Below are 57,671 nucleotides of genomic sequence, written 5' to 3' on the forward strand. Positions count from 1 at the left end.
ACTTGCCTGGTGCATTTTCTGCTAATGCAGATAGAAACATTGCGCTTTTTTGTGTCATCACACTTGAAGCTAAAGATGACTTATCACTTTGATAATTGCTCTGTGACCACCTCACTGAAATATCTGGATTAATCTGATATTGAATAGAAGATAAGGATGGTAAAATAATTTTTCGTATTTCAGAAATTAAATTGCTTTGTTCATATTTCAATCTAGTTAACCAACAAGCTGAGCTAACCTCTAAAATCAACACACCTTGGCGATAGTTAGCAACTCGACATTGTTGATTTAATGGTGAAGGCAATAAATCATAAACAACTTTAGCTAAAGAGCATAATGCATTAGTTCTATCTTGAATCTTAGACAGAGAAGAGGCTTGTGTCAAAATTGACGTCAACATTTGTGGTTCGTTATAACGCATAATTATGCCTTTTATTAAAAAATAGTAATAACTAAAATGCAAAAATATTTTCCACCAATGTTTAAGTAATTTATCTTATTTGAATGAAAAAGTCCCTTAAAAAAAGAATATTTTCACTTAATTAACACTTTATAAAAAGTTCACAAATAACTCAAAATTAGAAGAACAAAATAAAAAACTGGCAAATACTATTAATATAATATCTGCCAGTTTTATAAAAATAAAAGCTAATTATAAAGGTTAGCTTTGATTATTCCACTTATTTTCTCTAATAAAAGTCCATAAAAAAATAGCACAAATAGCATGGCCTAGCCTTAATCCAATAGTATCAATAAAAAGATTATAATTGGTTGACCAATTGTATAAGTCAACTGGAAGGCACTTACTACCTCAATTCAGTTAATATTAGAAAAATATTTAAAATAATTGTTTTATATCTTAGTAAACACTTTATCGTAATACAGAAAATGCTATTAATGTGTAATAATTTTGACATTACATTCTTCTAAGCGCTATATTGAATGTGATCTTTTCTACATCTATATCGTTAAGCAGTTTTTTTAAAGCAGTTTAAATTTAAAGGAGATGTAATATGAACATTTTAAATAACATTTTTTCCAAAGTATTTCCAAGTGCTCAAGCAAAAGTAGATAATGCAGTTGATACTGTGAAGGATAAAGTTGAAAATATCACTGCATCTGTTAAAAATACAGTATCGAGTGGCTCAGAGAAAGTCCAAGATAAAGTAGAGAAAAGCGCATCCGCAACTAATGTTGATGTTTCCTCTATTCTTGAGAATTTAGCTAAAAAGCACCCTGAAACGCTTAATTGGAAAACATCTATCGTTGATCTATTGAAATTATTAGGTATAGATAGCAGTTTAGATGCACGGAAAAATTTAGCGAAAGAACTGAATTATCCAGGCAATACTGATGATACCGCAGCAATGAATACATGGTTAATTAAAGAAGTAATGAAAAAAATTGCTGAAAAAGGTGGTAATGTAACCCATCTTTTTTCTTAAAAGAGTATATTAAGACAATTAAATCCACCTAATATTTTAGGTGGATTTTTTTTATTAAAGTGGATATTTATTGATTTTTACGTTATTGAAACATTCAACAATTTAACTAAGCTTTAAAAGCATGTAACTTGTTCATTGCAACGTCTATTCCATCAGACAATAAGATATCTGTACAACGCAAAGATTCGTCAATAGCTTTATCAATTAATTCCTGTTCAGGTTTAGATGGCTTATTTAAAACATAACCAACAACTTTATTTTTATCGCCAGGATGTCCAATACCAATTCTTAACCGATAAAAATTTAAATTATTTCCCAATTTACTAGCAATATCTTTTAGTCCATTATGCCCACCATGACTACCACCAAACTTAAGTTTAGCTATTCCGGGATTTAAGTCGAGTTCATCATGTGCAACTAAGATCTCTTCTGGCTTTATTTGGTAAAATGTCACCATAGCTTGAACAGCTTTACCACTTAAATTCATGAAAGTAGTTGGAACTAATAAACGTACATCATGACCTGAAATGTTGATTCGTGATGTGTAACCAAAAAATTTTTGTTCATTTTTTAATGATTGATTATAACGTTCAGCCAATTGCTCAACAAACCACGCACCTGCATTGTGCCTTGTTGCTGCATATTCATTTCCGGGATTGGCGAGTCCTACAATCAGTTTTATCGTTGTCATAATATTTTTATTGTCACTAGATTTTATCGATAAAAATGCCCCAAAAAAGGGGCATTATACCAATGATAAAATAGGTTATTGATGGAACATTGCTGAAATTGATTCTTCGTTACTAATTCGACGAATTGCTTCAGCAAGCATACCTGATAATGTTAATTGGCGAACATTTTTCAATGCTTTTACTTCAGCCGTTAATGGAATTGTGTCACAAACAACAATTTCATCAATGGCACAGTTTTTAATATTACTTACTGCTTTACCTGAAAATATCGGGTGGGTAGCATAAGCAAATACTCTTTTGGCACCTCGAGCTTTTAAAGCATCAGCTGCTTTACAAAGTGTTCCAGCAGTATCAATCATATCATCAACTAAGATACAATCTCTATCAGCAACATCGCCAATAATATTCATCACTTCTGCTTCATTGGCACGTTGACGACGTTTATCAATAATTGCCATATCAGTATCATTAAGTAGTTTAGCTATCGCACGAGCACGCACCACTCCGCCAATATCAGGGGAAACAACAATTGGGCGATCAAACTCACGTTGTAGCATATCTTCTAAAATAACAGGGCTACCAAATACATTATCAACCGGCACATCAAAGAAACCTTGAATTTGTTCGGCATGAAGATCAACGGTTAAAACCCTATCGACACCAACAGTTGATAGAAAATCAGCAACAACTTTAGCAGTAATAGGGACACGAGCCGAACGAACTCGACGATCTTGCCTTGCATAACCAAAATAAGGAATAACAGCAGTAATACGACCAGCAGATGCTCGGCGCATTGCATCGATCATAACTAATAATTCCATTAAATTGTCATTGGTAGGGGCACAAGTTGATTGAATAATAAAAACATCTTCACCACGGACATTTTCATTGATTTGGACATTAACTTCACCATCACTAAAACGGCTTACCACAATGTCACCAAGAGAAGTATAAAGACGATTAGCTATACGTTTTGCTAGTTCTGGTGTGGCATTACCAGCAAAAAGCTTCATATCAGGCACGAGAAATCCTCAAGCATGTATTCATGATTACTTTATTCGTAATCGGTTAAACTGGGGCTATAATTATATAATCATTTATTGATTATGCTCAACTACAATATAAAAATATATTGAAAATATTTGATATATTTTTATAAATCATTAAATAAAACAATTTGGCCATAAGATGCTTTTGCTGTGAACTCAAAATCGAGTAAACTAACTAACAAACCATTCTTTGGCTTTAATAAATTCCACAACAAAAGTAGATAACGTGATGAACGAACAATTAAACTCAGATAACGAAAATATCAAATCTAAAAGAACCATTCGTAGTTTTGTTTTGCGGCAAGGTCGTTTAACAAAAGGCCAAGAACAGGCATTAATAAGTTTATGGCCGGTATTTGGTATTGAATATGATGTAAATTCACCAATGGTTTTTGACTCTAACAAACAGGCTATTCTTGAAATTGGATTTGGTATGGGTGCTTCGTTAATTGAAATGGCTAAAAATGCACCTGATAAGAATTTTTTAGGAATCGAAGTTCACAAACCCGGTGTTGGTGCTTGTTTGATGGCAATTGAAGAAAATCAATTATCAAACTTAAAAGTGATGTGTCACGATGCTGTTGAAGTATTAGAAAATATGATCCCTAATCATACATTAGACAAAGTACAAATTTTTTTCCCTGATCCTTGGCATAAAGCAAGACATAACAAGCGCCGCATTATTCAACCCCAATTTGTACAGTTAATTCGACAAAAATTAAAATTAGGTGGAATTTTGCACCTAGCTACCGATTGGCAACATTATGCAGAACATATGTTAGAGGTTTTAACCCAAGCTGAAGGTTTTGAAAATTTATCACCAAGCGGTGACTATATTCCGAGACCTGATGATAGACCAATTACTAAATTTGAAAAACGAGGTCAAAATTTAGGCCATGGCGTTTGGGATCTTCAATTTGTAAACAAATAATTATGCTAAGGAGCCACTATGCAAAATCAAACCATCGATCTACTTTGTCGACACCGCTCTATTCGTGCTTATAAAACAACTAGTTTAACTCAAGAACAAATAGCGTCTATAGTTCGATCAGCACAGTCGGCTTCTAGTTCTAACTTTATTCAATGTTCGACAATTATTCGTATTACAGATCCTCAAAAACGCGAAAAACTAGCTCATTATGCTGGTGATCAAAAATATGTTAACCAAGCTCCTGAATTTTGGGTATTTTGCGCCGATTTTAATCGTCATTTTCAAATTGATCCAACACTCAATCTTGGCAAAGCAGAGCAGTTATTATTGGGCTGTGTTGATACAGCAATTATGGCTCAAAATGCAGTAATAGCGGCTGAATCCTTAGGACTTGGTGCTGTGTATATTGGTGGACTGCGAAATGATCTTGATAAAGTAACCCAATTACTTAAGTTACCAAAATATGTTCTTCCTCTTTTTGGGCTTTGCCTTGGTTACCCCGATCATAATCCAGAAATAAAACCAAGGTTACCTAAAGAGCTTCTCTTTTTTGAAAACCAATATCAACCACTTGATCATGCAACTTTAGCAAAATATGATACCCAAATAGGTGATTACTATCAAAACCGTAGTACTAATCAAAAAACCGGTGGTTGGAGTGATAAAATTGCAAATACAATAAATAATGAACAACGTGATTTTATTTTAGATTATTTACATAAACAAGGATGGATCACAAAATGAAAAATAACCATTACCAATTAGATAAAGTCGTTATACTTAGCCGTCATGGTATTCGTACGCCATTGCAAAATACTTTACAGTTTTTAGAAAAAGTTACTCCCTTTAAATGGCCTAAATGGGATCATCCATATGGTTATTTGACCACTCGTGGTGGAATATTAGAAGTTTATTTTGGCCGCTATTTATCGACTTGGCTTGAAAAACACAATATAAAATTATCAAAACATAATACTGAATTATTCGTGTATTCTAATAGTCTGCAAAGAACTGTCGCGACCGCTCAATTTATGACAGCTGGTGCCTTTGCTGGGTATGATATTCCTATTCATCATAAATATGCCATTGAAAAAATGGATCCGATTTTCGATCCTAGCTTGCAAGACGATTCAACTGAGTTTAAAAATGCGGTATTGCGTGATATTGAAGAAGCTGACAAAGCAGCCAATATTTTTAAAAGCCTAGCACCAGCTTATGAAATCCTTTCCGATATTTTGGATTATAAGCATTCAAAATTATATGCTGAATATAAATGCGATTTAGCCGATATTCCATCCGAACTTTATTTTAAAAAACATGAAGAACCAGCACTCCTTGGACCACTTGCGATAGGTATTTCAGCCGTTGATGCATTCTTATTGCAATACTATTCAGCCTTTCCAAAAGAACAAATTGCATGGGGTAGACTGACTAGCCAAGAGCAGTGGCAACAAATTAGCGCAATTCGTAATCAATATATAAATTTAGTTTGCCATTCTAAGACACTTGCCAAACATTCAGCGGCACTTATTATCAACATGATAAACGATCTTATGCTACAAGATAGTAAAGTCAATTTACTTGTTGGACACGATAGTACCATCGCTTCATTACTGGGTGCATTAGACTTTAAAGACTACCAACTACCAAATCAATTTGAAATAACCCCAATTGGTGGAAAAGTAGCTTTACAGCGTTTTCGTCACCTATCTACAGGCGAATACTTTTTTAAAGCCGAATATATTTATCAAAGTTTTGAACAACTCCATAACGGGCTAGCACTTGATGACAATAATTTACCACAACATTATCAACTTCATTTGGAAAATGCTTCTGTTAATAATGATGGTTATTATTATTGGTCAGATTTTGAGGAACGAATAAAATCAATTAAAACTAGGTAATTAACCATTAGGTTATCTAATTTTTCCTATCTAACTGGGATTAAACAAGTTAATAATAAAAAGTTAAGCTAATTCTAATTAATAAAAAATTCCTTGTCAAAAAGTTTCAGGTAAATATACGTTTTAGTATAAATGTCAATTGTTTAGCTTACTTAAATCATAGTCAATTACAATAGACCAAATAGAGTGTAGATAGATAAGATGTAATCGTTTTCAATAATTAATTGCATTTTATTTGTTTTATTTTATTTTTATTCCAATTAATTATTTTAAACCTCCTATCTAGTAGATTACCGATCTTTAATTTGCACTATTGTCATCATAAAATACAAAAATTATACTCAAACACATATTTACCTGAAACTTTTTAACAAAAATTAATTTAATATCAAATGTAATCGATTTCATAAAATGTTATCTAGATCACTTTTTCAAAATTATTTTAGTGCTATTATCGCCTCAACAAATAACTTACCTATTCATATACATACAGAAGTTTTTTTAAATGATTGTGTGGTCATTTAAAGCCTAACAAAGGAAGTTCATTATGAATCAAAAAATAAAGTCATCACTAAGTAATAAGAATTATTGGATATTCAGTCTCTACTTCTTTCTGTACTTTTTTATTATGGGAGCATACTGCCCTTTTTTTCCCGTTTGGCTAAAAATGAACGGACTTGATGAGGCAAATACTGGGTACGTTTTTTCATTTATTTCACTATTTGCGCTTTTTTTTCAACCCTTGTTCGGGTTAATTTCTGATAAACTAGGATTAAAAAAACACCTTCTTTGGGTTATCACACTTCTTCTTGTACTATTTGGTCCATTTTTTATCTTCGTTTTAGGGCCATTACTCAAATTAAATGTCACCTTGGGCGCAATTGTTGGAGGGCTTTATCTTGGTATGGTATTTAGTGGTGGGGCACCAGCTATTGAAGCACTTGTCGAAAAAATAAGTCGACGTAGTGGTTTTGAATTTGGTCGCTGTCGCATGTTTGGCTGTTTTGGTTGGGCTATATGTGCTTCGTTTGTTGGAATTATGATTTCTAAAGATGTCAATGCCGTTTTTTGGTTATGTTCTGGATTTGCATTGATTCTTTTAATTTTAGTTAAAATCGCCGATCCTGCAAAAACCACAACGACTGAAGTTGTTGAGCAAATGGGATTAAATAAACCAAAGCCATTCAATCTAAAACTTGCCCTTGATTTACTTAGTATGCGTAAAACATGGTTTTTCATGCTTTACATTGTTGGGGTTGCTTGTACTTATGATGTATTTGATCAACAATTTGCAAACTTTTTCACCTCATTTTTTACTAACGAACAAGTGGGTCGTGAAGCTTTCGGCTATGTAACTACGCTTGGTGAATTTTTAAATGCCACTGTGATGTTTTTTGCTCCTCTGATTGTAATGAAATTAGGCAGTAAAAATACATTACTCATTGCTGGTGCTATCATGTCCATTCGTATTACTGGCTCAGCATTTGCCAGCACAGCTGTTGAAGTGGTGATATTAAAAACGCTACATATGTTCGAAGCACCTTTATTACTTGTCGGTGCATTTAAATATATTACTAAACACTTCCCTATTCACTTATCAGCAACTGTTTACTTAATTGCATTTTGTTTTGCAAAACAATTATCTATCATGTTTATGTCCACTTTTGCGGGGTTAATGTATGTTAAAATAGGTTTCGAAGGAGCATATTTAATCCTTGGCTTAATCGCATTGAGTTTTACGCTTATTTCATCCTTTACATTATCAGGGCGCGGACCATGGGATCTGTGGAAACATAACAACAGTGAAGAGTCTGAAAATTAGCAGACACTCACTATAACTATTATTAAACTAGATGAAGGTTTTATTATGAAAATATTAGTAACTGGTGGTTGTGGATATATAGGAAGTCACACATGTGTTCAACTAATTAAATCTGGCTACACACCAATTATTATTGATAATTTGTTTAACAGTAAAGCATCAGTACTAGTTAGAATACAAAAAATTACTGGGCAATCCGTCATTTTTTATCAAGGCGATGTATGCGATGAAAAACTATTAACTAAGATTTTTTCAGAACATGACATTAAAGCGGTGATCCATTTTGCTGGTTTAAAAGCAGTCGGTGAATCAGTCCACAAACCGCTAGAATATTATGAAAACAATGTCTACGGCAGTATCGTACTTATGAAAGCAATGCGAGCTGCTGGCGTTAAACAGTTAGTATTTAGTTCGTCGGCCACTGTCTATGGCGAATTAGCCCCTGTTCCTTATGTTGAAACATTACCACAAGGTTTACCTACTAGTCCGTATGGAAAAAGTAAATTAATGGTTGAGCAATGTATTATGGACTTAGCCGTTGCTGAGCCCGATTGGTCACTAACTTTACTACGTTATTTTAATCCTGTTGGAGCCCATCCAAGTGGATTAATGGGCGAAGACCCACTTGGTGTTCCTAATAATCTTATGCCTTATATTACCCAAGTTGCTGTAGGCAAAAGAGAGTCATTAGCTGTTTTTGGTAATGATTATCCAACAATTGATGGAACTTGCGTTCGTGATTTTATACATGTTGTTGATTTGGCCGATGGGCATATCGCTGCACTCAAAACCGATCAAAACAAAGCTGGTGTGCATATTTACAATTTAGGCTCAGGTGTTGGTTATAGCGTATTACAAGTCATTAAAGCTTTTGAAAAAGCATCAGGAAAACCTCTTAATTGGCACTTTGCCCCAAGACGAGCAGGTGATTTACCAGCATTCTGGGCTGATGCTAATAAAGCTGAGCAAATATTAGGTTGGAAAACCAAACTCACGCTTGATGACATGGTAAAAGATTCATGGAATTGGCAATCAAATAACCCTCAAGGCTATCCTGATTAATAATACATTTTATAAAACATACAAAATTAACAGAAGAGGCAAAAATGGATATTTTTAACCCAGTTGACCATCCTCATCGTCGTTACAACCCATTAACCAATCAATGGGTACTTGTTTCACCACATAGGGCAAAACGCCCATGGCAAGGACAACAAGAAGTATTAAACGAAGAGCAAAAACCAAGTTATGATCCAACTTGCTTTTTGTGCCCAGGAAATAAACGGGTAACAGGAGATATCAACCCCCAATATAAGGGAACATTTGTTTTTACTAATGATTTTGCAGCATTAATGAAAAATACTCCAGAATCACCAAAAAACGCCGATCCTTTATTCCAAATGCAAAGCGCAAAAGGTACTAGTCGAGTTATCTGTTTTTCACCCGATCACAGTAAAACATTACCTGAACTTGATTTACCTGCAATTGAAGGAGTAATTAAAACTTGGATAGAACAGCAACAGGAGTTGGGTGAAAACTATCCTTGGGTACAAGTGTTTGAAAACAAAGGATCAGCAATGGGGTGCTCTAACCCTCATCCACATGGACAAGTTTGGGCAAATAGCTTTTTACCAAATGAGATTGCGCGTGAAGATCTAAATATGCGTAATTACTTTGAAAAATATCATCGCAATTTATTGGTTGATTATGCTGAAAAGGAACTTATTAATCGTGAGCGAATCGTTGTAGAAACTAAGTATTGGCTTGCCGTTGTTCCTTTTTGGGCAATATGGCCATTTGAAACATTATTATTACCAAAAATTCACATTCCACAATTAACCCAATTAAATGACAAACAACAAAGTGATTTAGCAATTGCGCTCAAAAAATTAACGAGTCGCTACGATAATTTATTTCATTGCTCTTTCCCATACTCTATGGGCTGGCATGGTGCGCCATTTATGCAAGATAAAAATGATTATTGGCAAGTACATGCACATTTTTATCCCCCTTTATTACGTTCCGCCACAGTAAAAAAATTTATGGTAGGTTACGAAATGTTAGCCGAAGTACAACGTGATTTAACCCCAGAGCAAGCAGCTGAAAGGTTACGTAACGTTAGTGATGTGCATTATAAAGACAAAAAGGATAAATAGATGAACGCATTAATCAAAGCAACTACACAAGCATTTGAATCTAAATTTGATTATAAACCCGATACACTTATACAAGCCCCCGGTCGTGTAAATTTGATTGGCGAGCATACCGATTATAATGATGGTTTTGTTTTACCTTGTGCTATCGATTATCAAACGATAATAAGTTGTCACAAACGTTCAGATAATCTTGTTCGAGTTATTGCGGTTGATTATGATAATCAACAAGATGAATTTTCTTTAGATTCTCCTATTGAAAAACATCCAGATTATATGTGGGCTAACTACATACGTGGGGTGGTAAAGCACTTAAAAAAATATGCAAATAATATCCATGGCGTCGATTTTGCTATTAGTGGAAACGTTCCTCAAGGAGCAGGACTAAGTTCATCAGCATCTCTAGAGGTTGCGGTAGCTAAAATGTTCCAAGTTCTTTATAACTTGGCTTTAGATGGCACCAAGTTAGCCCTAATTGGTCAAGAGGCCGAAAACCAATTTGTTGGTTGCAATTGTGGCATCATGGATCAACTAATATCTTCCCTTGGACAAAGCCAACATGCATTATTAATTGATTGTCGTTCATTAGAAGTTAAACCAGTCTCAATTCCTAAAGATTTTGCTGTAGTTATCATCAATTCAAATATCAAACGAGGATTAGTTGATAGTGAATATAATACTCGACGTAAACAGTGTGAAGCAGCAGCACAAGCCCTTGGGGTAAAAGCCTTAAGAGACGCGTCCTTAACTGAATTACAACATATTGAAAAAACGCTCGATCCAATTGTCTTTAAACGAGCTCATCATGTAATCACTGAAAATGAGCGCACACTAAAGGCAGCACAAGCTCTTACAGATGGTGATTATAAATTATTATCAAAACTCATGGCACAGAGTCACAATTCAATGCGTGATGATTTTGAAATTACAGTCCCCGCTATTGATTATCTAGTTGAAATAATTCACGGTGTAATTGGTGAACAAGGCGGTGTTCGCATGACAGGCGGTGGCTTTGGTGGTTGTGTTGTGGCAATAGTACCAAAAGATAAAGTTGATGCTGTTAAAACCGTTGTTAGCGATAGTTATGCTAAAAAATTTGGTATTAAAGAAGATTTTTATGTCTGTAAACCAAGTGAAGGAGCACACGCGATATGCCTATAACGCAAATTATTGAACTGTCCAATAAACAAGGAATGCAAATAAAACTTTCAAACTGGGGAGCTACATGGCTTTCCTGTGAATTGCCCGTTAATGGACAGACTCGTGAAGTGCTACTCGGCTGTCGCTCACTTGAACAATACCAACAACAGGATGCCTATTTAGGTGCTACAATAGGCCGATATGCTAACCGTATTGCCAATGCTACTATTAATATTGACAATAAACAATATCATCTCACTGCGAATCAAGGTGTAAATCAGTTACACGGCGGAAAATTAGGCTTCGATAAACAATTATGGTTAATTCAATCTTGCTCCGATCAGCAAGTGACCTTCCATCTAATTTCACTTGATGGTGATCAAGGTTTTCCTGGTGAGCTGAATGTAACAGTAACGTATAAACTCACCGATGACAATCAAGTAATTATATTGTTTAATGCAACTACTACAAAAACTACGCCAGTAAATTTGACTAATCATGCTTACTTTAATCTAGATGGCGAAATAAGCAAAGATGTACTTAATCACAGATTAAAAGTAAATGCTAACTGTTATTTGCCAGTTAATGCCAATGGTATCCCTAATAAGGATTTAGTTAGTGTTGCCATGCACGATATGGATTTACGTCAACCAAAACTTTTATCGGAAAAACTACTTGAAAGCGCAGAAAGGCAAATAACTGGTGGTTATGATCATGCTTATTTATTAGATAAAACCAAAGTGATAGCCGCTCAGCTCATTTCATCTGATAAAAAAGTAACAATGAATGTTACTACAACCAAACCGTCATTACAGATTTATACAGGTAACTTTTTACAACATACACCAAACCGGCATAATGGTGAATATGGAAATTTTGCTGGCATAGCATTAGAAAGCCAATTTTTACCAGACAGCCCTAATCATCCTGACTGGCCACAACCAAGCTGCTTTTTACAACCAGAACAAATATATGAACATTACACTGCTTACCAATTTTTTATAAATCAATAACTTGTTTGACTTAATTATTGCTGTATATTAATAATATCTAGCTTTTTCATATTTACATTACTAGAAATCTAACAAATTGAGCAAAAGAATTTTGCATGGTTAAACTAACAATCCTAAGTAAAATTAGGTATGATACAGTCATCATACCTAATGGATAATATTAAATATGAAAAGCAAAAGTTTAACTGCTATTTTCCCGGGTACTTTTGATCCCATTACTAATGGTCATATTGATCTTGTTACACGAGCTTCGTTACTGTTTCCTCGATTAATTGTTGCTATTGCCGAAAATCCTAATAAAAAAACACTCTTTACTCTAGAAGAACGCGTAAATTTAGCGTCAACAGCAGTTGAACATTTACTCAATGTCGAAGTTATTGGCTTTGACAATTTAATGGCTAATTTTGCACAAACCCATAATGCCACAGTTATCGTTCGAGGCGTTCGTACAACACACGATTTTGAATACGAAAGGCAACTTGCCGAAATGAATCGTGCATTAAAATCTGATTTAGACACTATCTTTTTAATGCCATCAATTGCAATGGGATTTATTTCATCGACAATAGTAAAAGATGTTGCCTACCATGGCGGTGATATAACAAATTTAGTACCACTACATGTCAAAACAGCTTTATTAAAACGCTTAACATAAATAAAAACGTCTATGGTTAATTTTTACACTCCACAAAGAAAAAAGTTCACACCACAAAAATTGACAGTAACTATCTTATCTTTAGATGCTTTTGGGCAAGGCGTGACCAATCATAAAGGTAAAACAATTTTTGTAAAATCAGCCTTGCCTGATGAAACCGTTGATATTGAGTTAACTGAAAATAAGAAAAATTACGCTAAAGCCAAAGTCATTAGATATCATAATCAAAGCAAATACCGCGTTAAACCTCTATGTGAATATTATCAACAATGTGGAGGTTGTGAGCTACAACATATTGCACCACATATGCAACAACAAGCAAAATATGATGCGTTGATAAATCTATTACAAAAAGAAACAGGACAACCTTTATCAAATATCGTTAAAAATTCACCGCAAATTATTGCCGATCAACCTTACCATTATCGTCGACGTGCAAGACTTTCAATTAATATCGTTAAAGGCCAATTAGCAATTGGATTTCGCCAAGCAGAATCTAATCAAATAATCAATATCAAACATTGTCCTGTATTAGTTGATGAATTAGAGTCATTGCTAGCGCCATTACAAAGCATGCTCAATAACATAAAACAGAAAAAAGCACTGGGTCACGTTGAACTAATTTCGGTCGATAGCGGTATTATTCTTGTTTTAAGGCACACTATGCCTCTAAGCAATCATGATGTTAACCTATTAAGAGAATTCGCCGAAAATAACAATATTTCACTTTATTTTCACGGCGATGATTTAATACATATTGCCGGTAATACTGAGCATTTTTATTTAATTAATCATTTAAAATTAACATTCAGCCCTCTAGATTTTATTCAGGTAAATTGTAAAATTAATCAAAAGATGATCGAACAGGCGCTTAACTGGCTAACTTTACAACCAACAGATCGGGTTTTAGATCTGTTTTGCGGAATGGGCAATTTTTCGTTACCTATAGCAAAATTAAGTAAAACTGTAACGGGAGTTGAAGGTGTTGATACCTTGGTTGAAAAAGCAAAATTCAACGCTATATTAAATAATACTGAGATTTGTGCGGAAACTAATTTTTTAACCAGCAATTTAGATGATTCTCAACAATTTTCGATATGGAGTCAATCACAATATAATTATAATAAAGTATTATTAGATCCAGCAAGAGCAGGAGCGTTTAATGCAACAATAGAAATTGCAAAATTAGCACCATCAAAAATTGTTTATATATCGTGTAATCCTGCTACACTAGCTCGAGATAGTAAACAACTTATCGATGCAGGATATCAAATTGCTCAAATTGCTATTTTAGATATGTTTCCGCAAACCAAACACATTGAATCAATGTTGTTGCTAATAAAATCAGGAACATAAGTTATGGTATCTATTAGAGGCGCACACCAACATAGTGAAGAACACTATTCCCTTGCTCAATTTGATTTAGAACAATGGGTAACACAAGAATTGTTATTAACTAATCCTGCATCTTATAAGAAGTTTAGAGAAGTTTGGGATTTTTGTTTTGAAAACAGCGCAGGTGCATCAGAGCAAATTTTCTGTTTCCAAAATGCGATAGAAATGGTCGAAATTCTATCGACACTTAATATGGATATTAATAGTTTATGTGCGGCTTTATTGCTTCCTTTTGTTGATAGCAAAATTATTCGCCGAGAAGATATTCCAGAAGATTTTGATCGTGAAATTTCTCATATTATTTCTAGTATTGTTAGGATGAAAGAAATTCGCCAATTACGAGCAATTCGTAACGGCAGTGCTACTTCCGAACAAATTGATAGTATTCGCCGAATGCTACTAGCGATGGTAAATGACTTCAGAAGTGTAGTGATTAAATTGGCAGAACGCATTACCTACTTACGCAATTTAATCAATGCACCTCAAGAAGAACAGGTCCTTGCAGCTAAAGAATGTTTTAACATCTATGCGCCCTTAGCCAACCGTTTAGGCATAGGTCAATTAAAATGGGAGCTAGAAGATTTCTGCTTCCGCTATTTACATCCAGATGAATATCGATTAATAGCAAAAAAATTGCAAGAAAAACGATTAGATCGTGAACTGTACATCAAACAATTTGTAAGCCATTTACAAGATTTGATGAATCAAGATCATATTCGAGCTGAGGTATACGGTCGTCCTAAACATATTTATAGTATATGGCGAAAAATGGAGCGTAAACACCTTCAATTCGAAGATTTATATGATATTCGTGCTGTGCGCATTATCTGCGATCGTATTGAAGATTGTTATAATGCATTAGGTATTGTCCACAGCCATTATAAACATATCGCAAAAGAATTTGACGATTATGTAGCAAATCCTAAACCAAATGGTTATCAATCGATCCATACTGTTGTTTATGGTCCACAAGATAAAGCAATCGAAATTCAAATTCGTACTGAAAAAATGCACAATGAGGCTGAACTAGGTATTGCTGCACATTGGAAATATAAAGAAGGCAGTACCGACAAAATGACAGCTTATGATCAACGAATTTCTTGGTTGCGTAAATTATTAACATGGCAACAAGAAATGTCGGAAAGTGGTGAAATACAAGAAGCCGTTCGTAGCCAAATTTTTGATGACCGAGTTTATGTTTTTACGCCTAAAGGTGATGTTGTTGACTTGCCTGCTATGTCAACTCCACTTGATTTTGCTTATCATATACATAGCGATGTGGGTCACCGCTGTATTGGAGCCAAAGTAGGCGGGCGAATTGTACCATTTACCTATAATTTAAAAATGGGCGATCAAGTTGAAATCATTACCCAAAAACAACCAAATCCTAGTCGAGATTGGCTAAATCCGAATACAGGATTCGTTAATAGTAGTCGTGCCAGAGCTAAAATTCAAGCCTGGTTTAAAAAGCAAGATCGCGATAAAAATATCGCTACAGGTGAGCAAATTTTACAAAGCGAACTTGAACCTTTAAACATTAGTATAAAAAGTGTCGAAAAAATCTTAATTAATAAATATAACGCTCATTCATTTGACGAGGTATTAGCAGGTATTGGTAGTGGTGATGTAAGGATTAATCAATTAGTTAATTTTATCAATGCACAATTTAATAAACCAACTGCTGAAGAGGAAGATGAAGCAGCATTAAAACAGATTGCCCAAAAAACGAATATGCAATCTAAAAATACTAATAAATTCAACAACAAAAAAGGCAGTGAAATTATTATTGAGGGTGTGGGTAACTTAATGTATACCATTGCAAACTGTTGCCGCCCTATTCCTGGCGATCTAATTGTGGGGTTTGTAACTCATGGGCGAGGTATTTCAATTCACCGAGCTGATTGTGAGCAATTGCAAGACCTTAAAAATCATGCGCCTGAACGTATTACTCACGCTGTTTGGAACAACAATACCCAATCAAGTTATACCATGGTGATAAAGATTGTTGCCAACGATCGAAGTGGTTTATTGCGAGATATCACTACGATTTTAGCTAATGAAAAGGTTAATGTTCTTGGTTTAATGAGCCGTTCAGATATGAAGCAACAATTAGCCACTATCGACGTAGATATGGAAATTTTTGATCAGGATTCGTTAAATCGAGTGCTCAATAAAATAAAACAACTACCCGATGTTATTGAAGCTAAACGTTTTCAAGGTTAATTAACATGTTAAATTGCCACTTTTTTAGTGGCAATTAGGTTTAATATTTATTACTTTCTTTCTAAAATTTCAAACTGATATGAATAGCCATTTTTATCATCCGGTTGATGCCCTTCTTGATAAATAACTTGCCATTGCTCAGGTGAATAATCAGGGAAATGGGTATCCCCCTGTAGTTCGGCATCTATATGTGTTAAATAAAGTCGATTTGCTAACGGTAAAATCTGCTTATAAATATTACCACCACCAATAATAAATGCCTCATCAACATTCTGTTCTTGGGCTAACACTATGGCGGCATCAATTGATTGAACCCAACTTACATTTTGAGTTGAATTAGATTCACTTGGTGCTTGCTTTGAAATAATAATATTATGACGATTTGGTAGTGGACGACCAATAGACTCAAATGTCTTTCTTCCCATAATAACGGGTTTATTAAGTGTATTTTTTTTAAACCATGCCAAGTCTGCAGGTAAATGCCAAGGCATTTGATTATTTAAGCCAATTACACGATTATCGGCCATGGCTACAATAATACTTAATATCATATCCGTTCCTTTACACATACCCTAAAGATTTTATTCGCTGATTGACATGCTCAGGAAAGATAGTTTGACTCCAAAGTCGTTCGCTTAAAGAAAGTAACGACTCTTTTTGTCCAGCAACGATCCAATTAGACAATTCTGTAGCAACATCAGGGTATATTATTGGTTTTGGTGAAGGTAAATCTAACCAATACTTAAGTTTGATACAGTTTAAACTTTCCATAACCGTTGCCATATCAAGAGATCGTAAACATTGAGCATTATAAATTTGTTCAAATTGACCTGCCACAGGCTTAGTAAGAATCTTTTTACCAAGCGTTAATGCTTCAGAAATCAATGCAAAGCCCGTATTTGAAATAATGCCAGAGCAATTGACTAAAGCTTGCGTAAAACTATCACGACTAAGAGGTTGAAAATTAATATTACCTCGTTGCGATTCTTGCTTTATATCTGGGTGAAAACAGATAAATTGACGATCTTGAAATTGGTTTAACATACCAATGATCTCATCTATACCTTCAAACGGCAAATAAACCACAATGCTGCCATCTTCTGTTGGTGTGGCATTAAATGAATCGATCATCGGTGGCAATAACTTATGCCCAAAATGAAACCAATGCAAACCAATAGGCTTAGTAACTGGCGCATAATATTTCATAATTACATTGGCAACTAACCCATATTCTTTAGGTTTAAGATATTGGCATACGGCCTGATTACTTATACCTAAACAGTCACGTTGCTGATGATGTGCGGCCCAAGCAGTGACTGGCTCAAAATCACTAATAATACAATCATACTTTGATAAATCAAGTTCCCGCACGTCTTTAATCAGCCTGAAAGCGCGAATTCGTTGTATGGTTTTACGAAAATTAATTTTACCGTTTAGTGTTGCAAAGGTGACACCTCGATAAGTCTTATAATCACCAAAAACTTGCATATCAAAATAGTCTTTAGGATCACGTCCACTAAAAATATAATCAACATCAGCTCCAGCTTTTTTTAATGCTTTAGCTAAAGTTCTACAACGACTGACATGGCCATTTCCTGTTCCTTGAACACCAAAAAGAATCTTCATATCAATATTATTTGCCAATTATTATTGATAAATATCATACCAGAACACGTCATAATTATCTTATTTTTTTTACACATTAACTTAAAATTTTAGTATTTTTAATATATTAATAGACAAGTCGACAAATCAATAGAATTAAATTAAACTAGTTATATCAAGGTGATATTTAAACTTTAAGTAGGGCTATTATTTATTTTACAAAAAATAGCGAGATATCAAGATGCCTATAACACCCCAAAATAAACCAATTTGCCAAATAATTGTATTAGCATCAATACTATTTTTGTTTAGTTATTCTTCATGGCATTTATCTAACTTATTATTATCACCAGCTTTAACTTGTCATTCTGCTCATTCCACATCTGAATTAACACCTAAACACGAATCTATTTCTAACGAGCCAGTTTTGGTTTTGCGAAAAAACACAATCATATCAGCTTGTGCTTTGTTTCATCAGTGTTCAACCTGTAATATTTTGAACTCTAATTTTCCTACAAAACTTTATATTTCGTCTAGCAGTGAACGATATCTGCCCATTAAGCCTATTCTACAATATAACGAATTTATTCCAGAGTTAAGACCACCGCAAGCTGTTTAATTGGTTTATGTAAATAAAAGCAGTAAGTAACACTACAAGCAATAACTGAATTATATTGATATTTGTTTTATCAGTATAACCATCAGGTTATTGTTAAAATTAACTATTTTGAGGAACATCATGAAACGTCGAAATTTTTTGATAAATATTACCACAGCTATCGGTGGATTGGTCGCAACTAAAGCTATAGCCCAAATGGGGAACAATAATATGCATGACACAATGTGTGATACTCATTCTGATGAATGTCAAAAGGGGGATAATATGCACCAACAAATGAATATGGACATGAATCACAATCAAATGTCGCAAAAACTTTTATCGACTTCAGTACTACCACAAGGAATAGATCTACCAACTTTGACCAACTTAAAAAATGAGAGCAAGCAAAAAGGTGTTTTTGAAGCAACATTACATATAAAACCAACAAAAATTGCGTTAACACCAGATTTAACCACGGAATTTTGGACCTATAATGGAATGATACCTGGTCCGAAAATCGAAGTATTTGAAGAAGACCATGTTAAAATCACCGTAAAAAATGAACTTACTCAATCAACGACAGTTCATTGGCACGGCTTGCTCATTCCATCTGATCAAGACGGCAACCCACAAAACGAAATTCCAGCAGGAGGCAGTCGAACTTATGAATTTATCATTCCTAAAGGTACTGCTGGCACTTATTGGTATCATCCTCACGGACATAATACAGTAGCCGAACAAGTTTATCGAGGTTTAGCTGGTACATTTATTGTTCGTAGCAAACACGATCCACTTGCATCGTTCCCTGAACAAAATTGGTTCTTTTCTGACTTAAAATTAACCGACAAAGGTCTAATTGCTGATAATTCAATGGTCGATTGGATGAATGGACGTGAAGGCCAATTTGTATTGATAAATGGCAGTTACCGCCCAAAGATCAAAATAGATTCAGCCACACATATCCGAGTATGGAATTCGTGTTCAGGTCGATATCTCAATCTTTCTATCCCTAACTGCGATGTTTTTTTAGTTGGCACTGATGGTGGACTATTAGCTAAACCCTACCTGCTTACCAAACCCTTATTATTAACTCCGGCTGAACGTGCTGAATTAGTCATAATACCAAAACAAACTGGTACTGTATATTTACAATCAATCGGATATGATCGCAATAAAATGGGCAATGTACCGCCAGAACAAGATATAATACTAGGTGAGTTAACACTGACTAAATCCGAGCCAATCACCTTACCAAACACATTAAACCAACTACCTAATATGGGGCCAGCTGTCGTCCATAAATTACTGGAATATACCGAAGTAATGGACATGAAAGAGCCGCGTGGTGGTGTGTTATTTTTAATTAATGGTAAACGTCATGACATGTCGCGAATTGATCTAAAAAGCAAAATTCACGATATTGAAGAATGGACAATATTTAATAACTCCCATATGGATCACAATTTCCACATCCATGGCGCACAATTTATTGTACAATCGCACGAGTTAAATGGTAAAAAAACTCAGCCTGATTATATTGCCTTAAAAGATACCATTAATTTGCGGCCACACGAAAAACTTACCATCAAAATACAGCAAAATCTTCCTGGGCTTCGCATGTATCACTGTCACATTATTGAACATGAAACAACTGGCATGATGGGGCAATTAATGGTGGAATAATATTTCTTCCTTTATTCCTTTCCTTGATTCAATTTTTAGTATGGTTGGATTAAGGGAAGTTAAATTAACAAAAACTCGCTTATCATTACCGAAAAAAAGCGAGTTTTTATAAACCTATCATCTTATTAAAATTCCTTTTATTAAATTATTCCCCTTGTAATAAGGGTTTTTTCTTTTGCTAAAAAATGCTAAAATGCACAGATTATGATCGTCATTAACTATTGGCAAAAACTTCGCAAACGATTGATTATTAAAACCGCTTTGTCGCACTTATTATTAGGTGTGATTGCTGCTGGGTTTGGTTTATGTCAAAACGAAGCGCTTCCATCGGAATCTGATGTTTCGCACAGTGGAATTATTGCTATTACATCCATTGTACAAGATCACAGAGAAACAGCACAAAGAAAGTCACAAACACTAGCATGTTCCCAAAAACAGCATACTGTAGTACTTTTAATAATGCCTAATTATGATGATCTTTCCCCTAGCAAGGCAATCCGACTATCCCCTTACAACGGCATACGAGCTGGACCAAAAACTACCTCTTAGAATTTACGCACAAATAAAACTAATTTTTATTCAAGGCAAAAGCCTTAAAATCCGTATTAAAAAACAAGAGAAAAGTTATGTTATTAAAATTATTGACAAAAGTATTTGGTAGCCGCAATGAGCGCGTATTAAAAAGTATGCGTAAACGAGTTGAAAAAATTAATGCACTTGAACCAGACATGGAAGCATTAACTGATGATGAACTAAAAGCAAAAACTACAGAATTTAAAGACAGGATTGCCTCTGGAACTCAATTAGATGATATTTTGGAAGAAGCTTTCGCAGTGGTACGTGAAGCGAGCAAACGTGTATTTGGCATGCGTCATTTTGATGTGCAGTTAATCGGTGGTATGGTATTAAATGAACGTTGCATTGCTGAAATGCGTACGGGTGAAGGTAAAACTTTAACAGCGACATTACCTGCCTACTTAAATGCACTAACAGGTAAAGGTGTACACGTTGTTACAGTTAATGATTACTTAGCGCAGCGAGACGCTGAAAATAATCGTCCTTTATTCGAATTTTTGGGCTTAACTGTAGGGATTAACCTGCCAAATATGCCCACACACATAAAACGTGAGGCTTACAACGCAGATATCACCTATGGTACCAATAATGAATATGGTTTCGACTACCTACGCGATAATATGGTATTTACCAAAGATGCTCGTGTACAACGTCCATTACATTACGCCTTAGTCGATGAAGTTGACTCAATTTTAATTGATGAAGCAAGAACACCTCTGATTATTTCAGGTCAAGCGGAAGATAGTTCCGACAGATATATTAGCGTTGATAAAATCATTCCTTACTTAACCCGTCAAGAAAAAGAAGACTCTGACCAGTTCCAAGGTGATGGTGACTTCTCAATTGATGAAAAATCACGCCAAGTTAACTTAACAGAACGAGGCTTAGTTAAAGTTGAAGAATTACTGATAAAACAAGGTATCATGAAAGGTGATGAGTCACTTTATGCGCCAAGCAATATCGTATTGATGCATCACGTTAATGCAGCCCTACGCGCTCACCACCTATTCCACCGCGACGTTGATTATATTGTCAGAGATAACGAAATTATCATCGTTGACGAACATACTGGAAGAACAATGGATGGTCGACGTTGGTCTGATGGTTTACATCAAGCTGTTGAAGCAAAAGAGCACGTTAAAATCCAAAATGAGAACCAAACACTGGCTTCAATTACTTTCCAAAACTATTTCCGTTTATATGAAAAACTAGCGGGCATGACAGGTACTGCTGACACTGAAGCATTTGAGTTTAACCAAATTTATGGTTTAGATACGATTGTTATTCCAACTAATCGCCCAATGCAACGAAAAGATCAATCCGACCTTGTCTATATGACCGAAAAGGAAAAGATAAATGCGATTGTATCTGATGTACAAGAATGTGTAAAACGCGGTCAACCTGTTTTAGTCGGAACAGCATCAATCGAAAAATCAGAATTAGTTTCACAAGCATTTAAAAAAGCAGGTATCAAACATAATGTCCTAAATGCTAAATTCCATGCTCAAGAAGCAGAAATCATTGCTAATGCAGGGAGTAAAGGTGCAGTTACTATTGCAACCAACATGGCTGGTCGTGGTACTGATATTATGCTCGGTGGTAACTGGCAAAATGATATAGCAAAAATTGAAAATCCAACACAAGAAGACATCGAAAAAGCGAAACAAGCTTGGCAAACAAAACACGAAGAAGTGATTGAGTTAGGTGGACTTTATATTTTAGGTACTGAACGTCACGAGTCACGCCGTATCGACAACCAACTACGAGGTCGTGCAGGACGTCAAGGTGACCCTGGCGCTTCACGCTTTTATCTATCACTGGAAGATCCATTGATGAGAATTTTCGCCTCTGATCGTATGGGTAATATGATGCGTAAATTGGGTATGAAAGAAGGTGAAGCTATTGAACACCCATGGGTCACAAAAGCCATTGCCAATGCTCAAAAGAAAGTTGAAAGTCGCAACTTTGATATTCGTAAACAACTTCTTGAATATGATGATGTCGCCAACGATCAACGTAAAGTAATTTACCGAGAACGAAACGGCTTACTTGATAATACCGATATAAAAGATACCATTGATTCAATTCGAGGTGATGTATTTAACACTCTAATTGACCAATACATTCCACCACAATCAATTGAAGATATGTGGAATATACCAGGTCTTGAAACTGCACTAAAAACAGACTTTGATTTGGATTTACCGGTCGCAAAATGGCTAGATGAAGAGCAAAATCTGCACGAAGAAACATTGCGTGAACGAATCTTACAAATTGCTCAAGACAAATATTTAGAAAAAGAAAACATGGCTGGAGCTGAAGCATTTAGACATTTCGAAAAAAGTGTTATGTTACAAACACTTGATACACTTTGGAAAGAACATTTAGCAGCTATGGATTATTTACGCCAAGGTATTCATTTGCGCGGCTATGCACAAAAAGATCCAAAACAGGAATATAAACGTGAATCGTTTAATATGTTTGCTAACATGCTAGAATCATTAAAATATGATGTTATTGGTATTTTAAGTCGCGTACAAATTCGCTCACAAGAAGAAGTTGACGAAGCTGAACGCCAACGCCTAGCAGAAATGGAAAAACTAATGGCTAAACAACAAGCTAACCATGATTCGGTAGCGAGTATAAATGGCGAAAATGAAGAACTATCAGCAGGCACTTCTTCGCAACCAATAGTACGAACTCAAGCCAAAGTTGGTCGTAATGATCCATGCCCTTGTGGTTCAGGTAAAAAATATAAACATTGCCATGGTGCTGTTCAGTAAAGAAAAAATTTAGTATCATCAAATAAAGTTGATAATTAAATCGTCGATTAGGATCGACAATAGGTTGAAAGGGAAAGTTACAACTTTCCCTAATTTTACTCATAGGCAAATAGAATTATGAACAAACATATTGAAATTGCTGTAGGTATTATTCGTTCACAAAATTGTCAAATATTTATCACCCAACGCGGTGAAGACTCTCATCTTGCTGGTTTTTGGGAGTTTCCTGGTGGAAAAATCGAGACCGGAGAAACGCCATATCAAACATTACAACGCGAAATTGCTGAAGAAGTTGACATCCATATCCACCAAGCCCAATTTTTAGATACCTTTAACCACAATTATGATGATCGCGATATCACAATTCATGCGTATTTAGTTGAAGAATGGGATGGAGTCCCTTTTGCTAAAGAAGGCCAACCAAGTCGTTGGATTGACCAAGAAGATCTGAATGCCGACGAATTCCCTGACGCCAATCGACCGATCATCGAAATGCTTAAAAACTTAGATAAACAAATATAACTTAGTTATTACAATTTAGCTTGTTCGCGAGTTTAGTTTAGTTTAGTTTATTTAACTTAAATTAGTTTCTTGTATGATTTTAGAGCTATTATATTTAGTTCATAAAACAGCTGTACGCTGTTTCCCCGCGCCGAGAATAACACAATGCTAAAGCAAAAATTTACTATCACAAAGCTTTGATCTTATTTTAACTAATAATCCATTTAGCAATGACTAAATACAATACCCAATAAACTCGGATTTAGGTCTATTTACTGTAACAACGAAACGAATAAGTAAGGATTTTTGTATATAAAAAACCTGCCATAAGCAGGTTTTATAAATTCGGAAATTGGCTCCTCCAACAGGACTTGAACCTGTGACATACGGATTAACAGTCCGCCGTTCTACCGACTGAACTATGGAGGAACACTTAACGAGATGAATATTAACTATCTATAACACCAATGTCAATCTCTAAAACAGCAAATAGAATTAACTGCTCAGCTTGTAATCAAATTAATCTGTAGATATGCTAAGATAATTAAATATATTATTAACAGGTAAAATAGCATTTATGAAAAAAAATATTTGTATTTTTTGCGGAGCAAGCGAAGGAAGTCAATTAGAATATCGTACACAAGCAGAACAATTAGGCAAAACTTTAGCAGAACAAAATCGACGGCTAATTTATGGTGGTGGTAATAAGGGATTAATGGGCATTATTGCTAATGCGGCACTAGCTCATGGTGGAGAGGTGATTGGTATTATTCCTGAACGCTTAGTCAAAGCCGAAACTGCACACCACGGTATTACGCGCTTAGAGGTGGTGGATAATATGCATCAACGTAAAGCAAGACTGTCTGAGCTTGCTGATGGTTTTGTTGCAATGCCTGGCGGAACAGGTACGCTAGAGGAAGTTTTTGAAGTTTGGACGGGAATGCAAATCGGTTATCATGAAAAGCCCGTTGCATTATTTAATGTGTTAGAATTTTGGCAACCAATGCTTAATTTTTTGCAATATGCAGTGAATGAAGGTTTTGTTCGTGATAGTTTTTATAAAACATTAATTGTTTCGGAAGATCATCGTACTATACTACAACAAATGGATCATTTTATCCCTAAAGATTTACAGCGCTGGGTAAAAAAATAGCTTAAATGCCATATTATATAAAAACGCCATCACTTGATGGCGCTTTTTCTTATATTATTAACAAACATTAAGCGACAGCTGTAGCTTCCGATTCTGGTTGTTTAATTAATGCATAAGCAACACCAGCAACAACGGTACCAACAACAATAGATAATAAGTAGCCAACTACTGGTTTAACAACGCCCGGAATTGCTAAAGCAAATAAACCACCATGCGGCGTCATTAATGTTGAACCGAAGGCTAACGCCATACCTCCAGTAATAGCACCACCAACAATACAACATGGGATAACACGTAATGGGTCGCGCGCAGCAAATGGAATTGCGCCTTCCGAAATAAAGCATAAGCCTAATACCAATGAAGCTTTACCGCTTTCTTGTTCAGGTTTAGCAAATTTTTTGCGTGCAATAAGTGTTGCTAAGCCCATAGCTAACGGTGGAACCATACCACCGGCCATAACCGCAGCCATTGGCATATATTGATGTAATGAAATTAATGTGGTTCCGAATAAATACGCTGCTTTATTGATAGGTCCCCCCATATCAGTACACATCATTCCCCCTAGAATTACCCCCAAAATCACAGCAGTATTTGGATTTGAATTCAACGAATTTAGCCATGAATCCAAGGAAGACATTAACCATGCGATAGGTGCACCAAAAATAAACAGCATCACTAAACCGGTTATTAATGTCGCAAATAGTGGTACAATTAGGATTGGTTTTAACCCCTCAAGCGTTTTTGGTAATGGTAAATATTTGGAAATACACATTGCTAAATAACCAGCAAAATAACCAATAAAAATCCCGCCTAAGAAGCCTGCGTTAGTCGATACCGCAAGTAAGCCACCGACAAGCCCTGGTACTAAACCTGGTCTATCGGCAATCGAATAGGCAATATATCCTGCTAACAACGGTACCATGAGAGAGAAAGCCTTCTCGCCAATCAGATTTAAGTGCGGCTCTCCAACAAGTTCGTTTACTAATACTTCTTTTACTACTTCTACGCCATTTTCTAAGACTTTCACCGTTTTTAATACGTCTTGAAACTCACCTAATGCAAGAGATAGAGCAATAATCAAACCGCCAGCTACAACCATTGGTAACATGTACGAAATACCCGTTAAAAGGTGTTGATAAAATCCTTTTTTCTGTTTATTAGATTTAGCTACCGAAGCATTAACACTTGTTTGATACACGGTTGCTTCTTCAAATGCCTTATCAAATTCTTGCGCTGTTTTTTTCAGAGCTGGACCTGTTTTGGTGCGATAAAGTTTTTTACCTGCAAATTTACTCAAATCAACATCAATATCACAAGCCGCAATTACAACATCGGCTGAAGCCACTTCTTCTGGTGTTAATTCATTACCGACACCAACTGAGCCACGTGTTTCAACCTTACACCACCATCCACGTTTTTTGGCTTCCTCTTCAATCGCTTCTGCTGCCATAAAGGTGTGAGCAACACCTGTTGGACATGCGGTTACCGCAACAATACGTTTTACACTAGTATTATTGCTTGGTGAAGACATAGCTTCGGCTGTTTGTTGATAAACACTCGCTTTACTTTGCGCATCTGTTAAAATCTGTTTTGGGTTAGCAAAAATTTGATTTAAATCATCAACGGCATAAACCTTTTTACCAACAACTGCTTTATCACTGATAGTTCCAGAGCCTACTGCAACTATAACATCAGCCGATGTTGCATTATCAACCAGATTTAGATTTAATTCGTTTGCGGCTAAAGCTAATTCCGCTTTAGCCAAACGTCCATTTACTGGGCCTGTATTACTACCTTCAATAATATATATATTCATGAATACTCCTATTCAGAAATTATTTCAATTTTTTCTAGCATATTATTTACAGCTTGGCAATCAGATATACCAACACCAGCTTGCCCAACTGATAAAGCTGCAACACTTGATGCAAAGACTAAAGTATCTTTAATTGAACGATTAGTCATTAAGCCATACATCAACCCGGCGACCATTGAATCACCGGCACCAACAGTACTAACTACATGACATTTTGGTGGTTTTGCAAGCCATGCTTCATTTTTAGTTACCCACAAAGCGCCTTTACTTCCTAACGAGATCACTACATTTTCAATGCCGTCGTTAACTAACTCCATAGCAGCTGCTTTAACATCTTCTAATGTTGGTAATTTGCGACCTACCCACATTTCTAGCTCTTTGTCATTGGGTTTAATTAACCATGGTTTTGCTTTTAATCCTGCAACTAATGCATCTCGGCTACTATCAAATACGATCTTTGGACAAATCGCTTTAACTTGTTCCATCCACTTAGTAAATTTATCAAGTGATACTCCAGCAGGTAAACTACCGCTGATAGCCACCATGTCAATATCTTTTAACCATTCAAGAGAATTTGTAACAAAACATTGCCAATCTTGCTCGCTAATCGTGAAGCCTGAAAAATTAAGGTCAGTCACTTCACTATTTTCCTCGGTTAATTTAACATTAATGCGAGTACGACCTTGAATTGTTTCAAATTTATCAATCACATTTAATGATTTGAATAATAAGTTAAAACCATCACGATTTTCTTTACCTAAAAAACCGCCAATAGTTAATTGAACATCTAAATCCGACAAAACTTTAGCAACGTTGATACCTTTGCCAGCAGCAAGTAATGCATTGGTTTGGACTAAATTAACATCACCAAGCTCAACTTTGGGACAAAAACCCAAAAGATCATAAGCTGGGTTTAAAGTTATTGTTGCGACACGATAAGTCATTATTCAGTCCCCTCACCTAAACCATCCCCAATTGCTTTACCAATAGCATCAAGCGCCTGAGTAGCATCTTCACCTACTGCAGTAAATCGTAATCGACTACCTTTTTTAGCGCCTAGCGCAACAATTTTCATTAAACTCGTTGCACTTACTGGCTCACCTTTACCATCTAAATTAGCGACAGTAACCTTACAATTAAACTCTTTAACTAATTTTACTAGTACTGATGATGGGCGTGTATGTAAGCCATTTTCGTTTGGAATAATAAATTCACGACTTAATGATTCATTATTCGATTCAGCCACAGTCGACTCATTTGAAGATGTCGATTGGATTTCTGATTTATTAGATTCTATTGTCGCAGAACCAGATAAAAGAAGGCTGATAAGATCACCTGTATTTGCTGATAATAGTAATTGTAATTTTTGGTTAAAAACTAAAGTTGCAATATTATTTACAATATCAGAAATAGAATCATCAACTGCTGATATGGTGATGAGTAACTTAACAGGCTTACCATCTTCATTAATATTACTGATGGTGCGACTAATCGCCATAGCATTTTTTAAATTACCTTGTTTGCTATCATTTAACCAAACTCCATCACCTAAATATGTAGGTTTATTGTCCAACACATCGGCAATAAAACTTGAATTTACAGCATTTTGCTGTTTTAGACGTGATGCATTTAATGCTTGTAAAGTTGCTAAACTATCAGCAGGAATATCCAATAATAATGCAGATTCATTTATAGAAAATTGGCTATCTTCAGAACTTGTTTTACCAGTTAAAATAGCAATTGCTTCGTCGGCTGACTGAATTTTTTTAATTCGCTCTTCTACCCCTTCAGCTCCAAGTACGTGAGTTAGTTGACGGAGTAATTCTAAATGCTCATCAGAGCTTGCTGCAATACCAATTGCAAGATAGGCCTTTTCACCATCATCCCCCCATTGAACACCATTAGGAAAACAAAATACTTGTACCCCTGTTTTTTTGACTAAATGGCGAGTTTTAGTAGTTCCATGGGGAATAGCAAGGCCTATACCCAGATATGTGGCTGCTTGTGCTTCTCGTTCTAGCATTCCATCGACATAACCATCTTCAACAAATCCTGCATTGGTTAATGCCGTAGCAATTTTTTTTATCGCTTCAGTTTTATTGGTAGCTTGTTCATTTAAATGAATGTTTTCTTTAACTAAATGAAACATATAATAAATACCTCTGGGTTAATAATGTTGGGTCGACTAAAATGACTTAGAAAATACAAATCCTTTAATCAATTGAATCGTTTCAGCAATAATGAATAAATAAACATTAATTATCAAATAAATTATGTCTATTAATAAGTAATTTGTGATCTGGATCTTATTTTTTAATTTGAACTGTTTTAAAATTAACATATTTTTTATGCCTATTAATACCTTAACGGCTTAAGCTACCTCGATAGATCAATCGTCTTGGAATTATTGTTGTGCCCGATTGGTAATTATTGTTATGTAGATAGTTTAAAAACAGTTTTATTGTTACATCGGCAACTTCTTTATGATCTTGTGAAAGTGATATAACTTTACATGGTAAAAAATCTAACAATTCATTATCTCCAAAGGTAGCAATAGTTAAACTCTCGGGTAAGTGCCCAAATTTTCTTAAAATTGCATCAATGCTCCCCTGTAATAAAGAAAAAGAGGTAGTAAATATGCCATTAGGCAATTCATGACTTTCTAGCCATTGACTAAAGGCTAAATCAGCATCTTGACGGCTATAGTTATTTGCATATAAAAAATCAACTTTATTACAATTGTCAAGTTTGATATCTTTAAAACCATCTAAACGAAGTTGACTAACAGATAAGTTTGGTAAGGCTCCTATATAAACCACTGAATCTTGTACAAAGTTATTAAATGCTTGAGCAAGTGATTTAGAATCTTGTTTATCTGCACCTACAATATTTCTAAATTTAGAGATGGATAATATTCGATCAAGTGCAAATAATGGAATCTTTTCGTTTTGCCAGTCATCATAAAAAAAATAATCTTGAGCAAAAACAAACGAAGAAGAAACAATTAAGGCATCTACGCGACGCTGCTGAAGGTGTTTGACACACTCTCTTTCGACTTGTGGATTATCTTCGGAACATGCAATTAGTAATTGATATCCTTCCTTTCTTACCAATTGTTCTAAATAATTAGCTATGCGAGTGTAACTGTTGTTTTCTAAATCAGGAATAATAATGCCTATAGTCCGGGTTTTACCTGCTCTAAGCCCCGCTGCTACCGCATTGGGTTGGTAATTATGTTTTTTTACCACCGACATAACTTTTTCGACTGTTTTATCACTAACGCGGTACTTTTTGGCTTTTCCATTGATCACATAACTGGCCGTCGTCCTTGATACACCAGCTAAAAGTGCTATTTCCTGTAATTTCATTATAATTATCTCAACAAAAATATTGCCAATTATTTAACATGGTTAGAAATAAATAGTAAACAATAATTTTTATTTACTTAATTAAACAATTGTAACTTTTTACTATTAAGATTAATTAATTTCCATTGTATTTGTTAATAGTAAATAGCAATATTTTGATTGTGAATATTTTCAATTTTGACCGGTGTATCAAATATATCTTCTAAAATATTGGCTTTCATAATCTGTTGTGAATTGCCTTGGTATATTAATTCACCATTTTTCATCGCTAAGATGTAATCTGAATATACGGATGCAAAGTTGATATCATGAATAACAATCACAATGGTTTTACCCAGCTCATCGGCTGCGCGGCGCAATTGTTTCATCATGGCAACAGCATGTTTCATATCAAGATTATTGAGTGGTTCATCAAGTAATACATATTCAGTATCTTGACATAACACCATAGCAACATAAGCTCGTTGCCGTTGACCACCAGATAATTCATCTAAAAAGCGGTCTTTATATTCAGTAAGATCTAAAAAATCGAGCGCTCGATAAATATGGTTATAATCATCAGCATTTAAACGCCCTTTGGTATAAGGATAACGCCCAAATCCAACTAGTTCAAAAACAGACAATCTACTGGTAAAACGGTTTTCTTGTCTCAATACTGATAAATAAGTGGCAAGTTTATCACTTGGCGTATTAACAACATCCATATTTTGAATTTTAACTTGTCCTTCATCAGCTAATAGAAGACGACTTATAATTGATAATAGCGTCGATTTTCCCGCCCCATTTGGACCAATAATAGCAGTAATTCCACCTTGTGAAATCGTCGCATTGACATTTTTTAATACAGATACTGTTTGATAGTTTTTACTAACATTATCAATTTTTATCACTTTGGAACCTTTTTTAATAATAAGAAGATAAACAAAGAACCACCAATGAATTCAATGACAATGGATAATGCACCAACCATATTTAATACTCGCTCTAAGAACATTTGTCCACCGACCAGAAAAATAACACCTAACAAAAAAGCAGTAGGTAGCAAAAAACGATGTTGGCTTGATCCACTAATACTATAAGCTAAATTAGTAATTAAAAGCCCCAAAAAAGTGAATGGACCGACTAATGCCGTTGACACTGACACTAAAACTGAAACTAGCAATAATATAATAGTGACACTTTTTTGATAATCGATACCCAAATTGATTGCATTATCCCGACCCAACGCAAGTACATCAAATTTAAATCGCATTTGCCATAAAAATAGACCAACAATAGCTACTATTACTAACGAAAAGATAACCAATACAGGTTCTGCACGTGTAAATGTAGCAAAAATACGACTTTGAAGCACAGCGAATTCAGACGGGGTCATCAAGCGTTGCAATAGATTAGAAAAACTACGGAATAATGTACCTAAAATAATTCCTATTAATAATACCAAATGTAAATTTTTCTTGAGTCTAGTAAACAAACCTCGATATAAAAATAAAGAGAATAAAATTAATAAAAGTGATTCGAATACAAATTTACCAATAATACCAATATAAGGAATACCTTGTGAATCAATACAAAAGATTACAACAGTTTGAATAAGTACAAATAGTGATTCGAATCCCATAATAGAAGGTGTTAATATTCGATTGTTGGTAACTGTTTGAAAAAGCAGTGTTGATGTCGCAGCCGAAAAAGCGACTAAAATCATAGCTAGCATTACCCACGTTCGATGCTTCAAAATATAGCTAATATTGCCTTTAAGGTTGAAAGTCATAAAACATGTTATGCATATTAAAGCAATAATTAACAATAAAAGAACTCTTTTTTGACACAAAATATGGCGTTTTTGATTAACTAACATGACGTTTTCGACTCAACAATATTAAAAAAATAATAGCGCCAACTACGCCAAGAATAACACTCACGGGGATCTCAAAAGGATAGCGAATTACACGCCCAATAATATCGCAAATTAAAACTAATCCACTACCAAACAAACAGATCCATGGAATGGTTTTACGAACATTGTCCCCAAATAATAAACTAACAATATTTGGTACAATCAATCCTAAAAATGGTAAAACCCCAACAACTACAACGACAATACCACCAATTAATGCAATAACAATAAGTCCTGTTAACATAACACGACCATAGTTAAGCCCTACATTAATAGAAAAATCACGCCCCAAGCCAACTACAGTAAACTGATCCGCACACCAACAAGCAAGTAATGTCAAACCACCCACCAACCATAATAATTCGTAACGACCTTTTAAAATAGCTGAAAAATCACCTGATTCCCAACCACCAAGTGATTGTAATAAATCAAAATACATGGCAAAAAATGTAGTAATAGCGCTAATAACTGCACCTAACATAATGCCAATAAGAGGTACCATTATTGCTGACTTTAAAATAATCTTTCGAGAAATCGCCATAAATATCATTGTGCCAATCATAGCAAATAGGCTAGCAACAACCATTTTAGTCATGACACTAGCGCCAGGAGCTAAAACCATCATAACTAATAAGCCAAGACTAGCCGATTGAGTAGTGCCAACTAAAGAAGGTTCAACAAATCGATTTTGTGTTAATAATTGCATAATCAAACCTGCAACACTCATGGCGCTACCTGCTAACAATAAGGCAACAGTTCGAGGAATACGGCTTACAAAAAAAATCTCACGCATATTGCTATCTGACCATAAATCAAATAGTGTCACATGCCCTGCACCAATAAATAAACTTATTGCAGTCATGATCAATAAAATGAACATACCTGCAATAAAATAAAATGATTTAATCATGCTTTACATTAATGCGCTGGTTCACTTTGCAAAGCGACACCTATTTGATCCATCAAACGGCTATAGGTTTGAATACCGCCAGCAATATACATGGAAGAAGAATCTAAATAAACAATATGGTTTTGTTGCCATGCAGCAGTTTTTCGGATCAATTCGTTGTCAAGTACTTGTTGTGCAGACTGAGCTTCTTTATTACCAATTGCATTATCTCTATCTAACACAAATATCCACTGCGGATTAACACTCAAAATAAATTCAGAGGTAACAGCATTACCATGACGACCAGCTTCTTGGAAAGTGGTTGCTGGCTGAAAACCGAGCACATCAAACACAAAACCAAAACGAGATTTTGAGCCATAAGCTGACATTTTACCGCCATTAACCATAATCACTAGTGCTGTGCCAGCAGTAGTTGTCTTGGTTTTCAATTGTTCTATTTTTTGATTAAAATCAGCAATAAGTTTCTTAGCTTCATTTTGTTTATTGAAGATTGAGCCTAATTGTTCTGTTCTTTGAGTTAAACTACTTAAAAAATTATTTGGGTCAATATCTAAAGAAATCGTCGGAGCAATATCATTCAATTTTTTATAAGCATCAGTAGCGCGACCTCCAGCAACAATAACATCTGGTTGAATTGAACTTAAAACTTCATAATTTGGTTCAAATAAAGTGCCCACATTAGTGTAGTCTTTGCGTCCATATTTAGATAAGAAAGTTGGATAATGTACATCTGATTGAGGCACTGCTGTCACAGGAATATTTAATGCGTCCATAATATCAAGTGTTGCAGTATTAAAAACAACAACTTTTTTAGGATTTTCAGGTACATCGGTTTTACCTTGAGCATGTTCAATGGTAAGCGTATTTGCAGAGGTTTGCTGTTCTTTTTTATTGTCACATCCAACCAAAACAAGCAAAACAGCAAGCAAAACTAAAAATTTCACTTTGATATATGAATACATTGTAACTCCTAATTATCAACCAAATAAAAAACAAAAAACGATAATTATAATAATTATCATTTACATTAAGATTGTAACCAAAAAATTTGCTCTATTCAATGCACTTTAACTATTTAAAAATTTAATATGTGATAAAAGATAGATTAAATAGCACTCAAATGAATGGATTAAAAAGCTATCGATTTGTTCGATAGCATAATTAATATTGGTGATTAAGGGTGTTTAGTGGGATCAAGCGATAAATCTTTAAGTTTTCTAGTTAATGTATTTCGCCCCCAGCCTAACAGATGAGAAGCATCTTGTTTGTGACCTCGAGTAAAATTAAGTGCACTTCTTAGTAAGATTCGTTCAACATCATTTATTGCTTCAGTCAAAATTCCTGTTTTACCATCTATTAGAGCTTGTTTTGCCCATTGTTCCAGCAATACTTTCCAATCAACTTCTTGTTGAGAAAAGTGGCTTGTAGGCAATGTGTTATTTTCATTTGTAACCACTGTTTTAGCTGTCGATAATTGCAACAATTCTGGAGGCAAGTCCTGAACTAAAACTTCTTTATTTGAAGACATCACCGTAACCCAGCGACAAATATTTTCAAGTTGACGAACATTACCTGGCCAATTAAAGCGACATAAAACATTTAAAGCTTCCGAACTGAATACTTTACTTTCTACCCCCAAGTCTTTGGCAGTTGTATGTAAAAAATGTTCTGATAGTTTTGGTATATCTTCAATTCGATCGCGTAGCGGTGGTAATAAGATACGAATTACATTTAGACGATGAAAAAGATCTTCTCTAAATTTACCCTCACGAACCCTAGCTTGTAAATCTTGATGAGTAGCTGCAATAATACGGACATCTACTTTGACAGGTGAATAACCGCCAATACGATAAAATTGCCCATCAGCAAGCACCCTTAATAATCTAGTTTGAACATCAAGTGGCATATCACCAATTTCATCTAGAAATAATGTACCACCATTCGCTTGTTCAAACCTCCCGTGCCTAATTTGAGCCGCTCCAGTAAACGCCCCTTTTTCATGTCCAAAAAGTTCTGACTCAATAAGATCTTTAGGGATGGCTGCCATATTTAGCGCAATAAAAGGGGATTGTGAGCGAGGGCTATGGATATGTAATGCTTTTGCAACTAATTCTTTCCCCGTTCCTGATTCACCATTAATCAATACACTAATTGATGATTTGGAAAGCCTACCAATAATACGAAAAACTTCCTGCATTGAAGGCGCTTCACCAATAATGCCGGTCGATGCTTTACTTGTTGTATTATTATTGGTTTTATTACTTTGAGTTTGTGAAATCGCACGTTCAACCAATTGAATAACTTCGTCCACATCAAAAGGTTTAGGAATATAATCATAAGCACCTTTTTGATAGGCATTTACTGCTGCATCTAGATCGGAATGAGCAGTCATAATAATAACTGGCAAATTCGGCATTTGCTCTTTAATATGATGAAGCAATGTCAAACCATCAAGTCCTGGCATTTTAATATCAGAAATTAGTACAGCTGGTTTTTGTACATATGTATCTAATGCATCAATAACTTGCTTACCACTCTCAAAGCTAACACAGTTAAAATGAGCATTAGTTAATGCTTTTTCTAATACCCATCGAATAGAGCTATCATCATCAACAATCCACACATTCATTTTATTTACCTCACTGCCTAATTGGCAAATAGACAGAAAATTGAGTATGCCCAGGCCAACTATTAAATTCAATTTTACCATGATGTTGATCAACAATATTATTTGCAATCGAAAGTCCAATACCTGTACCTCCTTCATGCCCGCTCACCATAGGATAAAACAAAGTATCTTGTATATGAACAGGCACACCTGGTCCAGTATCTTCAATATCAATACGAGCGCACAAACGGTAGCGCTGTCCATGTAAAGTAATCTGAAAAGCAGTTCTTGTCCTGATAATAATTGTGCCAGTATTGGATCCGATAGCCTGTAAAGCATTGCGAACAATATTTAAAATTACCTGCTCTATTTGTTCGGAGTCATGAATAAAATCAGGTAAGCTTGGATCATAATCACGCAGAATTTTAATATTGATTGGTTTTTCCAAACACAGCAAAGCATAGATACGTTCTATTGCTTGATGAATACTTTGTTCTTTTTGTTGTAATCTCTGCTGTGGGCCTAATAACCTATCTACCAGATTTCTTAACCTATCTGCTTGTTCAATAATAATTTTTGTGTAATCTTGCAATTCATTTTTAGGTAGTTCACGTGATAATAATTGAGCGGCGCCTCGAAGCCCTCCGAGAGGATTTTTAATTTCATGAGCTAGTCCACGAACTAATTCACGAGCTGCACTCTGTTGCGCTTGTTGCAATTGTTCTTGGCTAAGGCGTTTATGGCTATTTAATGGCGTCATTTCAATTAAAATCTGTCCATTACCTAATAGTTGAGCTGTCAACGTTAAAATATGTAATTCATTATTAATAACTAAATTGACTTCATTATCTGTAAAACCCTGATTTTGCTCTAATGTACTGAGCATTAAATTTATATCCAAAGAAAAGTATCCCAGCAAATCAGGAAGATAACTTTCTAATAATTTTTTTGAACTTTGTGCTAATAATTGCTGTGCAGCAATATTGGCATACAGAATATTAAGCTTAGTATCAAGTAATAAAATACTTGTAATCATAGAATCGAGAACAAGATTAGCATCAGATTCATTATCAAATGTCATCGTTGGTTTTCCGTCCTGATTAGAAACCACCGCAAATTAACGGTGGTTTGATAGGTTAAATTACTATATAGCTTATAGACTATAGTACATTTCAAACTCAACTGGGTGAGGTGTCATACGGACACGATCAACATCTTGACGTTTTAAATCAATGTATGCATCAATAGCATCGTTAGTAAATACGTTACCACGTGTTAAGAATTCACGATCTGCACCTAATGCATTAAGTGCTTCTTCAAGTGAACCCGCAACCTGAGGAATTAATTTAGACTCTTCTGGTGGTAAGTCATATAAGTTTTTATCCATTGCATCACCAGGGTGAATTTTATTGATAATACCATCCAAACCAGCCATTAACTGTGCGGCAAAAGATAAGTATGGATTACCTGCTGGATCTGGGAAACGAACTTCAATACGGCGAGCTTTAGGGCTAGTCACGACTGGAATACGGATTGATGCAGAACGGTTACGAGCCGAGTAAGCAAGCATAACTGGTGCTTCATATCCCGGAACTAGACGTTTATAAGAGTTAGTTGCAGGGTTTGTAAATGCATTAATTGCTTTCGCATGTTTAATAATACCGCCAATATAGAATAATGCCATTTCAGAAAGGCCCGCATATTTATCACCAGCAAATAAATTTACGCCATCTTTTGCCAATGATTGGTGACAGTGCATACCAGAACCATTATCACCAAATATTGGTTTTGGCATAAAGGTCGCGGTTTTACCATATGCGTGTGCTACATTTTGTACAACATATTTATAAATTTGCACTTCATCAGCTTTTTTAGTTAACGTATTAAAACGACAGGCAATTTCATTTTGACCTGCTGTTGCAACTTCATGATGATGCGCCTCAATCACTAAGCCAAGTTGCTCCATAATTGAGCACATTTCAGAACGGATATCTTGTGATGAATCAACCGGAGGAAGTGGGAAATAACCACCTTTTACACCTGGACGATGGCCTTTATTGCCTTCGTCATATTTAGTACCTGAGTTCCAGGCCGCTTCAATATCATCAATATGTACAAAGCTACCTGACATTGGCGAACCGAAACGAACATCATCAAATAAGAAAAATTCTGGTTCAGGGCCGAAAATAACAGTATCAGCAATACCTGATGATTTTAAAAATTCTTCGGCACGTTTAGCAATTGAACGTGGGTCACGATCATATCCTTGTAATGTTGCAGGCTCTAAAACATCACAACGGAGATTTAATGTCACATCTTCAAAAAAAGGATCGATAACAGCACTTGATGTATCTGGCATTAACACCATATCTGATTCATTAATACCTTTCCAACCTGCAATTGATGAACCGTCAAACATCTTACCATCTTCAAAAAAGCTGTCATCAATTTGACTAACAGGAATTGTAACGTGTTGCTCTTTACCTTTTGTATCAGTAAAGCGTAAATCAATAAACTTAACATCATTTTCTTTAATTTGTGTTAAAACTTTTAGTATAGACATGTATCTTCTCCATTGAGGACAAATAATAATTATTCAGTTTTTAAGGTATTCTTACCAAATTGCTATAACGTATGCAAATATAATGCCAATTCTTTAACTCTATTTTTGGTGGCTTTATAAGTAGCTATAGTAACATAAATATTACAGTTGCACTAAAATAATGCAATAAGCACCAGAATAATGCACCAAAATAGTCATATAAAAAATTAAACCCAATTTTTATGCTCTATATATCTTCTCGCAGTGCTTCAATGCTCAAATGAAAAGTTATTTTATTCCAGTCATGCTCAATCGTTTCTTCTGAACTAAACACCACGTGATACAGCATATGATCTTTAGGATTTACAAAAGATGTAGAAGGATAAACATCCGTACCCCAATAACAGCAAATTAATTTAAGTTCACCTATTCCCATGGTGTTAACTAAATACTGATGTGCTTGTTTTGCATATTTACCCTCAATTTTATAAATAACTTTAAGAGGTTTTCCTTGTTCTTTATCATTTTGTATACAATCATTATATTTAAAGAAATCGGGCGCATCTGCATCAAATTCACGCAAAAAATCACGACAAGTTAAATCGGGATCATAGTCATAATGCGGGAAATATTCTGAATGTTTGATTTTTACGTTACGAAGTTTTGTTCTCTTTAACTCAGAAATTTGTTTATTAAAATATGTTCAGCATAAGCTTGATGATAATCTCCATTTTCTAAATAATAATTAGCTAATAAAGATTCGTCTTCAATAGTTTGAGAATTAAATTTATTAAATTCAGAAGAATCATCAGCAAACGCCGGAGAAATAATGGAAAATACAACACAAACCCAAAAGATAAATTGTTTCAATCTCATTAACCTATCCCTTAAAATTAAATAAATATTTTTTATAAAATAGCAAGATTTTCTTATTGGTGCTGTATTTCAGTGCATAATATCGTTATAATCTCACCTTATATTGAAATGACTAGGTAATCATACAAATATGGACTTTATAACACTCGAAATTCTACCTTTTGTAAAAAATCATTTTTTACTGTCCCTAGGTTGGATTGTGCTGTTTATTGCAATCATTGTACTAACCATTAAAGGAAAGCTATCTAAAGTTAAAGTTATCAATAATGCTCAGGCAATCCATATGGTAAATAAACAAGATGCAGTTATTATTGATATTCGCTCTGCTGATAGCTTCAAAAAAGGGCATATAACAGATTCTCATAACATTTTGCCTATCGACATTAAAAATGCAAGTGCAAAAACAATTGAAAAGTTTAAAGAAAATATCATTATTTTAATTGATGAGAATGGTTTATCATCAACAGGTATAGGTGAAATACTTGTCAAACAAGGTTTTTCAAATGTCTTTGTATTAAAAGACGGTATTGCTGGATGGAACGGCGAGAATTTACCATTAGTTAGAAAATAATATTATAAAAAATAAGGTTTTATCATGACAGAACAAAACAATACACAACAACCAGAAACACAGTTTGCTATTCAACGTATTTATACTAAAGATGTTTCATTTGAAACTAATAATGTTCCAGAAATTTTTACTAAACAATGGCAACCAGAACTGAATCTTGAATTAAATTCATCTTCGCAAGTTTTAAGTGAAAATGTATATGAAGTTGCACTTCGTGTCACTGTAACAGTAAAACAACAAAACGAAGTTGTGTATATCTGTGAAGTTACTCAAGCGGGTATTTTCTCACTTGTCGGATTTGACGAAGGCCAAATTCAACATTGTGTTGGTGCTTATTGTCCAAATATTTTGTTCCCCTATGCTCGTGAAGTAATTTCAAGTTTAGTGAATAAAGGTACATTCCCACAAGTGAATTTAGAACCAGTAAATTTTGAAGCACTATTTATGAACTATATTCAGCAACAACAAGCTGAAGCTGAATCAAAAGAAACACTACAATAGTCATTGTATTACAATTAACTGATAATAAATTTATTAGATGATTATGAAAAAAGATGCTGTAGTAACAGTAATTGGCGCTGGATCTTATGGGACCTCTTTAGCTATTTTGCTGGCTCGAAATGGTCACTCAACTTTATTATGGGGGCACAATCCTGATAAAATGACCATTTTGCAGCATGATAGGCAAAACAAACAGTTTCTACCGAATATTCCTTTCCCAAATCTGTTACAAATTGAAACTGATTTAAAAACGGCAGTTTTAGCTGCGCCAATTTTACTTATTGTGGTGCCAAGTCATGCTTTTGCAAGTATTTTGACTCAAATCAAACCTTTTTTACGCCAAGATACAAAAATTGTCTGGGCTACAAAAGGACTTGAAGTTAATACTGGCCGATTATTACAAGATGTTGCAGAGGAGATTTTGGGCAATAAGATTCCATTAGCGGTCATTTCTGGTCCTACTTTTGCTAAAGAAGTCGCATCTGGATTACCAACAGCTGTAACTGTAGCATCAACTAATGAGCATTTTTTAAATCAACTGCAAACTTTGTTTCATTGTAGCAAAAGCTTCCGAGTCTATAGCAGCAAAGATTTTATTGGAGTGCAACTTGGTGGTGCAATCAAAAATGTTATCGCTATTGGTGCTGGATTATCTGATGGTCTTGGCTTTGGAGCCAATGCTAGAACAGCATTAATTACACGTGGACTTGCCGAAATGATGCGTTTAGGTGCAGTATTGGGGGCAGATCCAGCAACCTTTATGGGAATGGCAGGATTAGGTGATTTGGTTTTAACTTGTACCGATGATCAATCCCGTAATCGTCGTTTTGGAATGTTACTTGGCCAAAATAAATCCATTCAAGAAGCTCAAGATGCTATTGGCCAAGTTGTTGAAGGTCGCAATAATACAAAAGAAGTCTGGTTATTAGCTCAAAAATATCATGTAGATATGCCTATCACTGAACAAATTTATCAAGTTATTTATGAAAATAAAGATCCAAAACAAGCCGCAGTGGCATTACTTAGGCGTTCACAAAAAGAAGAACTAAAAAGCTAATTTTTATACTCAAACACCTAGTTACCTGAAACTTTTTGACACAAAATTATACTAACTTGATATCTGAGTATTATAAAAACGTACCAATTCCTTTTTCTTTTGCTTTAAGATAAATATCGTAGCCAATATACACGTCTAATACAGCTGTACCAACAGTTTTAAACAGCGTGACTTGCTGATCATTTAGACGGCATTGGGTTGGATCTATCACTAAATCTCCTAACTCTAAAAAATCATCTTCTGATACCAATTTTTGTTTAATTGGATCAATAATATCACCTGCTTCAGCAAATACGCCTTCTTTAGTATCAACTACCCGAATATTAGCCTTTTCAACTACACATTCAGGAATTTCATGCATTTCTGGCGTATAAGCACCCACTCCATTAACGTGCGTGCCAGGTTTTACTTTTTCGCCATTAAATGTCACAACTTTTGAGGTTGTAACCGAAGTAATAATATCAGCTTGACTAATGTCATCATCCAAATTTTTTGAAAAATAAAGGTTAGTAGAAAAATGAGCAAAACGATATTTCATCTCTTCTGTAAATTGTTCCGCTTTTTGTGTATCAATATCAAAAATAGCGACATCAGTAAGTGAACGAACAGTTAACATTGCCTCTAATTGAGATACAGCTTGCCCACCAGTACCTATCAACACTGCTCGACTAGCATTTTTACGCGCCAGCAAATCGGTTGCTGCACCTTGAACGGCTCCTGTACGAAGCTGAGTGACAAAAGTGCCATCTAACATAGCACAGACTTCACCTGTTTGCGGATCTAACATTAAAACTTGAGCTGGTACTGATGGTTTACCCAATTTAGGATTGTCAGGAAATACCGAAACAATTTTTATACCCACAATATCGCTACCTTTAATATGTGCGGGCATAAACAAGGATTGTCCCTTTTGCATATCAAAATTTATTCGTAACGGCACATCACTGTTTCCTTGGCTATAGATTTTCAAAGCTTGTTTATCTGCAGCTATCGCATCTTTCATTGTATAAAATCTTTCAATATCATTGGCCGTTAAAATAAGCATTTTTATTCCTTAATTGATTTTCTATATTTTTTGAACTTTAGTATCTATTATCTATTTTTTAGATCAAGATTTATTGTTAATTAAACCATAAAAAACTGTTTTATATAACAAAAATCGCAGTTCTTGTATATCTTCTATATTTTCACTATTATTACAGCGTGTAATATTGCACGATATTTGAGAAATCAGATGCTATTTAAAATATTAAAATTTTTCTTAAAGATCCTATTTCATGTAAGAATTCATGGTAATTTTGAAAACTTAAAACAAGATAGACTTCTCATTACCCCTAATCATGTATCTTTTCTTGATGGTATTCTAATCGGCGTATTTTTACCCGTAAGACCAGTCTTTGCTATTTATTCGGGTTATATTAATCATTGGTTAGTTCGCTTAGCAAAGCGTTATGTTGATTTTGTGCCAATGGACCCAGTCAGTCCAATGGCAATTAAGCGATTAGTTCGAGAAATCGAAAAAGGTCGTCCTATAGTGATCTTTCCCGAAGGAAGAATTACTATAACTGGCTCATTAATGAAAATTTATGATGGTGCTGCTTTTGTTGCTGCTCGCTCTCAAGCTACCATTGTACCAGTGTGGATCGAAGGCGCTGAATTTACTTTAACTAGTCGTTTAAAAGGTTTATTTAAACGTCGTTTATTCCCTAAAATAACCATTCATGTACTTAACCCTACATCTATTCCGATGCCCGATGCGCCTAAAGCTAGTGAAAGGCGTTATATTGCAGGTGAAAAACTTCATCAAATTATGATGAATGCACGCATGGCAAGTCGTCCAAAATTAACGCTGTTTGAAGCATTATTAGAAGCACAAGTTCGCTATGGCGTGAAATCAAGAATGGTACAAGATCCTACAACTAACGAAGCATCTTATCGCAATTTATTAAAACAAATTATAGGTGTTAGTTGTATTATTGCCAAAATTACTAAAAATAAAGAGCGAGTAGGTGTTTTATTACCCAATGCAACTATTACTGTTGCAACTATTTTTGGTTTGTCAGTAAAAAATCGAACTCCAGCAATGCTTAACTATACTGCGGGAACAAAAGGCTTAAACTGTGCCATTACTGCTGCTGAAATCAAAACGATTATTACTTCACGCAAATTTATTAGAAAAGGTAAACTTGATTATCTACTTGAAGAAATCAAAGACGTTAAGTGGTGTTTTCTTGAAGATTTGCGTAAGAACTTAACTTTAAAAGATAAGCTTTATGTTGCAGTGCATCAATATATTCCACGCTTAATTAAATACCAACAATCAAGCGATGACGAAGCACTAGTACTGTTTACCTCTGGTTCAGAGGGAAACCCTAAAGGTGTTGCTCATAGTCATGGAAGCCTACTTGCTAATGTTGAACAAATTCGAACGGTTATAGATCCAACCCCTGCAGATCGCTTCATGTCGGCTCTACCATTATTCCATGCTTTTGGTATTACAGCAGGATTATTTTTACCGCTATTTTCAGGTAGCCGTACATTTTTATATCCAAATCCATTACATTACCGTATGGTCCCTGAAATTATTTATGACCAAAATTGTACGGTTTTATTTGGTACGCCAACTTTCTTGGCAAACTATGCCCGTTATGCGCACCCATATGATTTTATGCGTTTACGCTATGTTGTTGCAGGTGCCGAAAAATTATCAGATGCAGTACGAGAACAATGGAAAGATAAATATGGTATTCGTATTTTAGAAGGTTATGGCGTTACCGAGTGTGCACCTGTTGTAGCCCTTAATGTTCCTATGGCATTTAAAGCTGGGACTGTAGGGCGATTACTTCCAGGCATGGTATCAAGATTAATTCACATTCCGGGCATTAGCGATGGAGGCCAATTGCAAGTCAAAGGACCTAATGTGATGAAAGGTTATTTACGGGTGGAAAATCCGGGCAAACTTGAAGAACCAGTAGCAGTTGATGAAAATGGACAAGCCGAAAAAGGTTGGTATGATACCGGTGATATCGTTGCTATTGATAGTGAGGGGTTTTTGACAATTAAAGGACGCTTGAAACGATTTGCCAAAATCGCCGGTGAAATGGTTTCATTAGAAAGTGTTGAATCCTTAGCAAAAAAAGTTGACTCTGATGCAATGCACGGTGCAACAGTTAAAGCCGATGCAGCTAAAGGGGAAGCAATTGTCTTATTTACTACCTCAACAAAATTAAATCGAGAGCAACTTAATCAGGCATCTCAAGAATTGGGCATTCCAGCACTAGCTATTCCTCGTGATATTCGTATAGTAAAAGAGTTACCGCTACTAGGTACGGGGAAAATTGATTTTATTACTTTACGAAAAATGGCTGATGAATAAACTAAAGGATGTCACATGAAACAACATTCTCTATTAAGCAAAGGCATGGTTGCAACCATGCTTGCGCAGTTTTTTTCAGCATTTGCTGATAATGCAATCTTTTTTGCTATTTTAGCTTTCATTAAGAATTTACATTATCCAACATGGAGCCAATCGGTATTACAAATTAGTTTTGTCGCACCGTTTATCATACTTTCACCTTTTGTGGGGCAATTTGCTGACAGCATGTCAAAAGGCAAAGCAATGATGATTTCAAATAGCATCAAATTATTAGGTGCAGGTTGTATTTGTTTAAATATAAGTCCTTTTGTTGGTTACTTTTTAGTTGGTATAGGTGCTGCGGCCTACTCTCCCGCTAAATATGGAATTTTAGGCGAACTAACTACAGGTGATAATTTAGTTAAAGCAAATGGGTTAATAGAAGCATCAACCATTGCCGCCATTTTACTTGGTTCGCTAGCTGGTGGTCATATTGCCGATCTTAATGTGAGCGCTTCCTTACTTGTGTGCGTGTTAGTGTATGGGCTAGCTGTTATTGCTAATTTTTTTATTCCTAAATTACCTGCTGCACGGCAAAATATTTCATGGCAATTTATCAATATGGTAAACGATTTTACTAATACATTAGAAATCATATGCAATAATAAACGTGTTTTATTTACACTATTGGGTACCAGTTTATTTTGGGGAGCTGGTATTACTTTACGTTTTCTATTAATTAGTTGGGTTCCAGCTATCTTAAATATTCATGACAACGCAACACCAACAAACCTTAATGCAATCGTTGCTATCGGTATTGTTATTGGCGCAGGTCTAGCTAGTACATTTATTAATATTAACAACACATTACGCTGCGTTCCTGCTGGTATAATGATGGGTATAGCGGTAATTGCCTTCACTTTGCAAAGCAACATAATTTCGTCTTATATTTTACTCATTATTATCGGAGCATTAGGTGGCTTCTTTTTGGTACCATTAAATGCCTTTATTCAAAAAATAGGTAAAGAGTTAGTTGGTGCTGGTAGTGTTATTTCAGTGCAAAATTTAAGCGAATATACTGCAATGATGGTAATGTTAGGATTTTATACGTTAGCCGTTGCTTTAAATTTATCGGTTACTGCTATCGGTGTTGGTTTTGGAAGCTTATTTGCTTTAGTTATATTTTTATTATGGTTAGGATTAAAAAATAATGAATCACATTAATCTATCAGCAATGATAACAGAAAGTCGTAATCCTAATAGCGAAAAAATAGATAACTGTTCAACATTAGAAATACTACAAATCATCAATAATGAAGATAAAAAAGTCGCATTGGCTATTGAAAAAGAGCTACCCAATATCGCAAAAGCCATTGATGCGATTAGTTTAGCATTTTCAAATCAAGGTAGACTAATCTATATAGGTGCTGGCACTTCAGGCCGATTAGGTATTTTAGATGCAAGTGAATGTCCACCAACTTATGGCACATCACCAGAACAAGTTATTGGCTTAATTGCTGGAGGCAAAACAGCTATTTTTAAGGCAATTGAAAACGCCGAAGATAACCCAGAACTGGCAATTACTGACTTAAAAAACATTAATTTTAACTCAAATGACGTTTTAGTTGGCATTGCAGCTAGTGGGCGCACACCTTATGTAATAGGTGCTATGCAATATGCTAAATCAATTGGATCAACAGTGATCAGCTTATGCTGTAACCCATTAGCACCAATGATTAATTTAGCCAATATTGCTATTACACCAATTGTTGGTGCAGAAGTAATTACTGGCTCCTCCAGAATGAAAGCAGGTACAGCACAAAAATTAGTCCTTAACATGTTAACCACTGCCAGCATGATAAAAATCGGCAAAGTCTATAGTAATTTAATGGTTGACGTACAAGCTACCAACGCAAAACTTGTTGAACGACAAATATCCATTGTTATGCAGGCTACCGATTGCAGTCGAGAAAAAGCCATTGCCGCATTAGCCGAAAGTAATAAGCATTGTAAAACTGCTATTTTGATGATTCTTTCAAGTTTAAATGCAGAGCAAGCCAGAGTGAGACTAAAAAAAGAAAATGGTTTTATTCGTCGAACACTGTAAGATAGACTAAATTTACTTTAATAAACAATAAAAAACTAAGTTTTTTATAAAAATGTGATGCTCACATAATTTTTAACTTATTTTTTATTATAAAATAACCAGATAATTTTATTTTACATACTTTATATTATGCAATTAATATAAAATTAGGAGGTCGTTATATGGTTGGAATCATCCTAGCAACTCATGGTGAGTTTGCGGAAGGTATTCTACAATCAGGATCGATGATATTTGGAGAGCAAGAAAATGTTAAAGCTGTTACCTTGCACCCAAGTGATAGTCCTGAAAGTTTAAAAGAACGAATGCTTGAAGCCATTGCAACATTTGCTAATCAAGAAGAAGTCCTGTTTTTAGTAGATTTATGGGGAGGGACACCATTTAATCAGGCTAACAATTTATGTGGTGAACATAGTAATTGAGCTATTGTTGCTGGTTTAAATTTACCAATGTTAATTGAAGCCTATTCTTCTCGTTTTTCAATGGAAACGGCGAAAGAAATTGCTGCCGCAATTATTGAACCAAGCAAAGAAGGTGTTCGAACAACAGTCGAAATACCAACACAATCTTCTGTTTCTACTAAAAACGCAAATACTATCCCCGATGGAACAGTACTTGGATTTTGATGTTTTAAAGAGAGCTTTTTTTCACAAAAAGAACAAAAAATAAAAATCACTATTTTATTATATTTATCGATTTCCACTTAAATTAAATAAATTATAGTTAGTATAATTTTTTTCCACTCTTTTTTAAGTTAGTTTAAGTCAATCAATATAACACCGCTTCATCAACAAACAGCCATTGCACTTTTTGCTAGAAAGAGTATAATTCTGGGGCTTTGATTTTGTCCGTGTTGGGCAGGAAAAAGATTATTTTTTAATTTAAGAGGATGTTATGGTAACTATTCGTTTAGCTCGTGGTGGCTCTAAAAAGCGCCCTTTTTATCAAGTAGTTGTCACTGATAGCCGTAACCCACGTGATGGCCGTTTTATTGAGCGCGTTGGCTTTTTTAATCCAATTGCACAAGGTAAAGCAGAAGAATTACGTTTAGATCTTGATCGCGTAAATCATTGGGTTGGTTTAGGTGCAACTGTTTCTGATCGTGTTAATGCACTAATTAAACAAGCACAAAAAGCTGCTTAATTTAGTAATTGATAATCACTGTAATGATGAATACTGAGAATCTTATTGTTGTTGGTAAACTTGGTTCAAGCTACGGCATTCGCGGATGGCTCAGAATTTTTTCGTTTACAGAATTCCCAGATAGCATTTTTGATTACACTCCTTGGTATATCCAGCATGCTGGGCAATGGCAAGAGGTAATTGTAGAGAGCTTTAAACCGCATAATCATGATATGATTGTAAAACTTAAAGGCATTGATGATCGTGATCAAGCCATTGCATTAACCAATATTGAAGTGTTTGTTGATGCAGGAAAATTACCAACACTTAGCAATGGTGATTTTTATTGGAAAGATCTCATTGGGTGCCGAGTTAAAACAATTAATAACTATGATTTAGGACTGGTAACTGACTTGATGGAAACCGGATCTAACGATGTATTAGTGGTTAAAGCAAATCTAAAAGATGCATTTGGAGCAACAGAACGTTTAATCCCTTTTGTTGATAATCAATTTATAAAACAAGTTGATTTAACAACAAAAATGATTGTGGTCGATTGGGATCCTGCTTTTTAATTGGTAAGGTAAAACTATGTGGATTGGCGTAATTAGCCTTTTTCCCGAAATGTTTCAAGCTATTACCTGTTATGGCGTAACTGGTCGAGCCGTTAAAAATGGGCTGTTAACAGTAGAGTATTGGAACCCTCGCGATTTTGCGCATGATAAGCATAAGACTGTCGATGATAGGCCTTATGGTGGTGGTCCTGGCATGTTAATGATGGTACAACCACTTAAAGATGCAATTCATGCGGCAAAAACAGTGGCAGGTAACAATACAAAAGTAATCTATCTTTCCCCACAAGGGCGCAAATTAGACCAACAAGGTGTTTGCGAATTGTCACAAAATAAAAATTTAATTTTGATTTGTGGACGATACGAAGGTATAGATGAACGCGTTATTCAAACCGAAATTGACGAAGAATGGTCAATTGGGGACTACGTGTTAAGTGGTGGTGAAATACCAGCGATGACCATGATTGATGCATTAGCAAGGTTTATTCCTGGCGTGCTAAATCACCAATCATCGGCAAAAGAAGACTCTTTTGTTAACGGTTTACTTGACTATCCACACTATACTCGTCCTGAGGTATTAGATGGAATGGCGGTACCTGACGTATTAATGTCTGGTCACCATGAAGCGATTCGTCGCTGGCGATTAAAACAATCACTAGGACGAACTTGGTTAAGAAGAGAAGATCTTCTTGCAAATCTAGCTCTGACTGATGAAGAGCAATGTTTACTCGCTGAATTCCAACAAGAATACAGTGACAAACTAAGCAATTAATATTTCAGTATAACTAGTAAGAGATAATATTATGAAAAATGCAATTATTCAGCAATTAGAACAAGAACAAATGAAAAAAGACATCCCGTCTTTTCGCCCTGGTGACACGGTTGAAGTAAAAGTATGGGTTGTTGAAGGTAACAAAAAACGTCTTCAAGCTTATGAAGGTGTTGTTATTGGCATTCGCAACCGTGGTTTGCACTCTGCATTTACCGTACGTAAGATTTCGAATGGTGAAGGTGTTGAACGAGTATTCCAAACTCACTCACCAATTGTTGATTCAATTACTGTGAAACGTCGTGGTCAAGTACGTCAAGCTAAACTTTACTACTTACGCGAACTTCGTGGTAAAGCAGCTCGTATCAAAGAGCGCCTTAACTAAATTTTATTGGTTTAATTGTCTAAAACCAATTAAAAAATATCAGATTAAACATGGTCACCTTTTTGGTGGCCGTTTTTGTATCTAACAAAAATCATTCCCTAGCAACTAATAATGTTAACAAAATTAAAGGGAATTTAATTGTTATTCTTTGAAAGGTAACACTATGGATGACTATCTTGTTAATATCCTTGCCACAACTGTAAAGCTATTTGCATTAATGACACCTCCTGCTGTTTTAAGTGCATTTTTAAGTGGCACAAAACAATACGACGAACAGCTTAGACGCAAAACAGCACTCAAAACATCCTGTGCCGTATTTATCATAGGTATAGTGCTATTCTTTTTTGGTAATACCATGTTTAGTGTCTTTGGTTTTACTCTTGATGCATTCCGAATTGGTTCTGGAGCGTTGCTATTTATCACTGCAGTGTCACTAATGAATGATTCTCCAGAAAAGAACAAAATTAACAGTGATGACGATATCAGTGTTGTACCCCTTGCAATTCCACTTTGTATGGGACCCGCTTCCATTGGTACTATCATTGTTATGGGAACAAGCTCCGTAGGCTTTGCAGCCAATATGATTGGCGCTGTTTCTTTATTCATTGCATCTTCAGGAATTTATGCAATGCTATTATGTGCAAAAAGTATTGCTAAAGTATTAAAAAACACAGGTATTGCTATCTTATCAAAACTTACTGGGTTACTAATATCAGCTATTGCTGCGCAAGTCGTTTTTACGGGTGTATCAGCTTTTCTAAAATAACTTGTATCAGAAAGGATTTAATCAAGATTATACCAAGCAAACGCACTTAATTTAGTGCCTTAAAATAAAGATAAATCACAAATAGTAAAAACATTAATAATCTGATTTTAAAAATTAAACGTAATCACCTAAACCGATTTATTAGGTGATTACAAACAAATTAATAGGTCAATAAAATTAATCTAACGTTTTTATTATTAAAGAATTTCGTTTCTTATAGAAAAAGTAAGAAACCAAAATAATTATTACTAAAACAACTTCTGATAATAAAATAAAATGTCCTGACTCCCCAAACCAAACACCAATAATAATCACAATATTAACAATAATAGAAACCCCTGCCAGCCAAGGAAATAATGGCGATTTGAACTTTACCATCTCTTTGGGATATTTACCGTTATTTACTCCCTTACGGAACTGATATTGACACCAAGCAATAATAATCCATGCAAAACATCCCACTTGCCCTGTTCCCGCTACTAAATAAATATACAATTTTTCAGCGGCAATATATTTCGAAAATAGTGAAACTAGCGCAATAATAGCAATAAATAAAATACCTTTTGTGGGCACTCCACGCTTATTTACGTCTGAAAAATATTGAGGTGCGAGTTTATCTTGAGCCATAGACCACAGCATTCTTGAACTGGCATAAATTGCAGAATTAGCCGCCGATATTGCCGCACAAAAAATAACAAAAAGCATTAAATACGAAGCTATTGAAATTCCTGCTTTATTAAATACCCACACAAATGGGCTAATTTCAGAATGAACCGTTCCATATGGATAAACAAGGGCTAAAACAGCAATAGCCAGAACATAAAATAGAATAATGCGAAAAGCAACACCAGTAATAATTTTGGGTAACACAGACTGTGGAGATTGCGCCTCACCAGCTGCACTACCAATTAATTCGACGCCCTGAAAGGAATAGGTCACGATAGTCATACAAACAAATATGGCTAAAAAACCATTAGGAAACCACCCTTTTTCGGTTTTAAATGTTGGTAAGATATGCGTTTCGCTATATTGGTGGTTAAGTAAATAAATCCCCACCCCAATAAATGCAATAATCGCAAGAACCTTAATAGTTGAAAACCAATACTCACTTTCTCCAAATGCACGAACAGAGGTTAAATGCACTGAAGTAAGAACAATTAGAATTAATAGACTAAAAAGATAAATAGGAATCGAAGGGAAGGTTTGGTGAGCAATCATTGAAGCAGCGGTTAAATCTGCCGCCATAGATAGTACCCAACTAAGCCAATACAACCAACCGATGGTATAACTCCAAATCGGATTGGGTATAAACATCAATGCATAGTGTTGAAATGAACCTGCATGAGGGAATGCACAAGAAAGTTCACCTAAACATAACATAGTTGAAAGCATTATGCTTCCTGCCATTAAATAAGCAATAATTGTTCCTAACGGACCAACAGTGCTAAGTGGAGCAGCAATACCAATAAATAATCCAGTACCAATTGATCCACCTAATGAAATCATCAATAAATGACGATTTTTTAGGTTTTTCTTTAAATTACTACTGGGATAAGGGTTTTCTTGTGATTCAGATGTTGTCATATAAACCGCCTAGTAATTAATAAAAACTGCTGGTTACCCAGCAGTTAACACAAATTAATAAATAAACCGTTTTTCTACACCATTAGTTTGACAAGCCATTAGTAAAGCAGTGTAATCAAGCTCAAATCCAATAACATCGCCAACACGAAGTGTTTGAGTAACATCTTCAATATCAACCAAGGTATGATCACTGGTTTGACCCAATACAGTAATATCATCATTGATGGGTATACAGCTTTCTGCTGGCACATCTTGACGTCCAAAGGCAAGAAGTGCTCGTTTGCGTGTACCGCTATCAACAAAGGTTTTACTGTTTAAAAAAGCATCTACACCTAATTCACCAACAGGAACTGTTGGTTTACTATTGAGTTCAATGATTTGCGCATATAATTTATAAATATTACTACATGCTTTATCAACGGGTTTATTTGAATGATGAAACTCGTCAAGATATTTCATATCCACATATTCAATACCAAACTCGTGTAAACCACCAATTCTCAAATGATTTAATCCTTCTGGCCAAATACCTTTATCCAATAAGTGGTAACTGGTACAATTACCGGCCGATAAATACTTTATTTTAATATTACAAACTTGCTCTACTTTACGCGCTATTTTTAAAAAGTCTACTCCATTTTTAACTGTAGGTAGTACAGTACCATAGCAATTAAAATTGGTGCCGAGCCCATAGAGCTCAACACCGGGTAAAGAAAGAATAAGTTTAACCGTATCAATGATTTCATCAATATGTTCAAACCAAATACCTTCGCGTAAATCCCCCATATCAACCATTAATAAAACTTGATGTACTTTTTGTTGTTTAACGGCTTCATCAGAAAGTGCCTGAATTACTGCTTTTTCGCTGTTTAAGCTAATATCAGCATATCTAACAACATCACTAATTTCACTTAAACAAGGGCTCCGTAATAAGCAGGTTTTACAATTTAAAGCATCTTTTAATTTCTTTAAATTGTATGTTCTTGATTCAGCAATCACATCAATACCGCCTTCAAGTACTGCTTTGGCCGTTTCAACACAACCATCAAAAACTTTATTAACAGCCATAACCTCAATACCGTGTTTAGCTAATAAATCTTTTTCAACACGAGCATTATTTCTTAATTTGCGTAAATCAATTTCTAATATAGGTTTGTACATAATTTTACTCCTCTATATATTATTACTACTGCAAACGGTTACGTTTTTGGGCTCGATAATAAATCCATTCAGCTAAACCAATGGCAAGTACTGCACCACCAACAATTTTAGCAATATATTCGACATACCCCCCCATATCTATTTGCGCAGGTGGAATAAACACTAATACCACAGCAAATAGAGTAGATAAGAAACCAAGTGCTGGTAACACAATTGGCAACACCTTACCCGGAATTTTAAAACTACGAGCAACATCTGGTTGAGTAATACGTAAACGATAATACGCAATAAACATCACTAAGTACGGAATAAAGTAACAAATTGTCGTTAACGCTGTTAACATCCAATATGCTGCTGCAATACTTGGCGACACAAAAGTTGAAAAACAAAGTACTGTAACAATAATAGCTTGAATAATTAACGCAAAGGCTGGTGTTTTATATACTGGATGTAAACGACCAATGCGTTCTCCAAGCAAATTATCTTCTTTTGATGCTTCTTGTAGCATATAAATCGGACCAACTAACCATGAGTTTATTTGTCCTAATGCACCAAAAAACAAACAAATTGCCATTACTGGTAATAACCAAGGCATATGCAATTCTTTAGCTGCGGCTTCCATTGCTTGCATAACACCCGCTACGATATCAGTATCCGCTGCTGGCAATAAAGTATTAATAGCCCATGTTCCGACCATATAAATACCAACAATTACCACTGCAGAAACCAACATTGCTTTTGGAAAGTCTCGTTGTGGATCTCGTGTACGCCCTGCAATCATTGGAGCCACCTCAAGACCAGCAAATGCGAACATCATGCTAGATAGAAAAACAATAGTATCCCAACTACTTAAATCAGGTAACCAATCACTAACATGACTATAGCTTGTAGCCATAGGATGCCCTGTGAATAACCATACAACAGCTAATAGCACAATAATAGCGGCTGGAATAAATACACCAAGCCATGCACTCACACTATTAATAATTTTAGTCCATTGCATCCCTTTAATATTCATCAGTGTTAAAATCCAGAATACCACCATAGAGCCAACACCAATAAATACTTGATTTTGAGCTAACTCAGCACTAAACATATACCCAATTGCAGTAAAACCAAATTGCAACATTAACGGGAAGAAAAGAACACAAGAGAACAAAAAGCAAACAACAACTATCCAACCGATACGTTTACCAAATGCTTCTTTTACCCAAACAAAAATTCCACCATCTTTTGGCCAACCTGTTGAAAGTTCGCCACAAACCATAGCTAATGGGAAGAAAAGACAAAATGCAGCAAGTAACCAAAGTACCATTGCTGACGCCCCATAAGGAGCAACATTAGGAATTTGACGCAAACTTAGTATTGCAATGACATTCATAAAAACAATGTCTTTAATACCAAGTAAACTTGAATCTTTAGAATCACTCATAATAACCTCACTTTATAATATCTGGAGCATCAAATGCTCCAGATATTGATGATTAATATATGTCGTATCCAACCATATCTTCGTAAGTGTCCTCACGGCGAATCAATCTATCCTTGCCTTCTTTATTTATCATTACAACAGAAGTACGAGGACGATTGTTATAAACAGTTTGGCTTTCGATGGTATAAGCACCAGCATCAAGGAAAGCAACAATATCACCGATTTGAGTGTCTTTTGGCATTAAGAATTCTTCACCTTTAACACCGACATGGAAATAGTCACCACCATCACATAAAGGACCAGCCAATTTGATGTACTCATCATGTGTTTCATTGATTTTTGAAGCATTATAAACATAGAAGAACCAATCAAAATGTTGACTATCAGATAGCACACTATAACCAGCATCAACAAATTTCCACTCAACATGCTCTTCAATATTGCCATCTAAATCATAATTGGTTTTACGTTTTTCACAGGCAACTTCAGTTACAAGCACACCTGCTGAGCCTGTTACTTTACGACCTGGCTCAATACAGATTTCAACATCAGTACGCCATTTGTGTACTTCACTAATAACAGCATCAGCAAAATCTTGTGCAGTAATACCTGCATACATATTATCTTCTAATGGATTACCATTTTCTTCATCATATTTATAAGGAACAGGGATCCCCCCACCTACGTTGATTAAATCAAATTTAATACCAAGCACTTCTTCTAAGCGACGTGATTCATCAACTAAAACTTTCGTAGCTTTAGCAAAAGGCTCTGATTCTGGAACCTGATCACCAACGTGCATATGTAAACCGCGTAAATGAACATATGGCATTTCTAAAATACGACGACATGTTTCTTCTGCTTGTTCTAAATCGATACCTGATTTAGCATGATAAGCAGTGACTAATTCTGCGTGAGTTGCTGACGGAACATTTGGTTCAACACGCACACAAACATTTGCTACCTTTTTCAAACGTCTTGAAATCTCATCAATAATATCAAGCTCATATAAGCTATCTACGTTGATAATATACAGATCATTTTGGATAGCAAACTCTAAATCCACTGGTTTTTTAACAACACCATTAAACACAATTTGGCTACCAGGGAAACCGATATCTAAACATTTACGCACTTCAAACATTGAGTTCGCTTCGGCATAAATTCCTGCATCTTTAATCGCTTTAAGAACGCCCATTACTGAACAAGTTTTTGATGCATAGAAAATTTTTGTTTTTGGATGAGCTTTAAATGCCTCTTTAATTTCTTGCACATTACGATCAATCTCCTTTTCAGAAAACACATAAAAAGGCGTTGGATATTTTTTGGCTAACTCTTCTAAATTAACACCATCAAAACAAAGTTTGCCACTTTCAGCGCTAAAACGACGATCTTTAGTTACAAGATCAGTGCGTAATTTGTTATAATTTGACATAATTTTGTCGGACATATAGCCTCCAGTTAATGATTACATGAAAAATAAGTAAAATGGCTTCTCACTTGTTGTGCAATCAGCATGCCAACTTTAAAAACAAAAATAATCAATATATTAATAAACAAAGCGCAAGTAAAAATTTAGTCATTTAGTATAAAATCAATTTTTATGACAAAAATTTGTCATTTTTATATGATAATTAACAGGCGTTTAAATTAAACAAAGCTAAATATAACAAATCACCCTAGTTCAAAAGGCACGAATATCATGACAATCGACCCTGAATTATTACAATCATTGGAAATATTTAAACATTTTTTTGATTTAATCCATCAACCAATGGCGATTATTGATAAAGAAGGCAAATATGTTTATTACAATCAGGAAAGTGCTGAACTTGATGGTTACCCTATAGAACAAGCTATAGGAAAACCAATGCTTAAAGTTTATCCCAAGATGCGAAAAGAAGACAGCACGATGTTGCAAGCCCTACAACATGGGAAAGAATATCAAAACAATTACCAAAGCTATTATAACCATGTAGGTAAACTTGTAGATTATATGCACACAACAGTTCCTCTTTATAATAAAAATCAAAAAATTATCGGCGCAATAGAAATAGGTCGAAATTTATCTACTGTTAGGCAATTACAAGACCAAGTATTCAAGCTCAATAGCAAGTTATATCAAAATAAAGAACAACCATTACCAGAAATTGTTTTTGTATCAAAAACAATGCAAGAGGTTATCGATCAAACTAACATCTTGGGAGCAAATGATGTTCCAGTATTAATAGTTGGCGAAACAGGAACAGGTAAAGAGCTATTTGCTCGTTTAATCCACCAAACAAGCCAACGCCGTGACAAAGCATTTATCTCGCTCAACTGTAGTGCACTACCAACCACACTGATTGAAAGCACCCTATTTGGTACGGTCAAAGGCGCATTTACGGGTGCTGAAAACCGACAAGGTTATTTAGAACTGGCTAACGGAGGCACATTATTCCTTGATGAATTAAATGCTATGCCTCTTGAAATGCAAAGTAAATTATTACGATTCTTACAAGAAAAAACCTACTGGCAATTAGGTGGTAATAAAGAAATGCATTCAGATGTTCGTATTGTTGCTGCCATGAATGAACCACCTACAGAACTATTAAAAACAGGAAAAATGAGAAGTGATCTGTTTTTTCGCTTAAACGTTGGTTTAATAAAACTCCCCGCTTTACGCGACAGAACAGAAGATATTCCAGTGTTAGCACGCTATTTTATTGATAAACATAAAAACGACGTCAATGTTGTAATTAGCGGTATCAGCGAACATGCACTACAACAATTAATATCAGCTCCTTGGCCCGGTAATGTTCGTATGCTTGAAAATACAATTGTCAGAAGTATGGTATTACAAAACGAACCGGGTGAATTACAGAATATTGTCCTTGATAAAGATCTATTCGATCTTAATAGTTCATCTTCTCAAAACGATGATATTAATAAACCAGAAAATTTACCTATCA

At 35.0% G+C, this 57,671-nt stretch carries 53 protein-coding genes, 1 tRNA gene and 1 pseudogene (2 of these 55 cut by a window edge); 31 read left to right on the forward strand and 24 right to left on the reverse strand.

All coding sequences use genetic code 11. The annotated features are described in order from the left end of the window. Positions 1-421, reverse strand: the 5' portion of a protein-coding gene (locus B9N71_RS04035) for a DUF721 domain-containing protein (RefSeq protein WP_085164270.1). It extends 41 nt beyond the left edge of the window; the window shows 421 of its 462 coding nt (coding positions 1-421); it begins with the start codon at positions 419-421; its stop codon lies off the left edge, out of view. Between the two features lie 592 nt (positions 422-1,013). Between B9N71_RS04035 and B9N71_RS04040 the strand changes: the two genes are divergently transcribed. After that, positions 1,014-1,445 carry a DUF3597 domain-containing protein gene (locus B9N71_RS04040; protein WP_085164272.1) on the forward strand — a complete coding sequence of 144 codons (432 nt, stop codon included), beginning with the start codon at positions 1,014-1,016 and terminating at the stop codon, positions 1,443-1,445. 106 nt (positions 1,446-1,551) lie between these two features. Here B9N71_RS04040 and pth read toward each other — a convergent pair whose 3' ends face one another. Together pth and B9N71_RS04050 are read right to left on the reverse strand one after the other, a co-directional pair. After that, complete coding sequence (gene pth / locus B9N71_RS04045) at positions 1,552-2,136, reverse strand: aminoacyl-tRNA hydrolase (protein WP_085164274.1); 585 nt, start codon at positions 2,134-2,136, stop codon at positions 1,552-1,554. Between the two features lie 75 nt (positions 2,137-2,211). After that, positions 2,212-3,159, reverse strand: a complete 948-nt coding sequence (locus B9N71_RS04050) for a ribose-phosphate pyrophosphokinase (protein ID WP_034915766.1) — start codon at positions 3,157-3,159, stop codon at positions 2,212-2,214. Between the two features lie 253 nt (positions 3,160-3,412). Between B9N71_RS04050 and trmB the strand changes: the two genes are divergently transcribed. The 11 genes from trmB (at position 3,413) to relA (ending at position 16,422) form a co-directional block, all read left to right on the forward strand. After that, on the forward strand, positions 3,413-4,117 hold the full coding sequence (trmB, locus tag B9N71_RS04055) for a tRNA (guanosine(46)-N7)-methyltransferase TrmB (RefSeq protein WP_085164276.1): 705 nt from the start codon (positions 3,413-3,415) through the stop codon (positions 4,115-4,117). 18 nt (positions 4,118-4,135) lie between these two features. Then, positions 4,136-4,861, forward strand: coding sequence for an oxygen-insensitive NADPH nitroreductase (gene nfsA, locus B9N71_RS04060; protein ID WP_085164278.1), 726 nt, complete (start codon positions 4,136-4,138; stop codon positions 4,859-4,861). Next, the gene (locus tag B9N71_RS04065; RefSeq protein WP_167370051.1) at positions 4,858-6,021 is read left to right on the forward strand and encodes a histidine-type phosphatase; all 1,164 of its coding nucleotides are present in this window, start codon (positions 4,858-4,860) and stop codon (positions 6,019-6,021) included. The genes nfsA and B9N71_RS04065 overlap by 4 nt, the downstream gene beginning before the upstream one ends. A gap of 547 nt (positions 6,022-6,568) precedes the next feature. After that, positions 6,569-7,843, forward strand: coding sequence for an MFS transporter (locus B9N71_RS04070; RefSeq protein ID WP_085164282.1), 1,275 nt, complete (start codon positions 6,569-6,571; stop codon positions 7,841-7,843). 45 nt (positions 7,844-7,888) lie between these two features. Continuing rightward, on the forward strand, positions 7,889-8,905 hold the full coding sequence (gene galE, locus B9N71_RS04075; protein WP_085164284.1) for a UDP-glucose 4-epimerase GalE: 1,017 nt from the start codon (positions 7,889-7,891) through the stop codon (positions 8,903-8,905). A 44-nt stretch (positions 8,906-8,949) separates the two neighbouring features. Further along, complete coding sequence (gene galT, locus B9N71_RS04080) at positions 8,950-9,999, forward strand: galactose-1-phosphate uridylyltransferase (protein WP_065589413.1); 1,050 nt, start codon at positions 8,950-8,952, stop codon at positions 9,997-9,999. Beyond that, on the forward strand, positions 10,000-11,157 hold the full coding sequence (gene galK, locus B9N71_RS04085; protein WP_085164286.1) for a galactokinase: 1,158 nt from the start codon (positions 10,000-10,002) through the stop codon (positions 11,155-11,157). Then, positions 11,148-12,149 (forward strand): galactose-1-epimerase, encoded by a 1,002-nt coding sequence (gene galM, locus B9N71_RS04090; RefSeq protein WP_085164288.1) that lies wholly within the window; start codon positions 11,148-11,150, stop codon positions 12,147-12,149. The genes galK and galM overlap by 10 nt, the downstream gene beginning before the upstream one ends. Positions 12,150-12,315: 166 nt before the next feature. Further along, positions 12,316-12,804, forward strand: a complete 489-nt coding sequence (gene coaD / locus B9N71_RS04095) for a pantetheine-phosphate adenylyltransferase (protein WP_065575058.1) — start codon at positions 12,316-12,318, stop codon at positions 12,802-12,804. Between the two features lie 12 nt (positions 12,805-12,816). Continuing rightward, positions 12,817-14,160 carry a 23S rRNA (uracil(1939)-C(5))-methyltransferase RlmD gene (gene rlmD, locus B9N71_RS04100; RefSeq protein ID WP_085164290.1) on the forward strand — a complete coding sequence of 448 codons (1,344 nt, stop codon included), beginning with the start codon at positions 12,817-12,819 and terminating at the stop codon, positions 14,158-14,160. Positions 14,161-14,163: 3 nt separating this feature from the next. After that, a complete protein-coding gene (relA, locus tag B9N71_RS04105) occupies positions 14,164-16,422 on the forward strand; it encodes a GTP diphosphokinase (protein WP_085164292.1) in 2,259 nt (752 codons plus the stop codon). Between the two features lie 50 nt (positions 16,423-16,472). Here relA and folA read toward each other — a convergent pair whose 3' ends face one another. Next, positions 16,473-16,973, reverse strand: coding sequence for a type 3 dihydrofolate reductase (gene folA, locus B9N71_RS04110; protein WP_085164295.1), 501 nt, complete (start codon positions 16,971-16,973; stop codon positions 16,473-16,475). Between the two features lie 10 nt (positions 16,974-16,983). Further along, entirely contained in the window at positions 16,984-18,048 is a 1,065-nt protein-coding gene (locus tag B9N71_RS04115) for an MJ1255/VC2487 family glycosyltransferase (RefSeq protein WP_065575054.1), read from the reverse strand. A 220-nt stretch (positions 18,049-18,268) separates the two neighbouring features. On the opposite strand from B9N71_RS04115, the gene B9N71_RS04120 reads away from it, so the two are divergent. From B9N71_RS04120 to mutT, 5 genes are all read left to right on the forward strand, one after another. Next, positions 18,269-18,646, forward strand: a complete 378-nt coding sequence (locus B9N71_RS04120; RefSeq protein ID WP_085164297.1) for a hypothetical protein — start codon at positions 18,269-18,271, stop codon at positions 18,644-18,646. 120 nt (positions 18,647-18,766) lie between these two features. Then, positions 18,767-20,311, forward strand: coding sequence for a multicopper oxidase family protein (locus B9N71_RS04125; RefSeq protein WP_085164299.1), 1,545 nt, complete (start codon positions 18,767-18,769; stop codon positions 20,309-20,311). A 204-nt stretch (positions 20,312-20,515) separates the two neighbouring features. Next, complete coding sequence (locus tag B9N71_RS04130) at positions 20,516-20,860, forward strand: hypothetical protein (protein WP_085164302.1); 345 nt, start codon at positions 20,516-20,518, stop codon at positions 20,858-20,860. Between the two features lie 77 nt (positions 20,861-20,937). Beyond that, entirely contained in the window at positions 20,938-23,670 is a 2,733-nt protein-coding gene (gene secA, locus B9N71_RS04135; protein WP_085164304.1) for a preprotein translocase subunit SecA, read from the forward strand. A gap of 117 nt (positions 23,671-23,787) precedes the next feature. Then, a complete protein-coding gene (gene mutT, locus B9N71_RS04140; RefSeq protein ID WP_085164306.1) occupies positions 23,788-24,192 on the forward strand; it encodes an 8-oxo-dGTP diphosphatase MutT in 405 nt (134 codons plus the stop codon). 332 nt (positions 24,193-24,524) lie between these two features. On the opposite strand, the gene B9N71_RS04145 is transcribed toward mutT, so the two are convergent. Next, positions 24,525-24,600 (reverse strand) — tRNA-Asn (locus B9N71_RS04145). Between the two features lie 148 nt (positions 24,601-24,748). On the opposite strand from B9N71_RS04145, the gene B9N71_RS04150 reads away from it, so the two are divergent. Next, positions 24,749-25,324 carry an LOG family protein gene (locus B9N71_RS04150; RefSeq protein WP_085164308.1) on the forward strand — a complete coding sequence of 192 codons (576 nt, stop codon included), beginning with the start codon at positions 24,749-24,751 and terminating at the stop codon, positions 25,322-25,324. A 67-nt stretch (positions 25,325-25,391) separates the two neighbouring features. Here the strand turns inward: B9N71_RS04150 and B9N71_RS04155 are convergent, their stop codons facing one another. From B9N71_RS04155 to B9N71_RS04215, 13 genes are all read right to left on the reverse strand, one after another. Continuing rightward, positions 25,392-27,140: a fructose-specific PTS transporter subunit EIIC gene (locus B9N71_RS04155; protein ID WP_085164310.1), complete on the reverse strand. Its 1,749-nt coding sequence runs from the start codon at positions 27,138-27,140 to the stop codon at positions 25,392-25,394. Between the two features lie 8 nt (positions 27,141-27,148). Beyond that, positions 27,149-28,084 carry a 1-phosphofructokinase gene (gene fruK, locus B9N71_RS04160; RefSeq protein WP_085164312.1) on the reverse strand — a complete coding sequence of 312 codons (936 nt, stop codon included), beginning with the start codon at positions 28,082-28,084 and terminating at the stop codon, positions 27,149-27,151. Further along, positions 28,084-29,289, reverse strand: coding sequence for a fused PTS fructose transporter subunit IIA/HPr protein (fruB, locus tag B9N71_RS04165; RefSeq protein WP_085164314.1), 1,206 nt, complete (start codon positions 29,287-29,289; stop codon positions 28,084-28,086). The genes fruK and fruB overlap by 1 nt, the downstream gene beginning before the upstream one ends. Before the next feature lie 214 nt (positions 29,290-29,503). After that, entirely contained in the window at positions 29,504-30,508 is a 1,005-nt protein-coding gene (gene cra / locus B9N71_RS04170; protein ID WP_085164316.1) for a catabolite repressor/activator, read from the reverse strand. Between the two features lie 134 nt (positions 30,509-30,642). Continuing rightward, positions 30,643-31,398 (reverse strand): iron ABC transporter ATP-binding protein, encoded by a 756-nt coding sequence (locus B9N71_RS04175; RefSeq protein WP_065589397.1) that lies wholly within the window; start codon positions 31,396-31,398, stop codon positions 30,643-30,645. Then, positions 31,395-32,366, reverse strand: a complete 972-nt coding sequence (locus tag B9N71_RS04180) for an iron chelate uptake ABC transporter family permease subunit (protein WP_085164318.1) — start codon at positions 32,364-32,366, stop codon at positions 31,395-31,397. Before B9N71_RS04180 ends, B9N71_RS04175 begins: the two co-directional genes overlap by 4 nt. After that, entirely contained in the window at positions 32,356-33,312 is a 957-nt protein-coding gene (locus tag B9N71_RS04185) for an ABC transporter permease (RefSeq protein ID WP_065589458.1), read from the reverse strand. The genes B9N71_RS04180 and B9N71_RS04185 overlap by 11 nt, the downstream gene beginning before the upstream one ends. Positions 33,313-33,323: 11 nt before the next feature. Next, on the reverse strand, positions 33,324-34,277 hold the full coding sequence (locus tag B9N71_RS04190) for a siderophore ABC transporter substrate-binding protein (protein WP_143422026.1): 954 nt from the start codon (positions 34,275-34,277) through the stop codon (positions 33,324-33,326). A 212-nt stretch (positions 34,278-34,489) separates the two neighbouring features. Beyond that, a complete protein-coding gene (gene glnG, locus B9N71_RS04195) occupies positions 34,490-35,944 on the reverse strand; it encodes a nitrogen regulation protein NR(I) (RefSeq protein ID WP_208610430.1) in 1,455 nt (484 codons plus the stop codon). A gap of 10 nt (positions 35,945-35,954) precedes the next feature. Further along, a complete protein-coding gene (gene glnL / locus B9N71_RS04200; RefSeq protein WP_085164323.1) occupies positions 35,955-37,004 on the reverse strand; it encodes a nitrogen regulation protein NR(II) in 1,050 nt (349 codons plus the stop codon). 72 nt (positions 37,005-37,076) lie between these two features. Further along, positions 37,077-38,486, reverse strand: coding sequence for a glutamate--ammonia ligase (gene glnA / locus B9N71_RS04205; RefSeq protein ID WP_085164324.1), 1,410 nt, complete (start codon positions 38,484-38,486; stop codon positions 37,077-37,079). 226 nt (positions 38,487-38,712) lie between these two features. Then, on the reverse strand, positions 38,713-39,150 hold the full coding sequence (locus tag B9N71_RS04210; protein ID WP_085164325.1) for a DUF4952 domain-containing protein: 438 nt from the start codon (positions 39,148-39,150) through the stop codon (positions 38,713-38,715). Next, positions 39,138-39,341, reverse strand: a complete 204-nt coding sequence (locus B9N71_RS04215) for a hypothetical protein (RefSeq protein WP_085164327.1) — start codon at positions 39,339-39,341, stop codon at positions 39,138-39,140. Before B9N71_RS04215 ends, B9N71_RS04210 begins: the two co-directional genes overlap by 13 nt. Positions 39,342-39,471: 130 nt before the next feature. On the opposite strand from B9N71_RS04215, the gene B9N71_RS04220 reads away from it, so the two are divergent. Genes B9N71_RS04220 through gpsA form a run of 3 tightly spaced genes read left to right on the forward strand, consistent with a single transcriptional unit; the run spans position 39,472 to position 41,470 of the window. Next, positions 39,472-39,912: a rhodanese-like domain-containing protein gene (locus tag B9N71_RS04220; RefSeq protein WP_065589391.1), complete on the forward strand. Its 441-nt coding sequence runs from the start codon at positions 39,472-39,474 to the stop codon at positions 39,910-39,912. Between the two features lie 24 nt (positions 39,913-39,936). Next, on the forward strand, positions 39,937-40,413 hold the full coding sequence (gene secB / locus B9N71_RS04225; RefSeq protein ID WP_065561473.1) for a protein-export chaperone SecB: 477 nt from the start codon (positions 39,937-39,939) through the stop codon (positions 40,411-40,413). Between the two features lie 40 nt (positions 40,414-40,453). After that, positions 40,454-41,470 (forward strand): NAD(P)H-dependent glycerol-3-phosphate dehydrogenase, encoded by a 1,017-nt coding sequence (gpsA, locus tag B9N71_RS04230; RefSeq protein WP_143422030.1) that lies wholly within the window; start codon positions 40,454-40,456, stop codon positions 41,468-41,470. 70 nt (positions 41,471-41,540) lie between these two features. On the opposite strand, the gene B9N71_RS04235 is transcribed toward gpsA, so the two are convergent. Continuing rightward, entirely contained in the window at positions 41,541-42,515 is a 975-nt protein-coding gene (locus tag B9N71_RS04235; protein WP_065589389.1) for an ornithine cyclodeaminase family protein, read from the reverse strand. A 189-nt stretch (positions 42,516-42,704) separates the two neighbouring features. Here B9N71_RS04235 and aas point away from each other — a divergent pair, with 189 nt between their 5' ends. The 9 genes and pseudogenes from aas (at position 42,705) to B9N71_RS04280 (ending at position 50,543) form a co-directional block, all read left to right on the forward strand. After that, positions 42,705-44,846 (forward strand): bifunctional acyl-ACP--phospholipid O-acyltransferase/long-chain-fatty-acid--ACP ligase, encoded by a 2,142-nt coding sequence (gene aas, locus B9N71_RS04240; protein WP_085164331.1) that lies wholly within the window; start codon positions 42,705-42,707, stop codon positions 44,844-44,846. 15 nt (positions 44,847-44,861) lie between these two features. Beyond that, on the forward strand, positions 44,862-46,049 hold the full coding sequence (lplT, locus tag B9N71_RS04245) for a lysophospholipid transporter LplT (RefSeq protein ID WP_085164333.1): 1,188 nt from the start codon (positions 44,862-44,864) through the stop codon (positions 46,047-46,049). Continuing rightward, positions 46,036-46,932, forward strand: a complete 897-nt coding sequence (murQ, locus tag B9N71_RS04250) for an N-acetylmuramic acid 6-phosphate etherase (RefSeq protein WP_085164335.1) — start codon at positions 46,036-46,038, stop codon at positions 46,930-46,932. The genes lplT and murQ overlap by 14 nt, the downstream gene beginning before the upstream one ends. A 161-nt stretch (positions 46,933-47,093) precedes the next feature. Beyond that, positions 47,094-47,471, forward strand: a pseudogene (locus B9N71_RS13310) (PTS sugar transporter subunit IIA); the annotation flags it as partial. A 352-nt stretch (positions 47,472-47,823) separates the two neighbouring features. Then, the gene (rpsP, locus tag B9N71_RS04260; RefSeq protein ID WP_034900786.1) at positions 47,824-48,072 is read left to right on the forward strand and encodes a 30S ribosomal protein S16; all 249 of its coding nucleotides are present in this window, start codon (positions 47,824-47,826) and stop codon (positions 48,070-48,072) included. Between the two features lie 23 nt (positions 48,073-48,095). After that, complete coding sequence (gene rimM / locus B9N71_RS04265; protein WP_085164337.1) at positions 48,096-48,626, forward strand: ribosome maturation factor RimM; 531 nt, start codon at positions 48,096-48,098, stop codon at positions 48,624-48,626. Between the two features lie 16 nt (positions 48,627-48,642). Beyond that, a complete protein-coding gene (trmD, locus tag B9N71_RS04270) occupies positions 48,643-49,395 on the forward strand; it encodes a tRNA (guanosine(37)-N1)-methyltransferase TrmD (protein WP_065589381.1) in 753 nt (250 codons plus the stop codon). 31 nt (positions 49,396-49,426) lie between these two features. Continuing rightward, the gene (gene rplS / locus B9N71_RS04275; protein WP_034913735.1) at positions 49,427-49,777 is read left to right on the forward strand and encodes a 50S ribosomal protein L19; all 351 of its coding nucleotides are present in this window, start codon (positions 49,427-49,429) and stop codon (positions 49,775-49,777) included. Positions 49,778-49,940: 163 nt separating this feature from the next. Further along, positions 49,941-50,543: a MarC family protein gene (locus tag B9N71_RS04280; protein ID WP_065561484.1), complete on the forward strand. Its 603-nt coding sequence runs from the start codon at positions 49,941-49,943 to the stop codon at positions 50,541-50,543. Positions 50,544-50,720: 177 nt separating this feature from the next. On the opposite strand, the gene B9N71_RS04285 is transcribed toward B9N71_RS04280, so the two are convergent. The 4 genes from B9N71_RS04285 to dokD are packed head-to-tail and all read right to left on the reverse strand — an operon-like array spanning position 50,721 to position 56,170. After that, the gene (locus B9N71_RS04285) at positions 50,721-52,127 is read right to left on the reverse strand and encodes an amino acid permease (protein WP_065561485.1); all 1,407 of its coding nucleotides are present in this window, start codon (positions 52,125-52,127) and stop codon (positions 50,721-50,723) included. A 54-nt stretch (positions 52,128-52,181) separates the two neighbouring features. Further along, complete coding sequence (locus tag B9N71_RS04290; RefSeq protein WP_065589379.1) at positions 52,182-53,288, reverse strand: alanine/ornithine racemase family PLP-dependent enzyme; 1,107 nt, start codon at positions 53,286-53,288, stop codon at positions 52,182-52,184. 25 nt (positions 53,289-53,313) lie between these two features. Beyond that, positions 53,314-54,720, reverse strand: coding sequence for an APC family permease (locus tag B9N71_RS04295; protein ID WP_065589378.1), 1,407 nt, complete (start codon positions 54,718-54,720; stop codon positions 53,314-53,316). Between the two features lie 52 nt (positions 54,721-54,772). Then, positions 54,773-56,170: an ornithine/lysine decarboxylase DokD gene (dokD, locus tag B9N71_RS04300; RefSeq protein ID WP_085164339.1), complete on the reverse strand. Its 1,398-nt coding sequence runs from the start codon at positions 56,168-56,170 to the stop codon at positions 54,773-54,775. Between the two features lie 249 nt (positions 56,171-56,419). Between dokD and B9N71_RS04305 the strand changes: the two genes are divergently transcribed. Then, positions 56,420-57,671: the 5' portion of a sigma-54 interaction domain-containing protein gene (locus tag B9N71_RS04305; protein WP_143422028.1), read on the forward strand. The gene runs 185 nt beyond the window's last position; the window shows 1,252 of its 1,437 coding nt (coding positions 1-1,252); its start codon is at positions 56,420-56,422; its stop codon lies off the right edge, out of view.

This window comes from Gilliamella bombi, from assembly GCF_900103255.1.
In the GTDB taxonomy this organism is placed as follows: domain Bacteria; phylum Pseudomonadota; class Gammaproteobacteria; order Enterobacterales; family Orbaceae; genus Gilliamella; species Gilliamella bombi.

Bases quoted from the DNA above. Each gene is read 5' to 3' on its own strand.
- galT (WP_065589413.1), top strand. From the start codon at position 8,950: ATGGATATTTTTAACCCAGTTGACCATCCTCATCGTCGTTACAACCCA.
- mutT (WP_085164306.1), top strand. From the start codon at position 23,788: ATGAACAAACATATTGAAATTGCTGTAGGTATTATTCGTTCACAAAAT.
- lplT (WP_085164333.1), top strand. From the start codon at position 44,862: ATGAAACAACATTCTCTATTAAGCAAAGGCATGGTTGCAACCATGCTT.
- B9N71_RS04220 (WP_065589391.1), top strand. From the start codon at position 39,472: ATGGACTTTATAACACTCGAAATTCTACCTTTTGTAAAAAATCATTTT.
- folA (WP_085164295.1), bottom strand. From the start codon at position 16,973: ATGATATTAAGTATTATTGTAGCCATGGCCGATAATCGTGTAATTGGC.
- B9N71_RS04295 (WP_065589378.1), bottom strand. From the start codon at position 54,720: ATGAGTGATTCTAAAGATTCAAGTTTACTTGGTATTAAAGACATTGTT.
- secA (WP_085164304.1), top strand. From the start codon at position 20,938: ATGTTATTAAAATTATTGACAAAAGTATTTGGTAGCCGCAATGAGCGC.
- pth (WP_085164274.1), bottom strand. From the start codon at position 2,136: ATGACAACGATAAAACTGATTGTAGGACTCGCCAATCCCGGAAATGAA.
- B9N71_RS04120 (WP_085164297.1), top strand. From the start codon at position 18,269: ATGCCTATAACACCCCAAAATAAACCAATTTGCCAAATAATTGTATTA.
- glnA (WP_085164324.1), bottom strand. From the start codon at position 38,486: ATGTCTATACTAAAAGTTTTAACACAAATTAAAGAAAATGATGTTAAG.
- coaD (WP_065575058.1), top strand. From the start codon at position 12,316: ATGAAAAGCAAAAGTTTAACTGCTATTTTCCCGGGTACTTTTGATCCC.
- murQ (WP_085164335.1), top strand. From the start codon at position 46,036: ATGAATCACATTAATCTATCAGCAATGATAACAGAAAGTCGTAATCCT.
- B9N71_RS04150 (WP_085164308.1), top strand. From the start codon at position 24,749: ATGAAAAAAAATATTTGTATTTTTTGCGGAGCAAGCGAAGGAAGTCAA.
- B9N71_RS04290 (WP_065589379.1), bottom strand. From the start codon at position 53,288: ATGTACAAACCTATATTAGAAATTGATTTACGCAAATTAAGAAATAAT.
- B9N71_RS04065 (WP_167370051.1), top strand. From the start codon at position 4,858: ATGAAAAATAACCATTACCAATTAGATAAAGTCGTTATACTTAGCCGT.
- glnG (WP_208610430.1), bottom strand. From the start codon at position 35,944: ATGAATGTGTGGATTGTTGATGATGATAGCTCTATTCGATGGGTATTA.
- B9N71_RS04125 (WP_085164299.1), top strand. From the start codon at position 18,767: ATGAAACGTCGAAATTTTTTGATAAATATTACCACAGCTATCGGTGGA.
- rlmD (WP_085164290.1), top strand. From the start codon at position 12,817: ATGGTTAATTTTTACACTCCACAAAGAAAAAAGTTCACACCACAAAAA.
- B9N71_RS04130 (WP_085164302.1), top strand. From the start codon at position 20,516: ATGATCGTCATTAACTATTGGCAAAAACTTCGCAAACGATTGATTATT.
- B9N71_RS04180 (WP_085164318.1), bottom strand. From the start codon at position 32,366: ATGTTAGTTAATCAAAAACGCCATATTTTGTGTCAAAAAAGAGTTCTT.
- rpsP (WP_034900786.1), top strand. From the start codon at position 47,824: ATGGTAACTATTCGTTTAGCTCGTGGTGGCTCTAAAAAGCGCCCTTTT.
- B9N71_RS04155 (WP_085164310.1), bottom strand. From the start codon at position 27,140: ATGAATATATATATTATTGAAGGTAGTAATACAGGCCCAGTAAATGGA.
- B9N71_RS04280 (WP_065561484.1), top strand. From the start codon at position 49,941: ATGGATGACTATCTTGTTAATATCCTTGCCACAACTGTAAAGCTATTT.
- fruK (WP_085164312.1), bottom strand. From the start codon at position 28,084: ATGACTTATCGTGTCGCAACAATAACTTTAAACCCAGCTTATGATCTT.
- secB (WP_065561473.1), top strand. From the start codon at position 39,937: ATGACAGAACAAAACAATACACAACAACCAGAAACACAGTTTGCTATT.
- B9N71_RS04285 (WP_065561485.1), bottom strand. From the start codon at position 52,127: ATGACAACATCTGAATCACAAGAAAACCCTTATCCCAGTAGTAATTTA.
- galE (WP_085164284.1), top strand. From the start codon at position 7,889: ATGAAAATATTAGTAACTGGTGGTTGTGGATATATAGGAAGTCACACA.
- B9N71_RS04115 (WP_065575054.1), bottom strand. From the start codon at position 18,048: ATGAAGATTCTTTTTGGTGTTCAAGGAACAGGAAATGGCCATGTCAGT.
- rplS (WP_034913735.1), top strand. From the start codon at position 49,427: ATGAAAAATGCAATTATTCAGCAATTAGAACAAGAACAAATGAAAAAA.
- B9N71_RS04235 (WP_065589389.1), bottom strand. From the start codon at position 42,515: ATGCTTATTTTAACGGCCAATGATATTGAAAGATTTTATACAATGAAA.
- dokD (WP_085164339.1), bottom strand. From the start codon at position 56,170: ATGTCCGACAAAATTATGTCAAATTATAACAAATTACGCACTGATCTT.
- cra (WP_085164316.1), bottom strand. From the start codon at position 30,508: ATGAAATTACAGGAAATAGCACTTTTAGCTGGTGTATCAAGGACGACG.
- aas (WP_085164331.1), top strand. From the start codon at position 42,705: ATGCTATTTAAAATATTAAAATTTTTCTTAAAGATCCTATTTCATGTA.
- B9N71_RS04215 (WP_085164327.1), bottom strand. From the start codon at position 39,341: ATGAGATTGAAACAATTTATCTTTTGGGTTTGTGTTGTATTTTCCATT.
- glnL (WP_085164323.1), bottom strand. From the start codon at position 37,004: ATGACATTTGATAATGAATCTGATGCTAATCTTGTTCTCGATTCTATG.
- galK (WP_085164286.1), top strand. From the start codon at position 10,000: ATGAACGCATTAATCAAAGCAACTACACAAGCATTTGAATCTAAATTT.
- nfsA (WP_085164278.1), top strand. From the start codon at position 4,136: ATGCAAAATCAAACCATCGATCTACTTTGTCGACACCGCTCTATTCGT.
- trmD (WP_065589381.1), top strand. From the start codon at position 48,643: ATGTGGATTGGCGTAATTAGCCTTTTTCCCGAAATGTTTCAAGCTATT.
- B9N71_RS04070 (WP_085164282.1), top strand. From the start codon at position 6,569: ATGAATCAAAAAATAAAGTCATCACTAAGTAATAAGAATTATTGGATA.
- rimM (WP_085164337.1), top strand. From the start codon at position 48,096: ATGATGAATACTGAGAATCTTATTGTTGTTGGTAAACTTGGTTCAAGC.
- galM (WP_085164288.1), top strand. From the start codon at position 11,148: ATGCCTATAACGCAAATTATTGAACTGTCCAATAAACAAGGAATGCAA.
- relA (WP_085164292.1), top strand. From the start codon at position 14,164: ATGGTATCTATTAGAGGCGCACACCAACATAGTGAAGAACACTATTCC.
- B9N71_RS04190 (WP_143422026.1), bottom strand. From the start codon at position 34,277: ATGTATTCATATATCAAAGTGAAATTTTTAGTTTTGCTTGCTGTTTTG.
- B9N71_RS04040 (WP_085164272.1), top strand. From the start codon at position 1,014: ATGAACATTTTAAATAACATTTTTTCCAAAGTATTTCCAAGTGCTCAA.
- fruB (WP_085164314.1), bottom strand. From the start codon at position 29,289: ATGTTTCATTTAGTTAAAGAAAACATTCATTTAAATGAACAAGCTACC.